The sequence below is a fragment of the Streptomyces sp. NPDC053755 genome (genome assembly GCF_040677675.1).
In the GTDB taxonomy this organism is placed as follows: domain Bacteria; phylum Actinomycetota; class Actinomycetes; order Streptomycetales; family Streptomycetaceae; genus Streptomyces.
Map to the genome: position 1 here is coordinate 1 of NZ_JBFASK010000015.1, position 57671 is coordinate 57671.

Here is a 57671-nt window from a genome sequence, read left to right on the forward strand (position 1 = left end):
TGGGCGCCCTCGATCGCGGCGATCGCGTTGTCGGCGGCCCCGGTGAACCGACCCCCAGGCGGAACCGAGCGGGCCCCGGGACCCGTGCCCGTCGCATCCCGTGCCTCGGGACATCACCCGCCACGATCGGCCCGCGCCGTGATGGGCGTGACAGGACTGACCGGACGCATCTGCGCCGCGTGTCGTTATCGCCTCCGCCGAGCGGGAAGACGTGATCCGTCAGTTCCCAAGGCCCTGGGCCGAGGGAATCCCGAGCAGAGAGGGAGTGTCATGACGACGGCACGACAGATCATGACCGCGGGCACCGAATGCATCGGCGCGGAGGAATCGGTGCTGGAAGCCGCGAAGAAGATGAAGCAGCTCGGCGTGGGGGCGCTGCCCATCTGCGGTACGGACAACAGGCTCAAAGGCATGCTCACCGACCGGGACATCGTCGTGAAGGTCCTGGGCGCTGGTAAGGACCCCGCCACGTGCAAGGCCGGAGAGCTGGCGCAGGGCGAGGCCGTGACCATCGGAGCGGACGACGACGCGGACGAGATCCTGCGCACGATGTCCGAGCACAAGGTTCGGCGCCTGCCGGTCATCGACGGCCACGACCTGGTCGGCATGGTCGCGCAGGCCGATGTCGCGCGTGCCCTGCCCGACCCCAAGGTCGGTGACCTGCTCCAGGCGTTGTCGACGGACTGAGACCGCCCGGCACCGCGGGAACGTCCGCCTGCGAAGGGCGGGTGTTCCGTCACCGGCGCCCCGTGAGCCGCGCCGCGAGCACGCGGTGTTCGATGCGGCGGTTCTGCCGAAGCGGTACGGGTACGCGCCCTGCGCACGGCAGGCCGTGACGTACCCGCCATTCCCTCAGAAGGAGGAACGTGTCATGCCCGCAGGGTCCAGCCCCAAGCGTGAGCGCCAGTACGAACACATCAAGGAAGGGGCCGAGAAGCGCGGCACTTCCGAGAAGCGGGCCAAGGAGATCGCCGCCCGCACGGTCAACAAGGAACGAGCTCGTGCGGGGGAGTCGAAGACGGCGAGCAAGACGTCCACACGTGACCCCAAATCCGCTTCCCAACGCGGTGGGGAGCGTTCGCACAGCGGTTCCGGAGGACCGACCAAGGACCAGCTGTACGAGGAGGCCAGGAAGAAGAACATCGAGGGCCGCTCGTCGATGACCAAGCAGCAGCTGAGCAAGGCGCTGGGCCGCTGAGGCGCGAGCCCCGGACGCGTACCGGCGGAGCAGGCATGCCGCCGGCCCGGGGGATCCGGGGAGCGGAGACGGAGACGATGTGGGCCGGCCTGCGCAGGCCGGCCCACACGACGTCGGGGACGGAGACGGCCCCCGGGCGCACGCGGCAGGGGCCGGGCGCCCGTCGTGCGCCTGGGAGACGCCGCCTATTCGGCGGGCCGCCGGGCCGCCTGACGCCGCAGGCGCAGCGGCAGCACGTACCAGCAGAGACCGAACCACAGCATGACGCCTCCGACGAGCACCTCGGCAAGGACGCCGGGAACCGCGATCCGGAGGATCAAGAGGAGCGTGCACCCGATGGTCAGCGCGAGGAGGACCATCCCGCAGACCATCAGCCGGCAGGCCGCCTCCACCACCGTGTGCTTCATCCGCTGCCCTGACAGGAAGCGGTGGAGGGAGACGGGCGCTATCAGCGCGCCGGTCGCGGAGGCGCCCAGTACCACCGTGACGACGTAGACGACACGGTCGAAGGTGCGCAGGTTCCCGAACAGCGGAGTGAAGGCGACGCTGAGCAGGAATCCGAAGAGGATCTGTACGCCCGTCTGGGCGACGCGTGTCTCCTGAAGGATCTCGTTCCACCGGCGGTTCACGCGGTCCCGCGCCGTCTCCGGCGCCTCGGGACGAACGTCGAGGCCGCTGCCCACGAGGCCACCGGCACCGTCACAGGCACAGCCCGCGACGTCGTCTTCTGCCGGTTCGACCGGCTGCTCCGTCATGGTCATGGCACCCTCCACATCCCAGGGTGGCCGAGCCCTCGCGACCCGGCAACAACATGCCGCCGGGGCCGCCCGCGGCTCACCGGGTGCGGAGCAGGAGAAGGGCGATGTCGTCGGTGTAGGCCTCGTGGGGGAAGGCGTGATGGACGAGGCTGTCGGCCAGTTCGTCGAGCGGCCGGTCACCGCTGCCGGTGAGGTGACGGGCCAGGTCGGCGATGGACTCGGTGATGTCGACGCCGGGGTTCTCCACGAGGCCGTCGGTGTAGAGGGCGAGGAGTGATCCGGCGGGCAGGGGCGCGCTGGTGACCGGATAGGCGTTGTCGACGCCGAGGCCGATGCCCAGCAGCGGGCCCGGCTCCACCTCGAGTACGCGCGTCCGCGCCATGGGCGCGGGGCTGCGGAGCAGCGGTGGAGGGTGCCCCGCGCTGGCGAGGTGGAGGCGTCGGGCGGCGAGGTCGATGTGGATGTACAGACAGGAGACGAACAGGTCGGTCTCCAGGTCCAGCAGGACGCGGTTGGTGCGGGCCAGGACCTCCCCGGGCGTCGCGCCGGCGGTGGCGTGGACCGCTGTACGGACCTGGCCCATGAGCGCGGCGGCGGAGATGTTGTGGCCCTGGACGTCTCCGATGACGGCGGCGACGTCGGTGTCGCCGAGGCGGATCAGGTCGTAGAAGTCGCCGCCGACGTCCATGCCGTGGGCGGCGGGGAGGTACCGTGCGGCGACGGCGAGGTCGGGGATGTGGGGCAGGGTCGTCGGCAGCAGGGCCTGTTGCAGGCCCTGGGCGAGGTCGTGCTTGGCGTCGTACAGCAGCGCGCGGTCCATGGCCTGGGCGATGAGCCCGCTCAGCGACACGAGGACCGCTCGGTCGCTCGCGCTGAAGGAGTGCGGCCGGTCGTAGGACAGGACGCAGCAGCCGACGCGGCGTTCGGCGACCAGCAGGGGCAGGAAGGCCCAGGCCTGCTTCCCGCTGAGCACGGGCGCTCGCGGGTAGGCGCGGGCGATGTCCTCGGGCTCGGTGTAGAAGGCGGGCATGCCGCTCTGCAGGACGTGACCGGCGGGGGTGAGGTCGGTGTCCAGGGGGAGGCCGTCCAGGCGGGTGACGGTGCGCGGGTCGTAGCCCCGGTGCCCGATGATCTTCAGGCGCCCGGCGTCGGCGGCGGACATGACCATGCCGTTCGCGCCGAAGGCGGGCGTGATCTGGTCGGCCACCACGCTGACGACGTCGGCCACGGTGACCGTCTGGCTCAGGGCGGCGGCCAGGTGGATCAGCTGGTGGACCCGGCCTGTGCCGGCCCCCTGGGGTGGGCCGAGCGACGGGGAGATCGGGGGCGCCGCGCCCTGCTGCGGGTTGCGGTGACGGGCCCGGGAGATGAGCGCGCTGATGCCGCTGTCGTTCGGGTACAGCCGGATGTCGAGCCACTGGTCCGGCGGGCGGAGCGCGGTGTAGGCGACGGGCTCCCGGCTGAAGACGGCGGTGCGGTAGTGGTCCTCGTGTACCGGGTCGTCGAGCCACGAGACCGACTGCCAGGGCAGGGTGCCGAGCAGGCGCTCGGTGGTGCCGCCGATCAGACGCGCGGCGGCGTCGTTGAGGTAGGTGATGCGCCCCTCCAGGTCGAGGCTGAGGGCGCCGACGGGCAGCCGCTGCACCAGATCGGTGGCGGCGAGTTCGTTCTGTGCCGGATCCCGGCCCGGGTGGCGCAGGGGTACGGCCCGAGGTGTCTCCGGAATGCTCCGGCGTGCGGGTGACTCGTCCAGCGCCTGGGTGAGCCGCCGTGCGCTGGACAGGATGTGCCCGCGTTCGCGGCGGGTCAGGGATGGCGGGTGGTTCGCGGACCACACGAGCGCCAGGACGCCCCACCTGCGGGCGCCGTGCAGCGGGGCGAAGGCCAGCGCGCACTGGTACGGGATGCCGGCTGCCGCGTTCGGATAGAGGCGGGCCATGTCCTCCTGCCGTCCCACCCACACCAGACGGTCCTCTCGCACCGCCTCCGACAAGGGGCCGGCGGCCGACACCGCCACGCGCCACCAGGGCGCGGCCACGACCGCCGGCACTCCGCAGACCGCCGTCAGACAGAGCACGGGCTCGGACGGCGACAACACGTACACACCCCCGGCGAAGGCCCCCGTATGGCGCACGGTGGAGCCGAGCACCTCGTCCAGGGACGCCTCGCCACCGGGAAGGCCATGCCTGTCATCCGTCACATGTCCGACATTATGCCGAGCCGTCCCCTGGCGACACGCGTACGGCCGGGTCGGCGGGGGCGCCGGTCGCCGCCTGCCGCCCGGCGTCCCCCGCCGACCCGGACCGTCAGGGGCTCCGGGCCTCCGGCGCCCCGGCGGCCCCGGTATGGCGACGCGTGCGCGGGCACCGCACGAGGACGCGGCCGGGACGACGAGGACTGTCAGCCGGCCGACGCGGGGGCGGGCGGGGTCCAGCGCCGGGTGCGGGGCACGCCGCCGGAGACGCCGAAGTCCTTCTTCAGCTGCTCGGGGATGGCGTAGTGCATGACGCGGCCGCGGGTGAGGGAGGACAGCTCCAGCAGGGTGGTGAGGTGGCCGAGGCGGTCCAGCGCCCAGGCCCCGACCGGCGAGGCGTCCTCGATGCTCTCCAGCACGCCCAGCATGCTGGGGACGACCTTCACCACGCTGTCCCAGCGGGTGCTGGGAACCTGGAGCCAGTCGGCGCAGGTTTCGCCGATCAGGTAGCGGATCAGCGCGGAGACGACCGGGTCGAAGAAGGTGCCGGGCACGACGTCCTCGTACAGGTCGATCAGCTGCCGGGTCAGGTGGGCGCCCTCCTGGGAGGGGCCCATGTGACGGAGCATGTACCGGTCGAGGAACTGCCGGGCCTCGTCCAGGTCCCTGGGCACGGCCGCCTGGTCGACGCCGAGGATGGCGCCGACCACGCGCCAGGCGTAGAAGTAGGCCTCGGCGCCCTCGGTGGACATGTGGATGCCGAGGCGGTGCAGGCTGTCCAGGACGAGCAGGGAGAAGAACATCTGTCCGCCGATCATGTCCTCCTGACAGATCGGCGTTCCCAGCGCCTGGTCGTCCCAGCGGTTCTCCCGCTTGAGATGGTGGCGGATGGAGGCGTGCAGCAGGCGTACCTTCTGCGCGGCGGGAAGGAAGCGGCCGCCGGCCTCGAAGGCGTCGGGCCGCATGAGGTAGACGGTGAACTGCCCGGTCTCCGCCATCCGCTTGGAGGGGTAGTCGAGGCCGTGGGTGGCGGACAGCAGCCGCGCCACATGGGGAACGACGTAGCAGGCCGGCATGGCGGCGAACGACAGCGCGGTGGAGATATGGACGTTGTTGTCGATGAAGAACAGCCTGGCCTTCTCCATCTCGTCCCAGTCCACCCAGGCCGGCGGTGTGGAGGTGGCCTCCAGGTAGGCGCGGGCGACGTCGGGCAGCCCGTCGGGCAGCGGAGCGCCGGAGGTGGAGACGTACCGCATCAGGGTGTTGAACGTGCCGACCTCCCCCCGCTCGAACAGGGTGGCCACGACGCTGTCGGCGAGTTCGTCACCGGAGTGGCGCAGGGCGTCCATCGACGCCTGGGTGTAGGTCATGACTGCGTCCTTGTCTGCGGGTCCCGGGCGCGGCGGAGACCGCCGCGGCGTCGGAGGGGTTCAGTGCCGGCGGTCGGTGGCCGACCGCGCGAGGACACCCAGGGCGTGCCGGGCGTCGGGAGGCATGTCGAGCGCGGTGAGGACCCGGGCGGCCTCCCCCACGCGCGAGCGGATCATCTCCTCGACCCGGGCCGGTGCGTCGAGGGAGGTCAGCAGGTCCCGGAAACGGGTCAGATGCCGGTCGTCCGCGTCCCGGCGCCCCAGCATCTCGGCCAGCTGGACACGCTGGGCGGGCAGCGCGGCCTGCCAGGCCGCGGCCAGCAGGGCGGTCGGGCGCTGACCGCGGATGTCGTCCAGGCCGGCTTTCCCCGTGCGTTCCGGCTCGCCGAACAGGCCGAGCAGGTCGTCGCGGAGCTGGAACGCCTCTCCCAGCGGCAGCCCGTAGGCGGAGAAGCCGGCGCGCAGGTCCGGCGCGGCTCCGGCGAGCAGCCCTCCGATGAGCAGGGGCTGCTCGACGGTGTACTTGGCGGTCTTGTAGCGGATGATCTTCAGCGAGGCGTCCGTGTCCGGCAGGGAGCCGGTGCGCAGGATCTCCAGGCACTCGCCCGCGACCAGTTCGCGGGCCAGTTCCGCCCACAGCGGCCGGGCTCGTGCGAGATAGGCGGCGGGCAGGCCGCTGGTGGCGAACAGCTGCCCCGCGAGCGCCATCAGGTGGTCCCCGACCAGCATGGCAAGGGAGCGGGCAGCGCTCCGGGCGCGCGGACGGCCGGCCAGGGGTGCCCGCAGGGCGACGTGGGCGGTGGGCCGGTTGTGCCGCAGCGGACTGTCGTCGATGAGATCGTCGTGGACCATCGCCGCCGCGTGCACCAGCTCCATCGAGGCGGCGGCCCGCACGAGGGCGTCGCTGTCGGGCTGCCCCGCCGCGCGCCAGCCCCAGTAGCAGAACGCCGCCCGTAGCCGCTTGCCGTGCTCCGCCGCACACCGCAGTTGCTCCGCCACCGGATCCAGGAGGGCGTCGATCGCGCGAAGGTGGTCGGCTTCCTCCGCCAGGAACTCCGACAGGACACCGTCGACGCGCGCCTTGAACGCGGCCGGCGGCCAGGGCTCAGACATCGCCGTCGGCGGCCGCGCGCCGGGCGAGCACCTGCTGGGCGAGCACCTCCAGGTGGGCGGGGGCGGCCGCGTACCGGTCGAGGGCGAGCCTGCCCCGGGACATCAGGTCCCGCTCCGCGTCCCGCACGAGGTCGACGCCGTCCGAGCGGCGCAGCAGATGCCGCAGCGTGCCCGTGGCCGAGCTGACGGTGCTCACCGCCAGATCGGCCAGACCTGCCACGAGCAGCACGGCCTGCTCGTCGAGACGATCGTTCTGTGGCTGTGTCGGCGTCATGCCCCGGACCCCCAAGAAAGCACGTGGTGCGCCGTACGCGGCGCTGCTGTTCCGATCATGGGGCCGTCCCCGGGGCGCACACGCTCCGGATACCGCAACGAGTGACGGAGGGGAACACCTGTCCCCTAGGGCGCGCCACGGCGTCGCGAGCGGTCACCGGGCCCCCGTCTCCGGGCCACCGGCCGCCGAGAAGGGGCCGCCCCGGACCGCACGGATGGCGGCATCGCGGCGCGGCGGGAATCATGTGACGGTGACCGGTCGCGCCGGTGGTCATGCCGACGCACGGGTGCGCGGGTGGCTCGCACGCGGACGAGCGCCGCGACCTCGCCGAGGAGGGATGCCGATGCCGACGAGGGTGAACCGGTGCCCGCGTGGGGCCCACACCCCACCGCGCGCCCACGTGTGCGTACCCGCCCCGTCGCCGGTGACCGGAGCCATCCGGTGATGAGTCCGGCCCACGGCGAGGACGAGGGCGGCCGGGACGGGGTCGAGGGGCCCGTGGACGAGGACGCGGAGTTCTCCGCGCTGCTGGAGGACAGCGCCGAGGATCTGTACGAGCACGCGCCCTGCGGCTATCTGTCGACCCAGCTGGACGGCCGGATCGCGAAGATCAACACCACCCTGCTCGACTGGCTCGGCCACCGGCGCGGCGACCTGGTCGGCCGCAAGCGCTTCTCCGACCTGCTGACGGTCGGCGGCCGGCTCTACCACGAGACCCACTTCGCACCGCTGCTGCGGATGCAGGGCGAGATCAGCGGCATCGCCCTGGAGATGCGGGCCGCTGACGGGTCCCGCCTGCCGGTCCTGGTCACGTCCACCCTGAAGAGGGACAGCGACGGCCGGCCCCTGCTGATCCGTACCACCGTCTTCGACGCCCGCGACCGCCGTGCCTACGAGAACGAGCTGCTGCTCGCCCGCCAGGAGGCGGACCGGGAACGCGACCGCCTGCAGGCTCTGGCCGCCACCCTGCAGAAGACGCTGCTGCCGCCCGTACTGGCTGACGTGCCGGGCCTGGACGTCTCGGCGTACTACCACCTCGCCTCCGTGGACGAGGTCGGCGGCGACTTCTACGACCTCTTCCCCCTGGCGGCGGGCACCTGGGGGCTGTTCCTGGGCGACGTGTGCGGCAAGGGGGCCGCCGCGGCGGTCGTCACCTCCCTGGTCCGCTACACCCTCCGTGCCGCCGCCGTCTACGACCCCGATCCGGTCGCCGTGCTCGGCAACCTGAACACGGTCCTGAACCACGAGGACGACGGCGCCGACCCCCGTTTCTGCACCGTCGTCTTCGGCCTGCTCACCCCTGCCCCCGACCTGGGTGGCTTCCACGTCACCCTGGCCAGTGGCGGGCACCCTCCCGCGGTCCTGATGCGCGCCGACGGCACTGCCGACCCGCTGCCCACCCCCGGCGGACAGCTCATCGGCGTCCTGCCCGACGCCCACATCGCCACCACCACCGTCCACCTCGGCCCCGGCGACGGCCTCCTCCTCTACACCGACGGCCTCACCGAAGCCCACACCGCCGGCGGCGGCGACGACCGGTACGGCGATGAGGCCCTCCTCGCGTTCTGCCGCGCCCTCGCCCCCGCGACCGCTTCGGACACGGTCGACGCGGTCCGCGCCCTGCTGGACACCTTCGGCGGTGGCGTCGACGACGACACGGCGGTCCTGGCCATCCACGTGCCCCGAGCCCCTGGTGAGGAACGGGGGTGACCCGCCGCCTGTCACTCCGTGCGTCCGTCGGTGCCGCACGTCGTGGGGTCCGCCACGCGCCGGGGCGCGCACGGTCCGCGCGCCGGAGATCAGGGCCGGGCCGGTTGGGCGGCGAGGTCCCAGCGCGAGGTGTCCGCACCGCTTCGTGGCGTTCAGCCGTCGCCGGGGAAGCGAGGGCGGGTCCAGAGGGTGAGGTCGCTGCTGGTCGCGACCGCCAGGGTGAGACCGGACGGGGAGAAGCCCGCGGTGCGCAGTTCCGCGTGTGCGGAGTGGAAGACGTGCCACCAGGTGCCGCCCGCCGCTCCCTTGTTCGCTCCGCCGTCGGCGGAGAGGAGGACGCGGTCGTGGGGCCAGTCGGGGCTGACGACATCCACCGTCCAGCCGTCCGCCGTGGTGCTGTGCAGACCGCCCCCGAACAGGCCGGCGACCCGGATCTCGGTGCCGTCGACGGGGCCTATGCCGGGGCAGGCGAGGTCCGGGTGCGCGTCGGGGGTGCTGGTGGCGAGGTCGGGATCCCGGTCCCGTGCGATCTTCCGGCCGGTGACGGCGTCGAAGAGTCCGTGCCCGTCGTGGGACACGACCATGACGAGGTCGTGTCCCGTGTCGGGATGGACCGCGAAGCCGATACCGAGCAGGCCGCCGATGGGAGTCGTGCGGTCCAGGACCGGCCGCCACGGTGCAGGGGCCGGCATGACGGGGGCGGCGAGGTAGCGATCGCGCAGGCGCTGCTGGTGCTCCGTGATCAACCTGTCTCCTCGGTTCGGTCGACCTGAAGGGTCTCTCGCACGGCGCGCCGAGTCGACTCGATTTCAGGCGGGTCGCCCGCCGCCACCGAGAGCGGATGGGGATCGCTGCCCAGCGCCCCCGCCGGCTTCACCGCCAGGATCACGGCCACGGCGCCGCCGTCTCCCCGGGCGGTCGAGAGCGGATCGGCGCCCCGTGGACAAGGGTCCCCTCTTCGGCCGGGTACCACTGTGCACCGCGTCGAGGCCGGCGGCCACCAGCCCCCGGCCCCCGCGTCCGTGTCGGCGGCCGGCGGCCGCCGGTCAGCGCGGAACGCGCGAGCGGGTGCGGGCCAGTCCGCCGAGGACGAGGGACGTCAGGCCCACCGCCAAGGCCACGAAGGCACCGCCGCGCCCGTTGCCGGTGCCGATGCCGGTGTCGGAGGTGGCGACCACCAGCGCACCGAGGGCCATGGCGATCGCGCCCGCGACCAGGGCCACCACTGCCCGGCTTCGCGCGAAGCCGGCGGTCGTGCGGCCGGCGGAACGCAGAGCCCAGGTGCCGGCGGCAACACCGGCCAGTCCCACGAGCCCGGCCAGGAGGGACCCGAGTCGTCCGCCGCTCATGGCGAGGACGTCGGCGGCGAGGGGCGGGAAGGCGACGTGCGCGGAGTCGGATACGGCGGGACCGAAGCGGACGGGCATGGGGCGCTCCTTCTACGGCGACGGGATACGGCTTGAGGATGCCCGCCGGACCCGCCACCCGTCGTCCGGCGCTCGTGGACATCGCGCGCTACCGCGGACGCGGCAGGCGCGGCGGACGTACCGCGCCCGCGGTAGCCGACCGCTCCTGCCCTGGCGGGACGTCGGCGGAGCGGGATGAGGCTAGGGTGCGCGCATGCGTACAGGTCGATTCGGTGTTCGAGCCGACGTCAGGGACGGGTCGGTCGCCGTCGGGGTGGCGGCGGCGCTGCTGATCACCGGCCTGTCCGGGAGGCACTCCACCGCCGGAATTGACCTGGTGGGCTATGCGCTGCTGACGGCCGGTGGCCTCGCTCTGGCGGTCGGCCGCCGGGCTCCGGTCCCCGTCCTGCTCGTCACCGGCCTCTGCGCCGTGGGCTATCAGGCGGCCGGTTTCGACGTGCCCGCCGTCGCATACCTGTTCGCGGTGTACGCGGCGATGCGGTCGGGACACCGGCTCCTCACGGTGGTGACGAGCGTGGCCGTGCTGGCGGCGCTCCCGCTCGCGGCCCTCGCCTCGGGTCTGCACGACACGGGCGAGGCGTTCGCGCGGGCCCGGGGCGCCCTGGAGATCGCCTGGCTGATCGCCGCCGGCGCGGCCGGGGAGGCCCTGCGGCAGGCCGAGCGTCGGGCGGACGAAGCCGAGCGCACCCGCGAGGAGACCGCTCGACGCCGTGCCGACGAGGAGCGGCTGCACATCGCGCGAGAGCTGCACGACTCGCTCACCCATCAGATCTCCGTCGTCAAAGTGCAGTCCGAGGCCGCCGTGCACGTCGCCCGCAGGCGAGGCGAACAGGTGCCCGAGGCCCTGCTGGCGATCCGGGAGGCGGGGCGGGCGGCGGCCCGCGAGCTGCGGGCGACGCTGGAGGCGCTGCGCGACGACGACACCGCGCCGCCGCTCGGACTCGAGCACATCCCGGAGCTGGTGGAACGGGCGGGCGCGGCCGGCACCCTGGAGACGACGCTGACGGTGGAGGGACAGCGGCACGACGTGCCGTCCGCCGTGGGCCGGACCGCCTACCGCATCGTCCAGGAGGCCCTGACCAACGTCGCCCGGCACGCCGCCGCCACGACGGCGTCGGTCCGTATCGAGTACCGGCCGGACGCGGTCGCCCTGCGTGTCGACGACGACGGCAGGGCCAGGCCGGACCACGCCCCGGAGCCGGGGATCGGGATGCTCGGCATGTGCGAGCGTGTCACCGCCCTCGGGGGACACCTGCGTGCGGCGCCGCGCGGCGAGGGCGGCTTCTCCGTCCAGGCCGAGCTGCCCGTGGAACGAGCGTCGTGATCCGTGTCCTGCTGGTCGACGACCAGCCGCTCATCCGCAGCGGATTCCGCGCCCTCCTCGACCTCGAGGACGACATCGAGGTGGTGGCCGAGGCCGGCGACGGTCTGGAGGCGCTGGAGCTCATCCGAAGGCATCTGCCGGACATCGCGCTCGTCGACATCCGGATGCCGGTCCTCGACGGCATCGAGGCGACCCGGCGTATCGCGGCCGACCCGGCGCTCGCCCAGGTCCACGTCGTCATCCTGACCAACTACGGCCTGGACGAACACGTCTTCGACGCGCTGCGCGCCGGCGCCGCCGGCTTCCTGGTCAAGGACATCGTGCCCGAGGACTTCCTGCACGCCGTGCGCGTCGCCGCGCGCGGAGACGCCCTGCTCGCACCCTCCATCACCCGCAAGCTCATCGACCGGTACGTCACCCTGCCGCCCGACACCGGCACGCGCACGGCGCTGGAGGAGCTGACCCACCGCGAACGCGAGGCGGTCACCCTGGTCGCGCGGGGCCTGTCCAACGACCGCATCGCCGAGACCATGGTGATCAGCCCCGCGACCGCGAAGACCCACGTCAACCGGGCCATGACCAAGCTCCACGCCCGCGACCGCGCCCAGCTCGTCGTACTCGCCTACGAGTCGGGCCTGGTGACCCCCGGGCAGTGACCGCGCGGACGGCCGCGGGGGTGAGGGCTCGGACGCGTCGAGCCTCCCGCCGGCGAGCGGCTCAGTCGGGCAACTCCTGTTCGACCCAGATCGTCTTGCCGGTCGCGGTGTAGCGGCTGCCCCAGCGCAGGCTCAGCTGGGCGACGAGGAAGAGTCCCCGGCCGCCTTCGTCCGTGGTGCGGGCGCGCCTGAGGCGGGGCTGGGTGCTGCTGGGGTCGCTGACTTCGCAGATGAGCACGGTGTCACGGATGAGACGGAGCCCGACGGGTCCGCCGGCGTAGCGCATGGCGTTCGTCACGAGCTCGCTGACGATCAGCTCGGTGGTGAACGCCAGGTCGTCCAGGCTCCACACGGCGAGCCTTTCCAGCACCGACGCCCGGGCGTCGGCTACCGCCGAGAGGTCGGCGGGGAAGGACCACTGGGCGATGTCGCCGGGGTCCAGCGGACGGTTGCGGGCCAGCAGCAGGGCCGTGTCGTCCCCGGCGGCGGGCCGTGCGGAGACGAGGGACCGAGCGGCCTCCTCCAGTGGCTGCCGCGCGGTCTGGCAGACCGAGAGCCTCCCGGCCAGGTTCCGCAGCGCGGCGTCCACGTCCGCTTCACCGTCGTCCAGCAGGCCGTCCGTGAAGAGGGCGAGCATGCTCCCCGGTTCGAGGCGGACCGTGGTCGTCTCGAAGGGGAGGCCGCCCGTGCCGAGGGGAGGCCCGGGACGCAGGTGCACGGTCCGCGCCTTCCCTTCCGGGGTCACCACGATCGGCGGGGGGTGTCCGGCGCTGGCGAAGGAGCACTGCTCCGTGACCGGGTCGTACAGCGCGAACAGGCAGGTCCCGCCGACGACGTCGCGGTGCTCCGGCTCGGCTTCCCCCGCCAGTCGTGTCACGAGGTCGTCGAGGCGGGTCAGCGTCTCGTCCGGTGGCAACTCCAGATCCGCCAGCGTCTGCACCGCCGTCCGCAGGCGTCCCATGGTCGCCGAGGCGTGCAGGCCGTGACCGATCACGTCGCCGACGACCATCGCGACCCGCAAGGAGGGCAGCGGGATGGCGTCGAACCAGTCGCCGCCGATGTCCGCGCCGCCGCCCGCCGGCTGATACGTACCCGCCGTCTCCACCGCCGTGGTGCGCAGCGGAGCCCAGGGCAGCAGCCGCCGTTGCAGAGCCACGGCGGCGCGGTGTTCGCGCGTGTAGCGGCGGGCGTTGTCCACGCTCAGCGCGGCGTGCGCGGCGATCTCCGACAGCAGTTCCGCGTCCTGCGCGGTGAACGGAGCGGCCGGTTCGGTGCGCCATACGGCGATGACACCGAGGACCATGCCGCGCGCCGCCATGGGGGCGACGGCGACCGAATGGCCCTTGTCCGGAACGACCAGCGCGATCAGCGAAGGGTCGTCGGACAGCGCGCGTTCGAGTGCGGCCCGTTCGACGACGACGGTGCGTCCCTCCTGCAGCTGCCGGATTCCCGGTGTGTCGGGCAAGGGGGGCACCGCGGCTTCGGGCGCGAGGAGCGCGGCGGGCCATGTGCCGGTCGAGGACCGCGCGGCCGTCCGGCGCAGGTGCAGATCCCCGCCGCCGAACGACCGGGGCGGCTCGTCACCGTCGAGAACCGCCTCCGCGAGGTCGACCGAGACGAGAGCGCCGAAGTCGGGGACCAGGAGATCGGCGATCTCCGCCGCGGTCTGCCGTATGTCCAGGGAGTGTCCGATGGTGACGGCGGCCGTGTGGCGCAGCCGGAGCCGCTGTCCTGCGAGCCACTGCTCCGTCCCGTCGGTCAGCAGCACCGCGACGCCCGCCGGATCGCCCTTCCGGTCCTCGAGCCGGACCACCGACACGGAGAGCGACCACTCACAGAGGGGAGGGGACAGGGAGTGCACGTGGTGCTCGCGCGCGACGACGGGCTCGCCGGTGCGCAGAACCTCCCGCAGCGTCGCCTCCGCCGTGGCGGCGTCCTCCCGGGACATGACCGACCTCAGACTGCTCGCGACCGGCAGCAGAGGCATGGAGGCGACGGTGTTCGCCGCCCGCACCCGCAGGTCGGTGTCGCGCACGACGAATCCGATCCGGTCCTGTGTGAGCAGGGCGCGCAGGAGAGCGGAGCCCAGTCCGGCCTCCTTCGCGGCGTCGGGGGCCGTGAGCAGCATGAGGCGGTACGGCGATCCGGCCATCGGCGCCAGCCGGTACAGCATGGGCGTGGGCGCACCCGAGCCCCGCCGCGGCACGACGGTCCCCGAGGCGGGCGGATCGGCGGGCAGGCCGGGGAACAGCTCCGTGAGAGGGAGGCCGCGGACCTCGCCCGCTCCGCGGTCGAGGATCGCCTCGGCGGCCCGGCTCACCGCTGCCACGTTCCCCTCCGCGTCGACCAGTACGGTCGCGGGCTCCGGCGGCGCCTCCGTGCCGTCCTCACGTTCCAGGGAAGTCATCCCAGGTCCTCTCTGGAGGGAGCGGGACCCCCAGTGCCTCCCATTCGATGCTAGTTCGTGGGCCGGATCCTGCCAGGCCGGGGGAGCGGGGGAAGAGGTGCGCGCGGTCACCGACCCGTGCCCGACCCCTACCGGAGCGGCTGACCGCCGCAGCCGCGGAGCGCAGGGCCCGCGCGCCGCGTCCAGCGGTCCCGTGGCGTGGCGTGGAGGGCGCGCCCTCCCGCTGACCGGCGGGTCTGCGTGCACCGGAGCATCACCGGTCTCGCCGTCCTCGCCGTCGGCGACCTCGGCCTCGTCCTGGCGGAGACGTCCCCCGGCGTCACACTCCGGCAGACCGCCGCCGCCGCCACCGCGGCGCCGCCGCCTGCCGGAGGCGGCTGAGTCGTCGTCCGCCCGAGGAACGGAGCAGCGGTCCCGTCCCGGGGCTCGGCGGTCAGGCGGTGTCCGGCTCCACGCGGGTCGTGAGGCGCCCGGCCGCCTCGAGCCGGGACAGCCGGCGGTGCTCCCGGGCGGCCCATCGCCGCACCCTCCCGGTCTCCAGGGGGGTGCCGTGCCCGACGTGGAGCCGCGTGGGATCGAGATCCAGCATCCTGCGCAGACTCGCGAGGTTGCGGAGTGGATCGTCGTGGAAGGGAGGGTTGGCGGGCTTGCCCGGGATGAGGCCCATGAACGAGTTGGCGATCAGGTCACCGGCGACGAGGTCCCCGTCGTCGGTGAGCACGGAGACGGAGCCGGCGGTGTGTCCGGGGGTGGGCATGATGCGCGCCGCGATCCCGAAGTCCTCCAGCGCCGTCTCCCCGTGGACGAGGACGTCCGGTTCGAGCGGTTCGGCCCGGACATGGAGGTTCCTGTTCCTGGCCAGAAGCCGCCCCATCGGACCCGTGGGCAGGTAGGGCTTGCGTACCCGGCCGGTTCTGTACGGTCCGAGGTCGGCCACGTGACCCGCCACCGGCGCTCCGGTCAGGCGCCGCAGTTCGGCGGCGGCGCCGAAGTGGTCGAGGTGGCCGTGGGTGAGGACGATCAACGAGACGTCGGTGGGGTCCACACCGTGGGCGGCCACCTGGTCGTGGATCCTCCGGCCGCTTCCCGGTGCCCCGGCGTCGACGATGACGGGCCTTCGGCCGAGCAGCAGGTAGGCGTTGATGGCGTGCCGGCCCATGACGGGCAGGGGGATGACTCGGGTACGGGACACTGACTTCTCCCAGTGGTGTGGTGTGGTGCCGAGGGGGCGGGCATGGCGGTGTTCCGCCGGGCGGCGGCGCGCGAGGCGATGATGAGTGAGGGGATGACGCGTCGGGTCAGCGGAAGCGGCGACGGTATTCCGCCGGGGTGGTTCCCAGTCGGCGCTTGAAGGCGCGGTGCAGGCTCTCCACGGAGCCGAGGCCGCTGGCGGCGGCGACCTCCGGCAGGGTGCGGTCGCTCTCCTGCAGCAGCCGGCGAGCGGCCTCGAGCCGTGCGGACTCGACGTAGGCGGCCGGCGTGGTGGCCGTGCGCCCGCGGAAGAGTCGTGAGAAGTGGCGCACGCTCAGGTGCAGTCGCGCGGCGAGCGCCTCGGCGGAGAGGTCTTCGGTGAGGTGCTCGCCGATCCAGACGCGCAGGTCGTCGATCCGGTCGCCGGTGGCGGTCGACACGGCGAGAGGCACGCTGAACTGGCTCTGGCCGCCCGAGCGTTTGACGTACATGACCATCATCCGGGCGGTGGACAGGGCGAGATCCTGGCCGTGGTCCTCGGCGACCATCGCCAGCGCCATGTCCATCCCGGACGTGATACCGGCGCAGGTCCAGACCCGGCCCGCGCGGATGAAGATCGGGTCCGGATCGACGGCGACCCGCGGGTGCGCGGAGGCCAGCCGCGCGGCCGTGAGCCAGTGCGTCGTGGCGGGCAGGCCGTCCAACAGCCCCGCCTCGGCCAGCAGGTGCGCGCCGGCGCAGATCGAACCGATCCGGCGGGTCCGCGGCGCCGAGTCCCGCAGCCAGTCGACGATCCCGCGATGGAGCACCGGCGCGACACCCGAGGCGTCGACGGTGACCGCACCCGAGATCAGCAGCGTGTCCACGTCGTCGTCCACCTCCGCGAGCGTCAGGTCGGCCATGAGCCGAACCCCGCTGGACGTGGTCACGGGTTCGCCGTCCGGCGTCGCGATGCGGACGGTGTAGCCGGGGCGGCCGGCGTCGGCGACCCGCGTGGCGACGGAGAACACCTCGGCCGGGCCGGTGACGTCGAGCAGTTCGGCGCCCGGGAAGGCGGCGATGACGACGCTGTGCGTGTGGAGCATGGGCTGATCATTTCGCGCCGGTGCGATGGCCGCAATGACCATGTTCTGTCATATTCGGCCATGGAGTTCCCGCGTGCCCGTCATGCGGGTGCACCCCGGCTCCTCGTCCGCGTCCATGCTCGCGTGCATGGACGCGGACGTGCCCGCCGCCCGGCCATGCTTCGCACCGCCCGCCCGGGCGGCGCGTCCGTACCGGCCCGGTGGTCAGCGGCCGGCCGAGGCCTGCTGGGTGTCGGCGCCGGAACTGACGTGTCGATGGGTCTCCTGGGGGCCGTGCCAGTCCAGGCACATCACGGTGGCGTCGTCCTCGAGCTGGCCGCCGGCGGCGTCCCGCACCGCCGAGGTCAGCAGCAGGGCCGTCTCCCGAGGGTGGAGGTCCCGCGTGCGCTCCAGCAGCGCGGGCAGGTCGACCGTCTCTCCGTGACGTTCGAGCATGCCGTCGGTGAACATGAGCAGCCGGTCCCCGGGGCGCAGGTCGACGTCCTGCACGCGGTAGGGGTGAGGCATGGGCACGGACAGCCCGAAGGGATGGTCCACCTCGAAGGCGAGCGCCTGCGCGACTCCGCCGCGCAGGCGCAGGGGCCAGGGGGGGGCCGGCGTTCACGAGCCGGGCCTGTCCGGTGTGGATGTCGATGCGGAGCAGCTGGCCGGTGGCGTGGCCGCGTCCGTGGTCGGCCAGGGCCTGGTCGGCCAGGCGGGCCTGCTCGGGCAGGCCCGCCCCCGCGCGGCGGGCCCCGCGCAGGGCGGCGAGCAGGACGGTGGCGGCCAGGGCGGCGTCGAGATCGTGACCCATGGGGTCGGTCACCGACACGTGCAGGGTGTCTCGGTCCAGGATGTAGTCGAACGTGTCGCCGCTGAGGTCCTCGGACGGTTCGAGATGTCCGCACAGGGTGAACTGGGCGGCCTCGCACGACAGGGACGGCGGCAGCAGCTGGTACTGGATCTCCGCCGCGAGGGTGGGAGGCCTGGAGCGTTTGCCCCAGGTGTAGAGATCGGTGAAGCGCCCGTTGGCGATCACGACGTACGCGAGGACGTGCGCCGCCTCCGCGACCTCGTCGAGCACGTCCGCGCCCGGACCGGCCGGCAGGAGCAGTTCCAGGAGCCCGATCGCGTCTCCCCGGTTGGTGACCGGCACGATCACCCGATGCCCCTGGTCGGTCGCCTCCTGGTACGGCCGCTGGGTACGGACCACCTGCTCGTACACGCTGCCGAACAGGGGGATCCGCTGAAGCTCCCGCCCGCCCTCCACGGCCCCGGCGGTGGACAGCCGTGCCACCGCCTTGCCCGTCAGGTCCAGGATGAGGAAGGAGACCCGCACCGCGTCGAACCGCCGGCGCAGGTCCTGCGCGACCACGTCGACGGCGTCCACCGGCGCCGCCGTCTCCGCCGCCGTCAGCAGCCGGGGAAGCCCACTCTGCCCACCGCTCACAGCCACGGTGCTTTCGATGAGGCCCTCCATCTGCGGCTCGGGGGAACCGCTGGGCTCTCCCCTCCCATGATGGACCGGCGCGTACCGGTCCGCCGTGCGGCGCGGACAGCGGGGCAGACGGGGGGGAGCCGCGTGACGTCGGCGGGCGGCAGGCCGCCGCTCGCAGCGGGCACGCCGCCGTGCTGCGGGCGTGCCGGGAGCTGCCGTCGACCGAGGGGCCCCACAGGCCGCGACGATCCGCGCGGTGGCCGCGCGCGGGTGTGTCCCCGGAGACGGGACACCACTCCCGGACCCTCGGTTCAGGAACCGCTTCGCGGCCGCCGCGGCGAGCCGGTAGCCGGGTGCGCCTGCGGGGGAGCGGCGTCATCGCCCCCGCGCTGCCGGGGCGGCCGCCCTCAGGGGGGTGAGGCCCCTGGAGCGTGAGCCGCCGGTCGTGCGGAGCGGTATCGAAGGCGCGAGGGAGGGGCAGGCCCTCGACGAGCGCGTCGAGCCGGCGGGCCGTGCCGGGGTCGAAGCGCCGCTCCGGCAGCCGCCGACTGCGGAGCATCCGACTCCGCCCGCGACCCCGGCTGACGGCGGGCGACGGTGCGCGGTCCGGCAGCCCGTGATCTCGGGAAGCGCTACTTCCCGTCACTTTTTCTGCTCTCTGGACAAAGTATGGACGCCGTCAGGAGAAGTCCCTACGGTGTCCGTTGCGACGGTGGGGGCCCAGGCCGCCCACCCGCAGCGACTCCGTGTCCGGGACGACGGCGCGCCCCGGCGGCGGTGGATCCCCCTTGCCCGATCGAGCCCTCCACCCGGGGGCCGTCAGGAGGTCACGTGCATCCACGGCTGTCCACCCGCCGACTGGCCAGACGCCTGGCCGGACCGTTTCTCGCCTCGTTACTGGGCCTCGGCCTGGCGGCCGGCCCGGCCCCGGCCGCCGGCTCCGCCCCCGCCGCTCTCCCGCCGCAGGAGCCCGGAGTCACCCTCCGCGTCTTCGACGTGCAGGCCCCGCTGAGCGACCTCTGCACGCTGAAAGGGGGACAGACCCCCAACATCGACAAGCTGATGCCGGTCATCGACTGGTCCGCGTCCGGGGACTTCGGCCTGGAGAGCAACTTCGTCACCCACGTCATCGGCAATCTCGCCGTCCCGCAGTCGGGCAGCTACACCCTCCGCCTCACCAGCGACGACGGATCCCGCCTCTGGCTCGACGGCCACCTGCTGATCGACCACGGCGGCCTCCACGGTGCCGAGCCGAAGGAAGCGACCGTCGACCTGACGGCCGGTCACCACGCTTTGCGCATCGAGCACTTCGAGCGCGACGGAGGCCAGCAGCTGACACTTGCCTGGAAACCGCCCGGCGCCTCCGGCTTCACCCTCGTGCCGAACACGGCCCTGAGCACGGACGCCGGCGTCGTGCGTGTGACCGCGCCCGGCCGCAAGGAGTGCGAGGCCGGCACGGACTCGCCCGGCGACGGCCTGCCCCTGACCGGAGTGCACCCCGACTTCACCCTCACGCAGCTCCGTCCCAGCGGCTTCGAGCCACAGGTCTCCGCGATGGACTGGCTGCCGGACGGCCGTCTCGCCGTCACCACCTGGGGCGGCAGCAACAACACCCTCGGCGAGGTCTACCTGCTGTCCAACGTCACGGGAAGCACCGGCCCGGACAAGGTGACCGTGAAGAAGGTGGCCTCGGGCCTGAAGGAGCCCATGGGCATCACGTACGTCGACGGCAAGCTCTACGTCTCCCAGAAACACGAGCTGACCGAGCTCGGCGACACCAACGGCGACGAGATCACCGACCAGTACCGGAGGGTGGCGACCTGGCCCTTCGGCGGCAACTTCCACGAGTTCGCCTTCGGCCTGCTCTACAAGGAGGGGTTCTTCTACCTGAACCTCTCGGTGTCCATCAACTACGGTGGCGCGACCACGGATCCGCAGCCCGCCCCGAATCGCGGGACCACCGTCAAGGTGAACCGGCAGACAGGCGCCGTCACGTACGTCGCCGGCGGGCTGCGCACCCCGAACGGCATCGGATGGGGCCCTGAGGGCGACATCTTCGTCACCGACAACCAGGGCGGCTGGCTTCCCTCCTCCAAGCTGGTGCACATCAAGCAGGGCCGATTCTTCCACCACCACACCAACCCGGTCGGGCCCTTCGACACCCAGCCGGTGACCAAGCCGGTGCTGTGGCTGCCGCAGAACGAGATCGCCAACTCGCCCAGCACACCGCTCCAGCTGACCGAAGGCCCCTTCGCCGGGCAGATGCTCTTCGGCGACGTGACGTACGGGGGCATCCAGCGCGGCTTCCTGGAGAAGGTCGGCGGCGAGTACCAAGGCGCGGTGTTCCGCCTCACCCAGGGGCTGGAGGCCGGTGTGACCCGCATCAGCGTCGGACCCGACGGAGCGCTGTACGCGGGTGGGCTGGGTGCGGGCGGCAACTGGGGTCAGGAGGGCAAGCTCGGTCACGGCCTGCAGAAGCTCACACCCAATGGCTCCCACACCTTCGACATCCGCGCCATGCGCGCCGTTCCCGGCGGGTTCGCCCTCGACTACACCCAGCCCCTCTCGACGGAGACCGCCGCCGAACTGGGCAAACGCTACAAGGTCAAGCAGTGGCGGTACGTGCCGACCGCGGCCTACGGCGGCCCGAAGGTCGACGAGGAGACGCTCACGGTGCAGTCCGCCGCGCTCTCCGCCGACCGCAAGACGGTCACCCTGGCCCTCCCGGGGCTCAAGACCGACCGGGTGGTCCACGTCCGCTCCCCCCGGCCCTTCAGTTCGTCCACCGGGGTGCCCCTGTGGAGCACCGAGGCGTGGTACACGCTCAATCAGCTGCCCGGCGGGACGTCCGGGACCGGAGAGGTGAAGGGAGTCGGCGGGAAGTGCCTCGACGTCGACAACTCCCAGACCGCCGACGGTACGAAGATCCAGCTGTGGACCTGCAACGGCACGGCCGCCCAGCGGTGGACCGTCTCCGGTGACGGCACGCTGAAGGTCCTGGGCAAGTGCCTGGACGTCTCCGACGGAGGAAGCGCGGACGGTACGAAGGTCCAGCTGTGGACCTGCAACGGGACCGGCGCCCAGAAGTGGGCGCCCCAGTCCGACGGGACGGTCCGCAACCCGCAGTCCGGCAAGTGCCTGGACGCCTCGGGAGGCGTCTGGAACGACGGCACCGCCGTCCATCTCTGGGCCTGCCACACCGGCCCCAACCAGAAATGGACTCTGCCGTGACGTGACGGTCGGAGCGGTCCTCACCTGACGGGTCCCGTGACGGTGAGGACCGCACCCAGGGCGGCCGTCGGGGAGCCGGGCCCACGGCCGGGTCCCTGCCCGTCAGACCCCGCGGCGGCGCAGCTCCGGCTCGGCGAGGGACGCCGGGACGTAACCCGCGTCCCGGGCGGAGAGGTTGGTCCCCGGCGGGACGATCTTGTCGATCCGGTCGAGGACGTCCCGGTCCAGGCGGATGGCATCCGCGCCGAGCTGGCTCTCCAGCTGCTCGAAGGTGCGCGGACCGATGATGGCCGAGGTGATCGCCGGGTGCTCCAGGACGAAGGCGAGCGCGAGCTGGACCAGTGTCAGGCCCGCCTCCTCGGCGAGCCGGGCGAGCGCCTCCGCCGCTTCGAGCTTGGCGGCGTTCTCCGGGGCCGCGATGTCGAAGCGCTCGGCCTGCCGGTCCGAACGGCTGGAGTGGGGCTGCTCCGCGCCCTTGCGGTAGCGCCCGGTCAGCCAGCCCCCCGCCAGTGGACTCCAGGCGAGGACCCCGAGGCCGTAGCGCTGGGCCACCGGCAGGACCTCTCGCTCGATGCCGCGGGCGAGCAGCGAGTACGGCGGCTGCTCGGTCACCACGCGCTCGCGCCCCCGGCGCTCGGCGATCCACTGGCCCTCGACGATCGCGGACGCCTCGAAGGTGGAGGTACCGATGTACCGTATCTTGCCCTGGCGCACCAGGTCGGTCAGGGCGCCGAGGGTCTCGTCGAAGTCGGTCTCCGGTTCCGGCCGGTGCACCTGGTAGAGGTCGATCCAGTCGGTGCCCAGGCGACGCAGACTGTTCTCGACCTCCTGGATGATCCAACGGCGGGAGTTGCCGCGCTCGTTGGGCCCGTCACCGAGGCTTCCGTGGAACTTGGTGGCGAGCACCACGCCGTCCCTGCGGCCACCGGCCAGGGCCTTGCCGACGATGGTCTCGCTCTCACCCGCGGAATAGACGTCGGCCGTGTCGACGACGTTGATGCCGGCGTCGAGGGCGCGGCGGATGATCCGTACGCCGTCCTCGTGATCGGTGTTGCCCCGGGCGCCGAACATCATCGTGCCCAGGCACAGCGGGCTGACCTTCACGCCCGTGCGGCCCAGATTGCGGTACTGCGTCATCGTGCACTCTCCTGCATGAGGTGATCGGTGGACCGGAGGCGGGTGGCTCCCGCGTCCGAGGAGGGGGAGCCGTCGCGGAAGGCGTCCCAGAGCCTGCGGTAGGCGCCGTCGGCGGCGAGGAGTTCCTCGTGGGTGCCGCTCTCGGCGATCCGGCCGTCGTCGAGCACCACGACGCGGTCGGCGCGTGCGGCGGTGGTGAGCCGGTGCGCCACCACGACCGTGGTGCGCCGTCTGGTCAGGGCGGCCGTCGCGGCGGTCACCCGCCGTTCGGTGGCCAGGTCGAGCGAGGCCGTCGCCTCGTCCAGCAACAGCACGTCGGGGTCGACGAGTTCCGCCCGTGCCAGGGCGATGAGCTGCCGCTGGCCGGCGGACAGGTTGCGCCCCCGCTCCCCGACCTGCTGCAGATAACCCCGGGGGAGCGCCGCGACCATCTCATGGGCGCCGACGGCCCGCGCCGCGGCCTCCACGTCGGCGTCCGGAGCGTCCGGACGGCCGTAGGCGATGGCGTCCCGCACGGTCCCGCTGAACAGGTGGGGCTCCTGCGGGACGAGGCCGAGCCGGCGCCGGTAACCCGTCAGGTCGAGCCCGCGCAGGTCCTCGCCGTCGACCCGGACCCGGCCCGAGGAGGGATCGTAGAAGCGGGCCAGGAGTTTGACGACCGTGGACTTCCCGGCCCCCGTCGTCCCCACGAGTGCGACGGTCTCGCCCGGCGCGATCCTCAGGCACAGGTCGCTCAGCACCTCGCGCCCTCCGGGGTAGGCGAAGGACACCCCGTCGAACTCCACCTCCCCGCGGAGCCGGCCGACCGGGCGCGGGTCCTCGGCGGGCGGTGTGCCCGTACGCGTCCGCATGAGCGCCCGCAGCCGCGACAGGCCGATGACCGCCTGCTGGTAGCCGTCGAACACCTGCGACAACTGCTGGATGGGAGCGAAGAACAGCTCCACGTACAGCAGGAACGCGATGAGCGTGCCCGCGGTCAGTCTGCCGTCCGTCACCCTTCCCGCCCCCACGACCAGCACGGCGGCGGCGGACAGCGTCCCCAGGAACTCCACGAACGGGAAGAAGAGCCCCATGTATCGCTGCGCGCGCAGTCTGGAGTCCCGGAACTCACCCGCCAGCCGGGCGAAGACCCGCGCGTTGTGCTCCTCCCGGCCGAAGACCTGGGTGACCCGGATCATGGCGACGTTCTCCTGCAGCGAGGCGTTCACGACGCTGACCCGCTCGCGGGCCTCCCGGTAGGCGGGGACGGAGTGACGGCGGAAGACCGCCGTCGCGACGGCGAGCACCGGGACCACGGCCACCAGTACGAGGGCGAGCGAGGCGTCGATCACCAGGAGCGCGGCGAGCACGCCGACGATCGTCAGCCCGCTCACCACGGCCGTGATGAGACCGGTCTGCACGAAGGTGGACAGGGCGTCCACGTCCGTCGTCATCCGGGTCATGATCCGCCCGCCCAACTCGCGCTCGTAGTAGTCGAGTCCGAGCCGCTGCAGCTGGGCGAAGGTCTTGACGCGCAGGGTGTACAGCAGGCGCTCGCCGGTGCGGCCGGTGGTGCGGACCTGCAGGACGCCGACGGCCCAGTTCGCCGCCACGACGGCGGCGGCCGCCGCCGCTGCCGCCAGCAGGGAGCCGCGGGCGCCCCGCACCACTCCGCCGTCCACCCCGTGGCGTACGAGCACCGGCACGGCGATCTGCGCCAGCGCGTCGAGAGCGACCAGGAGCAGCCCCAGCAGCAGCGCGGCCCTGACGGGGCGCAGCAGCCGGCCCAGCGTCAGCTCCGGCTCGGCGGCCGACGCGGTCTCGACGGAAAGCCCCGGATCGGCCCGGGGGAGCGGCAGCCGGGCCAGCCCCGCGAGGACCTCCGGGTCCGGCGGCGCGGAACCGAGCAGTCCGCCGCCGCCCGGCGCACCCCGGCCGGGCCCTGCGGTCGCCGCGGCCTCGGCGAACGCCTGGGCGGCCCGGACCGCCGCGTCGCCTCCCTCGTCGTCCGAGGCGCCGTCCTCGTCGCGCCGCCAGAGCGCCGCCGTGACGGCGGCGGCCGTGCCGCCGGCGGCGGCGGTGGCCGCGGAGTCGTCCGCGGTCGCCGCCTGCCGGTCCTCGGCCCCCGCGGCCGTGTGCTCCGGAGCCGACAGCAGCGACCGCAAGAGCGGCGAGCGGGAGCGCAGTTCGTCGAGCGTGCCGGTGTCGACGACCCGCCCGCGGTCCAGGACGGCGATCCGGTCCGCCAGCTCCAGCGTGGAGCGCCGGTGCGCCACGATCAGGGTGGTGGGACGGCGTGCCGCCGTCCGCAGCGCCTCGTGGATCTCCGCCTCCACCCGTGTGTCGACGGCCGACGTGGCGTCGTCGAGGACGAGCACCGCCGGATCGGCGAGCAAAGCCCTGGCGAGTGCGATCCGCTGCCGCTGACCTCCGGAGAGGGTCAGCCCCTGTTCGCCGACGACCGTGTCGTACCCGTCGGGCAGCCGCTCGACGAACTCGTCGGCGCGGGCGAGCCGCGCCGCCGCCCGGATCCGCGCGTCGTCGGCGCCGGGAGAGCCGTAGGCGATGTTGGCCCGGACCGTGTCGGAGACCAGCAGCGACTCCTCGAAGACGAACCCGATCCGCGCACGCAGCGCGTCGAGCGACAGGTCCCGCACGTCGTGGCCGCCGACCCGGACCCGGCCCCCGGTCACGTCGTACAGGCGGGGGAGCAGCGCGGCCGCCGTCGACTTCCCGGAGCCGGCGAGCCCGATGAGGGCGACCGTCTCACCCGCCCGGATGTCGAGCGAGAAGCCGCGCAGCAGCGGCTCCGCCGTCCCGTACCCGAAGGTGACGTCCTCCCAGGCGACCTCCGGCGCTCCGTCCGGCAGCCGCGCCGGGGCGGCGGCCTCGGCCAGACCGGACGCCTCGTCGATGACCTCCAGGACGCGCACGGCACCCGCCCGGGCCGGCTGCCACACGGTGAGCAGGGTGGCCAACTGCCGTACCGGCGTGACGAACGAGCCGAGATACGTCGTGAAGGCGAGGAAGGTGCCCAAGGAGATGCGGCCGTCCAGCGCCATCCACCCGCCGAGAGCCAGCACGGCCACCTGCCCCAGAGCCGGGACCGCCTGCAGCGCCGGGTTGTAACGGCTGGTGTAGCGCACCACCCGCAGGCGGGAGGCGAACAGACGGCGGGCGCGGCGGTCGAGGCCGGCCAGCTCGCGCTGCTCCTGGCCGAACCCCTTCACCACCCGCACGCCGGTGACCGTGGCCTCCACGGCGGAGGCGACCTCGGCCGCCTCCTGCTGGGCGTGCCAGTTCGCGGGGAAGAGGTCACGGCGGCTGCGGAACGCGATCAGCCAGAGCAGCGGCCCCACGACCAGGGCCACCGCCGTCAGCAGCGGCGACAGGACCGCCATGAGGACCACGGAGGCCCCGAACATCAGGATGTTGCCCGTGAGGTTCGGCAGGAACTGCAGCAGGGTCTGGATCAGGGTGATGTCCGAGATGGACCGGCTCACGGCCTGCCCGGTGCGCAGCTCGTCCTGCTTGGACCCGCCGAGCCGCACGAGCGAGGCGAACGCGTCGTTGCGCAGGTCGTACTGGACCCCGAGCGACACCTTTCCCGAGCGGTAGCGACGGGTGAAGCTCGCGACGAGGCGGACGGCGCCGACGGAGACGAGGAGGGCGCACCAGGCGGCGGGCGAGCCCGCCGCGCCGGCCGCCACGGAGTCCACGACATGGCGCAGCACCAGCGGCAGCGTCGCCGTGGCCACGGCCGCGACGACCGCCGCGCCGTAGGCGAGGGCGAGATCACGCCGGTGGCGCAGGCAGTAGCCCAGGAGCCGCCGCGCCCACCCGGCCGGGCGGGGCCGGCCGGGACCGGCCACCGTCGCGGCGGCCGGCCCGGACGGCCCCCGAGGGGGACAACCGGTCACCGGGCGTCCACCAGCACGCCGGCCGGCCGGCCGGCACCGGTAGCGGACGGGTCGAAGAGCCGGTTGTCCGGCCGCGCGAGCCCGTAGTGGTCGCGCAGCGTCGTCCCGCTGTACTCGGTACGGAACAGGCCGCGCTCCTGGAGCAGCGGCACCACCCGGTCGACGAACCGCTCCAGTCCCGACGGAAGCACCGCCGGCATGATGTTGAACCCGTCCGCCGCGCCGCTCTCGTACCAGTGCTCGATGGTGTCGGCGACCTGCTCGGCCGTGCCCGCGAAGGTCCGGTGGCCACGCCCGCCACCCAGCCGTCCGATCAGTTGGCGGACCGTCAGGCGCTCGCGCCGGGCGAGGTCCACGATCAGGGTGTAGCGGCTCTTGGCCCCCTCGATCTCGTCCTCGGTCGGGATGTCCTCGGGCAGTTCCCGGTCGAGGTGCAGGTCCTCCGGGGCGATCCTGAGCTTCTGCGCGAGCTGCCGCTTGGCGTATTCGGGCGAGATGAGCCGGTCGAGCTCGGCGTCCAGCTCCCGTGCCTCGGCCTCGGTGTCGCCGATGACGGGCACGATCCCCGGGAGGATCTTGACGCCGTCGGGGTCGCGTCCGAGGGACACCGCCCGCTGCTTCACGTCCTGGTAGAAGGCGATGCCGTCCTCCAGCGTCTGCTGCGCCGTGAACACCGCCTCGGCGTACCGGGCCGCGAAGTCCTTGCCGTCCTCGCTCGAACCCGCCTGCACGAGGAGGGGGTAGCCCTGGGGCGACCGCTCCACGTTCAGCGGCCCGTCGACGCGGAAGTACGCGCCCCGGTGCTCGACGCGCCGCACCCGCTCCGCCAGGGCGTGCACGCCCCGCTCCTTGTCCGCGACGACCGCGTCGTCGGCCCAGCTGTCCCACAGCTTGGTGGCCACGTCGACGAACTCGGCCGCGCGCTCGTACCGCTCGTGGTGCAGCGGGGTGTCGTCGAGGCCGAAGTTCCGGGCGGCCTCGGCCCCGGCGGTGGTGACGATGTTCCAGCCGGCCCGCCCGCCGGAGACGTGGTCCAGCGAGGCGAACCGCCGCGCCAGGTTGTACGGCTCGTTGTAGCTGGTCGAGGCGGTGGCGATCAGGCCGATGCGGCTGGTGACCCCCGCCAGCGCCGTCAGCAGCACGGTCGGCTCCAGCTTGCTCGACGGCCGGCGGCCCGGGTCGCCGAAGAGCACGGGGCTGTCGGCGAGGAACACGGAGTCCAGTTTGCCCCGTTCCGCGATCCGGGCGAGGTTCTGGTAGTGCGCGAGGTCGGTCCCGCCCCGCGCCGGGCTCTCGGGCAGGCGCCAGGCGGCCTCGTGGTGTCCCACCGACATCAGGAACGCGTTGAGGTGCAAGTGCTTGCGGTCAGGCGTGCGAGGCATGGGACTTCTCCTTCTGGAGGTCGTACGGGGAAGCGGCCGGCGTCGTCACGCCGAGCGCGGTGAGCAGGGCGTCGCGGTACTCCTGGAACCGGGGGTCCCGACGGGTCCGGGGGTTCGGCAGGTCGACGGCGAGGTCCAGGGAGATCCGGCCGTCCTCCAGGACCAGGACCCGGTCGGCCAGCTCGACGGCCTCGTCGACATCGTGGGTGACCAGCAGCACGGCCGGCCGGTGACGTTCGTACAGCTCGCGCAGCAGACCGTGCATCTTGATCCGGGTCAGCGCGTCGAGCGCCCCGAACGGCTCGTCGGCCAGCAGGAGTTCGGGGTCGTGGACCAGAGCGCGGGCCAGTGCCGCACGCTGCTGCTCCCCTCCCGAGAGTTCGTGCGGCCAGGAACGGTCCCGCCCCGCGAGCCCGACCTCCTCCAGCGCCGTCAGCCCGCGCTCCCGCGCGCCGGGTCCGCGCAGCCCCAGCACCACGTTGTCCAGCACGCGCAGCCAGGGCAGCAGGCGCGAGTCCTGGAACGACAACGACACCCGGTCGGGTACGACGAGTTCGCCGGAGCCGTCGACGCCGTGGTCCAGACCGGCGACCGCGCGCAACAGCGTGGACTTGCCCGAACCGCTGCGCCCGAGGAGCGCGGTGAACTCGCCCGGAGCGAGGTCCAGGTCGACGTCCTCCAGAACCACCCGCTCACCGAACCGGCGGACGAGACGCCGGGTGCGGACGGCCGGTGGTGCCTCGGTCAGCCCGCCAGCGTGCGTCGCCATGACAGGGCCCTCCTCTCGATCGCACGGACGAGGGCGTCGGAGGCGAACCCGAAGACGCCGTACGCCACCAGACCCACGATGATCACGTCGGACTGGGCGTACTGCTGGGCCTGGAACATCATGTAGCCGATGCCGCTCGTCGCGTTGATCTGCTCCACGACGATCAGACCCAGCCAGGACGACGTGACGCCCAGACGCAGCCCCACGAAGAACCCCGGCAGGGAACCAGGGATCACGACCTTCCGCACGAACCGCCCACGGCTCAGCCTCAGGACCTCGGCGAGCTCCACGTGACGGCTGTCGATGCTCGTGAGCGAGGCGTAGGTGTTGATGTACATGTTCACGGCCACACCGAGCGCGATGACCGTGACCTTCATGTCCTCGCCGATGCCGAGCCAGAGGATCAGCAGCGGAAGCATGGCCAGGGACGGGATCGCCCGCTTGATCTGCAGGGGGCCGTCGACGAGGTACTCACCCGTGCGGCTGAGCCCCGCCGCCACGGCCAGGGCGACGCCGGCGACCACACCGAAGAGGAGTCCCAGGCCCGCGCGTTGCAGGGAGACCAGCACATTGCCCTGCAGGCGTCCGTCGGCGACCAGGTCGGCGGCGGTGGTGACCACGCTCGCGGGGCCGGAGAGGATGCGGGGATCGAGCACCCCGGCGGCGGAGGCGGCCCACCACGCGGCGAGGATCAGCGCCGGCCCGAGCAGCCTTCCCAGCGGCACCGGACGCCCGGGACCGAGCCGCCGCCGCCGGACGGCTCGGCGGGGCCGCGTCGTGGCGCCGTGGTCCGCCGGGGAGGTTCCGGTGCCGCGTCCGGTGGGGGCGGGCGCCTCACCGGACCCGCCGGACGCCGCCCCGGGGGCGGCGACGCCGCGCGTCCGGCCGCCGTCCACGACGGCCGTGGCGCGGTCCCCGGCGACCGCCACGCCTCGCGACGTCCCCGTGGGGGACAGCGCCTCACTCATGTCGCCTCCCGGTACCGAGCGGGAACGGCCTGGGCCGCGAGGCCCTCGAACCGGCGGTCGAAGAGCCTGGACACGTCGAAGCGGGGGACGAAGCCGCCCTCGGCCAGCAGATCGGCGGTCTCCTGCTCCCAGGCGATCGCCTCGTCCCAGCGTGCCGGGAAGTGCGGCTCGTTGAGGGAGGCGACGATCCGCTTGCCGTCCGCGCGGGAGACGCCCTGATCCTTGACGTAATAGGCGTCGATCCAGCGGTCGGAGTGCTCCCAGGCCCACACCGTGCCCCGCGCCCACAGCGGCACGAAGCTGCGGACGGCCGCGGCCTTCGCCGGGTCGTCCAGCACCTCGGCCGGGGCCCACAGGACCGTCAGCAGGTCGACGACGTCGGTCCGCACGTCGCGGGCGCCGTCCTTGCGGTACTGGTCCAGGTACTTGGTCAGCGTCGGCTCGCCGAGCGGAGCGACGTCCACCTGCTTCGACTGGAGGGCGGTGAGGAACTGGGTGCTGGGCAGGGCCACCAGCGTGACGTCCTCAAGCGGGATCCCGGCCTTCTTCAGCGCGCGCAGCACCACGACGCCCTGCGCCTGCCCCTGGGAGAACGCGATCTTCCGCCCCCTGAAGTCCTCCGTCCGCGCGATCGACGACCCGGGGGCGGTGGCGAACACGTAGGTCGGCTTCCTGCGCAGCTGTACCGCCACGATCCGGGCGCGCACCCCGATCGCGTCGGCTTGGATCGGGGGAATTCCCGCGTTGCCGGCCAGGTCGATGGAGCGCGCCCGGAATCCCTGGATGATGTCCGGTCCCGCCGACAGATTGGGCCACTCGGACACCTTGAACGGCAATTCCTTCAGAAGGCCGGCTTCGGCGAGCTGAATGCGCGACGTGCGTACGGCGACGGAAAGTGCGGTACCGGGCGGCGGGGGCGCGGTGGAAAGGGCCTTGGCCGTGGCGGCGCTGGGCGCGGCGGAAGGAGGCGGCGCGCATCCGGCGGCGGCGAGGGCCGCACCGCCCGAGAGGGCGAGAAATCCTCTGCGACCGAGGAGGGGAGGAGCGGGAACGGGTGACATGGAGGTCCTGTTCTGGGAAGAGCCGGGGGCGGGGAGGCGGAGGTGCGTCAGACGGCGAGGTAGCCGCCGTCGTGGAAGAGCAGAGGCCGGCGCCCCGGTTCCTGCCACGACTCCACGACCCGGGCGATGACGATGCGGTGGTCCCCCGCGGGGACGAGGTCCTCGAGGGCGACCAGCAGTCGCCCGGCGACGCCGGCGAGCGCGGGCTCGCCCTCCGGCAGCCGGTGCCACGCCGTCGGTGCGGCGAACCGGTCGACGCCGCTCGTCGCGAACCGCCTGGCCAGCGGCTCCTGGTCGGACCCGAGGAAGTTGACCACGGCGGTACGGGCCCGCTCGACGTGCGGCCAGGACGACGACCCGGCGGCGATGGCGAAGGAGACGAGCGGCGGTGTGAGGGAGAGGGAGGTGAGCGAGGTCGCGGTGAAACCGACGGGCCCCTGGCCGGCGTCGGCGGTGACCACGACGACGCCCGCCGGGTACGCGCGGAAGGCCTGTTTGAAGCGGTCGGGCGAGATCTCGGCCGCGGGGGGCGAGGACACGGAGACGGACACATTTCCTCCTGGTCGATGAAGGCGCGGGACGGCCGAAGGCGGCCGGAACGAAGAAGGCGGCGAGGTAGGGCGCAGCCATGACACGGACATCGGGGCACGCCGGATCGCCCGTGCGGACGGCGCGACGAAAACGACGGAGACGCGCGGCGATGCCGGCCGGCGGGAAAGTCCGGGGAATTCCGCCGGAGCCGGCGGATCAGACCTCGGTCAACGAGAGGCGCGGGATGGGATCAACAACAGCGTGCCGTCGTGGGCACGGGCCGGAAAGTCCATCGCGGGCTGCTCATGAATCCATTTTCCGATCCCCGCTCGGACCCGGTCAACAATGCAACTCCCTGAATTAAGTCGGTGCGGGTCCGCAGGGGTGGTGAACCGGCTCAGGAGACGGCGGGCAGCGCCGGCCAGGGGCCGAGCGGATCGTCGTAGAGCGCCCCCAGCGCCACGGCCGGACCGGCTGTCGCCAGGACCGACCCCGTGAACGAACTGGGGAGGACACGCCGTTCGGGGTCGTCGCACACCCACGACCGTTCGGCCACCTCGGCCCGCAGCGCCGCGAGGCACTCCGGCAGCCTGCCCGCGCCCGGCTCGACCACGACCAGCACCTCGGGGTCGAACATGTCCACGAGCACGGCGGCCGCGCGACCGACGAGCCGGGCGCGGCGCAGGAACACCTCCCGCGCCCTCGGCTCGCCCTCCAGCGCCCGCTCCAGCAGGGCGGGAAAGGACGGCGCCCGAAGACCGGCCGCCGCGGCCAGCCGCACCATCTCCGGCTCCGCCACCGCCGACTGGAGGCACCCCGGGACACCGCACACGCAGGGCGAGGCGCCGTCACCGTCGGCCGGCCCGCCGACCGGCAGGTGCGCGACGTTCCCCGCCCCGGAGCGGGGCCCCTGGTGGACAACCCCCGCCGTCACGAACGCCGCGTCCACCACGGCGCCCACGAAGAGCAGCACCGCGCTCGCCCGTGTCGCCGCCTGCCCCACGAGCTGCTCCGCGCGCGCCAACGCCCGCGCGTGGCTGTCGACATGGACCGGCAGCCCGGTCGCGTCGGCAAGGATGTCGCGCACCGCCACACCCCGCCAGCCGAGCTGGGGGTGGCGCACGACCACACCCGCCCCCGGGTCGACCCAGTGGCCGGTCGCCGCCCCCAGCGCGAGCACGGTCCTGCCCGTCCCGTGCGCCGCCACGAGCCCGGGCAGCCGCGCCGCCAGACCTTCCAGTACGGCACCGGCCTGTGTCGACACGTGAGGGCGCCGCTCCTCGGCGACGACCCGGCCGCGCAGGTCCATGAGCGACAACGTCGTGTGGGCGACGGCGACATGGGCGCCGGCCACGAGGTAGCGGTCGGCGTCGACCTCGACGGGAACGTGCGGGCGCCCGAGCCCCCGAGGGCCGGCGGTCTCCTGCCCCTCACGGATCAGCCCCCGGCTCAGCAGGACCGCGCAGTGTCCGCTCACCGCGGCGGGGGAGAGACCGGTCAGCCGGGCCACGGTGCTGCGGGCCACCGGTCCGTGGTCGAGGATGGCGCCCAGCACGGCCCCGGCTCCCGACGCCCGGCGCGTGGCAGACAGCGGCGGCGGGATGTCCGCGCGCCGCAGCGGCGCGGAACGTCGAGGGGCGGTGAGGGGTGAGGAACTCTCCACGGGGGGCCTTCCCGGTCCTGTGCGACGGCGCGGACGGTCGTCACCGGGGGGAGGGGGGAGCTCGGGGCCGGTGACGTAGGGGCGCCCCGGCACGGATCGGCCTGGGTGGAGCGCCCCTTCAGCGGTACGCGGCGGCGCTGCGCGGAAGGGGACCGGCCCCGGACCAGGATCCGGTCGGAAGGGGGAAGCCCGATCCGCTCACACGCCGCTGTTCAGGACCACTGACACGCGGCGGAGCACACACGCTTCAGGTCGACATGACCTCGAGTCGTCAGAAGCGCGGATCGGTGCATGGCGCGCAACATAACCGTGAGCACACAATCAGGTCAAACGCCTGCCCGCATCATGGACGTCGGTGTGACGGCCGCGCATCCCTCGTACCGGCGCTCTTCTCACCGCTCCTGCCGCATACGGTGTCCGTCATGCTTGCACCTGCCGAGGACGTCATCCGCAGAGCCGCCCGCCTGATCGACCAGGGCGTACGGCTGGACATGAACGAGCTGGCCGCCGAGTTCGGCGTGTCGAGGGCGACGCTCTTCCGGCGGGTGGGGAACCGCGAGGAACTGACGGGTGAAGCGCTCTGGTGGCTGGCCGAGCGGACCCTCGCGGCGGCCTCCGCCCGCTGGGAGAGGAGCGACGGGCCGGCCGTACGCAGCGCCGACGGCAAGCTGCGGACTCTGCGGATCATGGACGAGTACGCGGCGGCGATCGTGTCCCACGCCGGGTTTCAGCGCCTGCTCGACGAGGAGCCGGTCACCACCCTGCGGATCCTCACCGACCCCTTCGGCAAGGTGCAGCCGCGCATGATCACCGCGTACCTGCGGATGCTCGAACGCGACGTGGCCGACGGAGGGTTCACCCCCCTCGTGGACCTGGACACACTGTCCTACGGCGCCGTGCGCCTCGGCGAGGCGGTCATCTACGCCGACATCGTGGCGGCGCGGGAGCCGGACCTCGCGGCCGCGAGCGCGCTCGTGGACGCCTTGGTGGAGGGTGTCCTGCGTCCCAGGTCGTGACAGCCGGGCCGCGCGGGGTCGCGCGGCAGGGGATTGCGAAACAAATACGCGATGTGTTTCATTGGCTGTCGCTGAAACGATCTGCTCACGTGTTGCAGCCGCCCTCCGGTATCCCTCCACCCCGCAGGGAGCGCCCCATCCGGAAGTTCCGCTCCATCGGGCGGCCTGGTCGCGGCGGGCACCGCCGCGGAACGCCCGGGCCAGCGGCACGCGCCGGTCCCGCTGCCCGGCCGTGGCCGGCGGGCCCGCGCACGGACACCACGACAACTCCCCTGACAGGAGCGACACATGCCCCGGACCAGCGCCAACGGTATCGAGCTCGAGTACGACACCATCGGCTCGCCTCGTGACCCGGCCCTCTTGCTGGTCATGGGGCTGTACGGGCAACTCACCCACTGGGACACCGGGTTCTGCCGGATGATCGCCGACCACGGCTATCACGTCATCCGCTACGACAACCGGGACTCGGGCCTGTCCACCAGCCTGGACGACCTGGCGGCACCGGGCCCGGCCTTCTCCCGCGACGGCGCCCCCTACGTGATCTCGGACATGGCCGACGACGCGGTCGGCCTCCTGGACGCGCTGGGCATCGACCGTGCGCACGTGGTCGGTGTCTCCATGGGAGGCATGATCGCCCAGGAGCTTGCCATCGATCACGCGGACCGGTTGCTCAGCCTCTGCTCGATCATGTCGACCACCGGTGAACGCTCCGTAGGACGTCCTCGGCCGGGGATCTTCGCCCTGCTCGCCCCGACGCCCGCAGGAACCCGGGACGCGGTGATAGAGGCCGCGGTCGCGACCCGCCGTGCGATCGGCTCACCCGGCTTCCCCCTCGACGATGCCGAACTGCGCCTCAGGGCCGCCGCTTCGTACGACCGGGCCCACCGTCCCGCGGGTGGCCTCCGGCAGATCGCCGCCATCGGCGCCTCGCCTGCCCGAGCGGACCGGTTGCGCCACACGTCGGTCCCCGCTCTGGTGATCCACGGGGAGGACGACCCCCTGATCGACGTGAGCGGTGGCCGCGCGACGGCCGCCGCGATTCCCGGAGCGACGCTGCTGACGATTCCCGGCATGGGGCACGACCTGCCGTCCGCACTCTGGCCGACGATCGTCGGCGCCATCGTGGAGAACACCCGACGCGCGGTGCCGGGGGCGTGACACCGGCCTGACCTTCCGCGCGTCGGTCGCCGCCCCGTGACCCCCCCGGGCGGCCGCGATCCACCGGCCGCATGGCGCGGACGGGCCCGCCGCTTCCCCCCAGCCGGCCGGCACCGGACGCGGTGGGGCGACCCGCCCGGGCCCGCCAGGCCGAGGCGAAGGCCACGGGGTGGGACGCCGTCGGCGAACCCGGGCGGCGGCGTATCCGCTCCTGCTGGTGCCCCTCCGCACGGTCTCCCCCGCCCCGGCGCCGTCCGCCCGGCCTCCGGGCGTCGGCGCATCGGCGGTCACGCCGACCCCCACTCCGGTCGCCCCCTCCGTCACCGGTCCGGGAGCGGCACCCGAGCAGGGGCCGGCTCGGCCGTCCGGCGGAGGTCCGCAGCCGGGGGCGATGCCGGAACCGCCGCGGCCCGGCGGGGACCCGCGGCCCGCCGACAGGCCGTAAGAGGCGAGGAACGTACGGGACGTGCCCGGTGGCGGGTCCGTCGGAGAGGCGGCGCCCGCCCCCCGCACGAGGGAACGGGCGCCGCATCCCGGGTCCTACGGGTTGACGCAGGTGATCGAGCCGACCGGCAGGTTGATGCCGGTCGATGTCGCCGTGAACCCGAAGGTGACGCTGCCGTCCGGTGGGATGGTCCGGTTGTAGTCGACGTTCCCGACCGTGACCGTGCCGTCGGTCCCGGTGCTCAGCGCACCGTTCCACAGGCTGCTGATCCGGGTCCCCGCGCCGGGTGTCCACTTCACGGCCCAACCGTCACGTGCGGTGGTGCCGTGGTTCATGACTTCGACGGAGCCCTGGAAACCGCCGTTCCAGGCGTTCGTCACGCTGTAGACGGCCATGCATCCGGTGTGGGGGTCGGTGGGTGTGGGGGTCGGAGTGGGCGTGGGATCCGGCGTCGGCGTCGGCGTCGGGGTCGGGGTCGGCGTCGGTGTGCCGCCCGAGCCGCGGATGCCCGTCACCTCGCCGTTGCCGCCGTCGAAGACGACGTCGGAGCACGAGAAGAAGTTCTCCTGGCTGTCCGAGCGCACCCACTGGATGAACAGCACCGCGTCACCCGAGCGGCCCGCGGGCAGGTTCAGGTCCCAGTGGTAGTTGCCGCCGTCCGTGCCCGGCGAGCCGCTCTGCGGCGGGTCGGTGACGGTCTGGATCAGCTCCAGGTCGTTCCAGCCCAGTGCAGAGGCGGGGGAGTAGCCGGGTTTGGACAGGTACACCCGGAAGGAGCCCGGATGCGCGGCCCAGTTGCTGTGCCTGACGTGGATCGTCTTCCCGGACGTCAGGTGCGTGCGGGGCCAGTCGGTGCGGGCGGCGTTGTATCCGGTGAAGTTGTACGGCGACCGGTCACCGGCGCTGCACAGCTTTCCGTCCGGGACGTAACCGGGCCCGCGTCCGCCCGCGTTGGAGTCGAGGACGGCGAACCAGTTGTACAGCGCGGTCGCGCCGCTCTCGTCGAGCGCCGCCCTGCACGCCGGGTTGGTCGGGTCCAGGGCGCCGGTGCCGGTCTTGGCGTCCAGCCAGCAGAGGTAGGTGCGCGATCCGGGCATCATCGTGACGCCGTGGGCCTGTGCGCTGCCCTGGCCCAGCAAGGTCAAACCGATCCCGGCGAGCAGTGTCGCGAGCACCGCCGCCAGGGAGGCGAGTCGTTTCCTGTGTCCAGCCATGGTGTCTCCTGTGTGTGGGAGTGGTCGTCCGGTCGGTGTTCTCCTCTTGCGGTGACGGTCCGGTGCGGAAGGCCCGCCCCGGTCTCGCGGGGAAGTGGCGGGGCGGGCCCTGGACCAGCGGTTCGGTGGGGTCGGTTCAGGTGTGAGCGGGGTCGGTGGTGGACCGGTTCAGGTCTGAGCCGCTCCGGTCGCGGATCGGTTCAGGCGTGAGTCGTTCCGGTCGCGGAACGGCTCACGCGCAGGCGGCGCCGTTGAGGCTGAATCCGGACGGCTGGGCGAACGCGCCGCTGTAGGAGCCCTGGAACCCGAACGTCTGGCTGGCCCCGGGCGCGATCCGCGCGTTGTGCGCGAGGCCGGTCGCCGTCACGGCCCCGGAGGTCCCCGTCACGGAGGCGTTCCAGGCGTTGGTGAGGCGCTGCCCGGAGGGCAGGGTGAAGGACAGGCTCCAGGAGTCCACGGGGGTGGAACCGGTGTTGGCGATGGTGACGTCGGCGGTGAAACCACCGGTCCAGACGTGGGGCGCGTACGTCACCTTGCATGCCTTCGACGGAACGGGTTCGCCGGGGCCGGGTCCGGGCCCGGGGGTCCCGAGGTTCACGGCCGAGGAGAAGGAGTTCACGGTGAGGCCGGCGCCGTTCTGCCACGGCTCGAAGCCGGCCTGGACGCTGGTCAGGTACCAGTCGTTCCCGGCCATGCCGCGGGAGACGGTCTCCCGGACGAAGTCCATGACGTCGAAGCTCCAGCCGGGGATGGCCGAGGGAGCGACGAACGAGATGACGTCGTTGGAGCCGTTGCTGCCCGTCCACACCTGCCAGCCGCGCCCGCCCACGGTGGCGGTGCCGACCTGCGAGCCGATCGGCTGGATCGGACCCACCTTGTTGAACCAGATCATGATCTCGGTCCGGCTCACCCCGTCGGTCCTGGGCGTGGGGTCCAGCCAGATGTCGTACGAGGCGTTGTAGACGGCGTCGCCGACGTAACCGTACGAGATGCTGCTCGGGGCGTCGGCGATGCCGCTGAGCCGGGCGGGGAGGTTGGTCCCGGGCGAACAGTTGGTGTAGTGACAGCCGTTGAAGACCGAGGGGTACGACTTGGGGGCGCCGTTGGTGGGCACGCCGCCGTCGGCCTGGGTCACCCGGAAGCCGGTGTCGGTGACCGTGACGCACTGGGCCGCACTCGTGCCCCAGCGGTTGTTCTGGACCACGTAGCGGCCCTGGATCGTGGTCGAGCCGTACTGCTCGCAGATCAGGGTGTCGGCCTGGGCCGCCGGCGCGGAGGTCAGGAGAGCCACGACGGTGGCGAGGGCGAGGAGCAGCGCGCCGAGGATGCCGCGTGCGGTCGCGGGGCGTTGCGGTGACGCTCGCATGGGGGGCCTCTCTGGGGACGGGGGACGGGGGATCGACCGGGGATCGGGGTGGTCAGGCGTCCGCTGACCTTGGGAGCGCTCCCACACCCGGTTTGGGGGGCACTGTAGGAGGTCGAGGTGGCCATGACAACCCTTCCGGCTCGAGGGTTCTCGCGGCCGACGCCCCGGCGTGCCGCGGCGCCCGCGTTCCGCTCGGCCGTTCTCGCCCTCACGTCGATCCAGTCGTGTCCGGGCCGTTGACGTTCCGGTGCCTCGACCACGACGATGTTCCCCGCCCAGATATGGGAGCGCTCCCATGACGCTCTCTCATGAAACAGGTCGTCCCCCCACGAGGAGCCCAGACGTGAAAAGACGCAGAACCGCCCTGCTCTCCCTGACGGCCCTCCTGGCCACGGGCCTCACCGCGGTGCCCGCGGGCACCGCGGGGGCGGACGAGGTCGAGCAGGTCAGGAACGGCACCTTCGACACGTCGACCGACGCCTGGTGGACGAGCAACGTCACCGCCGGACTGTCCGACGGGAGGCTCTGCGCCGACGTGCCGGGCGGCACGGCGAACCGCTGGGACGCCGCCGTCGGCCAGAACGACATGACGCTCGTGAAGGGAGAGTCCTACCGGTTCAGCTTCAGCGCGACGGGCGCCCCCGAAGGCAACTCCGTCCGCGCGGTCGTCGGCCTCCAGGCGGCGCCGTACGACACGTACCACGAGGTCACCCCGCAGCTGAGCGTCTCCGGCAACACCTACACGTACACCTTCGCCTCACCCGTCGACACCGCCCAGGGCCAGGTCGCCTTCCAGCTCGGCGGCGGGGCCGACCCCTGGCGGTTCTGCCTCGACGACGTGTCCCTGCTGGGCGGGGTGCCGCCGGAGCGGTACGAACCCGACACCGGTCCTCGTGTCCGTGTCAACCAGGTCGCCTATCTGCCCCGCGGGCCGAAGAACGCCACCCTGGTCACCGACGCGACCGAGCGGCTGCCCTGGAGACTCGCGAACGCCTCCGGCGCCGTCGTCGCGCGCGGCTGGACCGTGCCGCGCGGCGTGGACCCCTCGTCGGGGCAGAACGTCCACTCGGTCGACTTCGGTGAGCACCGCGGCGCCGGGGCCGGCTTCACCCTGATCGCCGACGGCGAGACCAGCCGGCCCTTCGACATCGGCACCGCCGCCTACGAGAGACTCCGCCTGGACGCCGCGAAGTTCTACTACACCCAGCGCAGCGGTGCCGCCATCCGGGGCGACCTGCGCCCTGGCTACGCCCGCGAGGCCGGGCACGTCGACATCGCCCCGAACCAAGGGGACGGGAACGTGCCGTGCCGGCCCGGCGAGTGCGACTACGCGCTCGACGTGACCGGCGGCTGGTACGACGCCGGCGACCACGGCAAGTACGTCGTCAACGGCGGCATCTCCGTCTGGCAGCTGCTCAGCACCTACGAGCGCGCCCGGCTCGCCCGCACGGGACACGCCGAGCGACTGGGCGACGGCACGCTGAACATTCCCGAGAGCGGCAACAAGGTCCCGGACCTCCTCGACGAGGCCCGCTGGGAACTGGAGTTCCTGCTCAAGATGCAGGTGCCGGAAGGCGAGCCGCTCGCCGGCATGGTCCACCACAAGATCCACGACGAGCAGTGGACCGGACTGCCGCTGATGCCCTCCGACGACCCTCAGAAGCGTGAACTGCACCCCCCGACCACCGCGGCCACCCTCAACCTCGCGGCGACCGCCGCGCAGGCGGCCCGCCTGTACAAGCCGTACGACGCGGAGTTCGCGGCCCGAGCACTCGCGGCGGCCCGCGAGGCCTGGACCGCGGCCCTCGCCCACCCCGACGTCCTGGCCTCCGAGAGCGACGGCATCGGCGGCGGCACCTACGCCGACCGTGACGTCACCGACGAGTTCTACTGGGCGGCCGCCGAGCTGTACCTGACCACGGGCGGCAAGGAGTTTCAGGACCACATCCTGAAGTCACCGGTCCACAGCGCCGACATCTTCGGCCCGATCAGCTTCGACTGGGCGCGTACGGCCGTTCCCGCCCGGCTCGCCCTGGCCACCGTCCCCAGCCGGCTGCCCGGCCGCGACCGGGTCCGGCAGTCCGTACGCCACGGAGCCGACCGCTACCTCGCCACGCTGGAAGCCCATCCCTACGGCATGCCGTACGCCCCGGAGGGCCACCGGTACGACTGGGGCTCCACCCACCAGATCCTCAACAACGCCGTCGTCCTGGCCACCGCCTACGACATCACCGGCGGCGCGAAGTACCGCGACGGGGCCGTCCAGAGCATGGACTACGTCCTCGGCCGCAACGCCCTGAACATCTCGTACGTCACGGGCTTCGGCGAGGTCAGCGCGGAGAACCAGCACAGCCGGTGGTACGCCCGCCAGCTCGATCCGAAGCTGCCCCACCCGCCCGTCGGCTCGCTGTCCGGCGGTCCCAACTCGAGCATCCAGGACCCGCTCGCCCAGAGCAGACTGCAAGGGTGCACCGGGCAGTTCTGCTACATCGACGACATCCAGTCCTGGTCGACCAACGAGCTCACGATCAACTGGAACTCCGCCCTGACCTGGATGGCCTCCTTCGTGGCCGACCAGGGCTGACGCCTCCCGCCCCCCTCCGAGCGGATCATGCCGCTCGGACGGGGGCGGGCACCACACCGCCGGGGTGGTGACCCCGGTCCGGTGCCGGTGTTCAGCGAGGGGACGTCACCTGCCGTACCACGCGTTGCGGATCGTCAGCGACGAGGTGTTCCCCTGCTTGTCCGTGACCTTGGCGAGGAGCGAGATGCCGCTGTCCTTCGCCGGATTCCGCACGGAGACGACGCCGTCGGCGACCTTCACCACCTGCCAGGTCTTCCCGTCGTCGTAGCTCACGGACACGGCGAGCGCCCTGAGGTTGGTGCCGGCCGCCGCGCCCTGCACGGTCACCGGGACCAGGACCGACGCGCCCGCCGCGGCGCGCGAGGCCAGGTCGACGGGGGGCGCGAAGCGGACCGTGGACACCGGGAGCGCCGTGGTGGCCGTGACCTGCTTCGAACGGAAGGTGAAGTCGGCGTCGACACGGGTGGAGGCCGCGGCGACCTTCGCCGAGCGCTCCACGGATGTCGTCAGCCGGTACTCGGCGTCGGTGGCGTCGACCGTGAAGGGCTTCCCGCCGGTCAGCGGGTCGTCGTTGCCGGCGACCTTGACGCCGTCGCGGTACAGCGCCGTCGTGGCCGACGTGTGCGGCGTACTGCCCGCGTGGCCCGCGCCGTCGGCGAACAGCGGAAGGGAGCCGACGATCGTCTGCTCGCCGGTCGCCGGGTCGGGCGCGGTGCGGAAGACGCCCATGCCCTCGCCCAGAAGCGGGCCGAAGACACCCGTGTTGAACGTCTCCCGGTACGTCCGGCCGGCCACGTAGCTCTTCGGCCGGACCATCTCGTAGAAGCCCTCGAAGGCGGGGTGGCCCCAGGCGTCGGGCTCGCCGAACTGGTTGAACCTGGTCAGCCACGAGACACCGTCGGCGGTGGAGACGAGGAAGGTGCGGGTCCCCGGCGCCGCCTGGTAGGAGGAGAAGCCGTTGCCCTCCGGAGCTCCCGGCAGGCGGGGGTAGGGGGAGACGAGCGTGGTCTTCCCGGGCGCGGACGCCCCGAGCCGGACCGTGAGCGTGGCCAGCTCGTTCGCCTTCACGTGCTTGGTGTAGCCCGTCGCGACCGTGCCGGTCCTGCCGCCGAAGGCCACCGCGTACTGGGTGGTGGCGTCCTTGAGGAAATGCGCGTCCCAGGTCTGCAGGAGCGAGCCGTCGGTGACGGCCGGGCCCAGGTGGGCGGTGCGGAAGCCGGTGAAGCCCCTGAGGACCCAGCCGTTGCCGACACGGCCCGCCTCGGTCGCGACCTCGTAGTACGTGCCCGCGTAGTCCGCCGTGTCGAGACCGGGCACGGTCAGGTCCACCGGCTTGGTGAGGCGCGCGTCGGCGATGAGCGTGGTGTCCCGGGAGATCTCCAGCTTGGGCTGGGCGATCCAGTCGGTGCCCTTGGTGTAGTCCGACGGGTCCTCGTAGACGGCCGTGTTGAAGGTGTACGAGCCCTTGGGCACACGGATCGTGTGGGTGCCCGGGTCGTCGTCGACGCGGGTCTGGAACCCCTCGGCGGGGCCGCCGACCCCGGTCAGGGTGCTGGAGAAGTCCGTGGCGTCGGTGCCGTCGCGGCCGAGGGTGCGGAGCGTGACGTCGTAGGACTCCACCTCCCGCACGGCGACCGCGGCCGTGCGCACGGACTGGCCCGCGCCGCTGGCGGTGACATATCCCGAGTAGGTGCCGTCGGCGTCACCGAAGCTGGTGTGCGCGGTCAGGTCGACCTCCGTCCTGCCGCCGGCGGGCACGGTCACCCGGGTGGCGCCCAGCGTGAAGAACCCCGCCGGGGCCGGCTTGCCCGTCGGGTCCAGCGTCGCCACCGACAGGTCGAGGGTGACGTCATCGGCCCCGAGGTTGCGGTAGGCGACCTTCCTGGTGAGGGGCTGGTCGTCGGTGTGAGGCCATCGCGCCATGCCGAAGGCCAGGGACACCGGTTCGGCGATCACCGTCTGGGCCAGCGCACTGTCGACCTGGACACGGCCCGAGCCCTGCTGGAACGCGCTGTGGTTCCCGCCCCTGGTGGACGCGATCAGCGCGCCCTTGAGCTCGGCGGACTTCCACTCCGGGTGCCGCTGCTTCAGGATCGCCGCCGCGCCCGCGACGTGCGGGGTGGCCATCGAGGTGCCGTCGATCTGCAGGTAACCGGGGGCCGGGTGCGGTGTGCCCGGTTGCGTGTCGATCGCGCTGCCGGGGGCGGCGGCCGCGGTGATGGCGACGCCGGGCGCGGTCACGTCCGGCTTGACGGCGCCGTCGCCGACGCGCGGGCCGATGCTGGAGAACGCCGCCGGCTTGTCGTCCTTGTCGACCGCGCCGACGGTCAGCGCGGCGTCCGCGCTCCCCGGCGAGCCCACCGTCGCGTCGCCGTACTCGCCGTCGTTGCCCGCCGCGACGGCGAACAGGACCCCCTTCTCGGCGGTCAGCCGGTCGACCGTCGCCTCCAGCGGGTCGACGCCGGGGCTGTCGGCGCTTCCCAGGCTGAGGTTGACCACGTCCGCGCCTTCGGCGACGGCCCACTCCATGCCCGCGATGACGGCGGAGTCGTCCCCGAAGCCCTCGTCGTCGAGGACCTTCCCGCTGAGCAGCCTGGCGCCGGGCGCCACGCCCTTGTAGAGGCCGCCCGACCTCGCGCCGGTGCCGGCGGCGATCGACGCGACGTGCGTGCCGTGGCCGACGCGGTCCACGGTGTCGGGGGAGGCGGAGAAGTTCTTCTCGCCGACGACCCGGGTCCTCAAGTCGTCGTGGGACTTGTCGACACCGGTGTCGAGGACGGCGATGGTGACGCCCGCGCCGTCGTAGCCCGACTCCCACGCCTGGTCGGCGCCGATCTGCCGGGTGCTGCGGTCCAGGCTCGCCCGGCGCACGCCGTCCAGCCACACCTTGCGGATGCCGGAGGCGGTGGAGCGCGCGCCGGTCCGCGGCGGGTCGGTCAGCGCCTCCCACACCTCGGCCACGCTGTCGGGCGAGGTACGGATGGCGTCGGCGTCGAGGGCGGGGAGCGTGCGCCGCAACCGGGTGCCGCCGGCCGAACGCACCTCGGCCCGTGCCTCCCCGGCGCCCGGCTCGTACTGCACGATCAGCTTGAGCCCGTCGCGGTGGCTCCTGCGCAGGCTCGGCTCGGTGAGCTCGTCGACGTCGAAGAGCCGCTGGTCCAGCCTGCCCGCGGCGATCAGCCGCTGCGCGTCGCCGGGCACCACCAGGGTGCGGTCCTTGGTGCGCTGCACCTGTACGGGTATGCGCTCGCGGCCCTTGGCGGACTCGAAGCCCACCATCCGCCCGTTGGCGTCCACCATCAGGTGGTCGCCCGTGATGAGCGGGATCCGCTCGCCGCCCGCGGCGCGCGTGGTGTCCGGTGCGGCCGCCCCGTGCGCGGCGACCGCCGCCGTGGGGCCGGTCGTGCCTGCTGCCAGGGCCACCGATGTGGCCGCTGCGAGGGTGAAGGCGAGTGCTCTCTTCACATGTGCGCGCAAGTCTCCCCCAGGAGCTTGGGATGAGGTCGAGTGGTCGATTCCGGCCAGGGGCGCAGAGGGCGCCCGCCGCCGGTCAGCGCAGTATGCGAGGCGGGAAGGGTGTGATCAACGCCGGTACGGGAGCGGGGGGTTGAGTCGCATGCATTCAGGCCAACCTGCGGTCGCCCAGTTCGACGGGACGACGATGGCGGTGTGACGGCTCTGTGACACCGCGACGATGCTTGTGCGACACCGGCACGCACCGGTCCCCCCGGATGCCGGTCCGGGACCGGCCCCCGCCCCGTTTTCGGGCACCGTCTCCGCTCAGCACGGAGCGTCCCCCTCCAGTTGGCTGTATCCGCACCCGGAGGGACGTGCTCTCCATCCGGCCGTGGGCCGCCGCGCGGCGCCCCTGCGGAGCCGACGCGCCGGCAGGGCGCGGTGCGCGCACGGCGACCGAGCCGCCGGTGCGATATTCGATGGGAGGCGGTCACGCCGTCAGGCACAATGCCCGCGATGATCTCCACTGCCGACGAACTGCTCGCCGTTCTCGATCCCCTGCCCCACGCCGCCCGGCTGCGGTACACCGCCGTCACCGCTCACCGGCTCGCCGCCCGAGGCGGACTACGGCCCCTCCTGGCGGCTCTGGACGCGCGCGGCCCGTACGAACGACGCCTCGCCGCGCTGGCGGCCCTGGCCGGCGGGGAGCCGGAGCACCTCGCGGCGCGGCTCGGCGACCCCGACCCGGTGGTGCGCCGGTACGCGATGCGGTGCGCCCGGCGGTTCCCCGTCCCGGACGCCGCCGTCGAGGCCGCGTACGACGACGCGCCCGCCGTGGTCCGCGCCGACCTCGCACGGCTGCTGCGCGACGGGCGGCGGTCCGCGCTCGCCGAGCGGCTCGTCCTCCGGGTGCGCGCGGAGTACGGCGACCGGGACGCGGCCCGTCTGCTGCCGGGCTGTTCCCCGGAATTCACCGCGCGGATCCTGCCCGAACTCGCCCGGGCGCCGGAGTACGAGGACTGGAGCACCCTGGCCGTCCGGCATCCCGGCGCCGTACTCGATCACGCGGTGCGCGCGCTCGGCGGCCTTCCCGCGCGGCTCCGCGACCGCTGGTGGAAGCGGCACGCCGCCGGCATCGCGGCCGCCCTGCCCGCCGCGCCGGAGCGCGTGCTGGACCTGCTGGAGCGTTACGGCCCTGCCGAGCTGCCCGGTCCGGTGAGCGACCGGCTCGGCAGCCTCGTCGCGGTGGACGCCGAGCGCGTGGCGCGCTGGCTCGCCGACCCCGGCCGGACGACCGGGCGATGGGAACGGACACCCGGCCGGGCGGTCATACGGCAGCTGGTGGCGGCGGATCCGCCGTCCCTGCCGAGGCTCGGTGCCCGCTGGTTCCACCGGGGAGCCTTCGAGACCATGCTGCGGTCGGTCCCACCGGCGCGCCGGTCCGTCTTCGTGGACGCCGTCGCCGCCGCCGGTGATCCCCGCCGGCACATCCGCGCGCACGCGCAGGTGCTCGCCCTCCTGCCGCCCACCGAGCGCCACACCCGGGCCCGCGCCGAGGTCGAGGCGTGTCGCGCCGAAGGCGCCTCGTGCTGGGAACTCTGGGACTCGCTCACCCTGCTGCCGCCCGCCGAGGCCCGTCCCGAACTCCTGGCCGCCCTCGGTACGGGTGACGCCGAGGAACGCGGGGCGATCTGGGACGGGCTGACGCTCAACGCCGGCCACACCCGTGACCCGGAGCAGGTCGCGGAGGTCCTCGCACTGGCCGCCGGCCGACTGGCCAACGAGCGTGACCCCGTACGCGCCGACGCGCTGTCCGCCATCGCCGCCCTGCCGGCACCGCTGATCACGGCAGCCCTCGAAGTCGGCGACGCATCGGGCCGCACCGGGGCCCACTCCCTGGAACGGCTGTGCCTGGACGCCCTGCGGGCCCGGGACTGCTCGTCCCGGGCCCGCGACACGATCCGAACCCTGGCGGTGACCCTGCTCTCCACCGCCGCGGAAGGGGCCGCGGCCGGCGGCGGGAACACCACGGCCGAACCCGCGGGCGCGCCCCCGGCCGCCGACGGCGATGCCGCCGCCCTGCGGGCCGCCGTCCGCGTCGTGGAGGCGCTGACCGCGCACACCGGCACAGTGGAACTCGGCCCCCTCACGGACATGCCGGGCGGCGGCGTGCGCGTCGTGCTCGACGCGCTCGGCCCGTGGCTGGACCGGGCCGCCGCCCGCGGGGACGTCACGCCCCTGCTCGCGCTGGTCCGATCGTGCGGACACCGGGCGCACCGCGTCCCGGCGCTCCAGGACCGTCTGGCCCAGGCCCTGCGCGTCTGCCCCGACCAGGACTTCGGGGAGATCGCCGCGGCCTGGCTGGCCGACCCCGCGACCCGCGGCGACCGCGTGGCCGAGCTGCTGACGCGGGAGCCCTCCGCGGCCTTCGTGCCCCAGGTCCTCGCCGTACTCGCAGCGGAACGCACCGACCTGCTGGATCTCGCGCTGCACGAGCGTCCGCCCTCGCACGGAAGGTTCCCGGTGGCCGGCACCTCCCGGCCCCTGCCTGCCTTCCGCTTCGCCGACCGGTGGCTGCCCCGGCAGCAGCGAGCCGCGGTCCGGCTCGCCGCCGCCGTCATCGCCGACCCCGGCAGAGGTCTCGACGAACGCGCCGCGCTGCTGCGCGCGGTGGCGCCGGTGCCGGAGCACGGGCGGGCGACGCTCCGGCGGTACACCGCCTCGACCGACCGGGCCGAGCCCGTACTGACGGCGGCGGCGCTGGACGCGGCCGCTCACACGGACGACCCGGCCTCGGCCCTGGGCGCCCTGCTCGACCACGCCGGCGACGACGGGGCCGTGGCGGCCTGGGCCGCGGCCGGCCGCGCCGCCGCCCATGCCCGGCCCACCCGGGTCGCGGCCCTCCTCCGTGACCTCCTGACCCGGGAGAGCGGGGTGAAGGTCACCGTCCGCAAGGCGGCCGCCCGCCTCGCTGCCACTCGGCTGCCCCCGGCCGCCGCCACCGCGCTCCTGGCCGCCGTGGGCCGCACGCCGGGTATCCACCCCGACGTGCACACCACCCTCGTCGGTCTGGCCGTGACGCTTCTGCCGGCCGAGGAGATGTGGGCGCTCCTGGAGTCCGCGGCCGCCGACGGACCGGAGGCGGCCCGGCGGACGCTCCTGGACGTGAACCCTGCGGACCTCTCCCCGTACCACCGGTCGCGGTACGGCGGGATCATCGCCCGGCTGCCCTTCCTCGCCGAGGAACAGACGGCGCTCCAAGCCCTGTTCGACCTCCGGGACTGGGTGCAGTGCACGCCCGCGGCCGGCGCCGCCCTCGCCGACGTCTACACCGATCTCGCCTCGCCCCTGGGTCCCCGGCGGGCGGGCCACGGGCTGGCGGAGGTGGCCCAGTCGGGGCTGCCCCATCCTCTCGGGGGCATGAAGCCCGGCAGCCTTCTGCACGACGTCGTGGACCGGCTTCTGGCACTCATGGCGGCCGGCGAACCGGAGGGCGGCGGAGGCGAGGGGGACCTGCCGGCCCGCCGTCGCCTGGAAGCCCTCCTCGGCACGTCGATCCACGACCGCCGTCTGTGCGCGGACCTGGCCCGACGGCTGGCGGCCGAACCGGCGGTCACCGCCACCCGCACGAGCCTCCTCGTACGGGCGATCGACCTGGAGGCGCCCGAGCCCGAACTGCGGCTGTCGCTCGACCACGTGGTGGCCGCGATCGAGGGCCGCCCCGTCCTCGCGGTCCGGGTGGCGGAGGAGCTGGAGGAAGCGCACCGGTACGGCGGACCGCTCGGCGACGCCGCCCCCGTCCTCGCCGCGATCCGCGCCCTGGGCGGCGACCACGGCCTCGTGCAGGGACTCCTCGCCACCGGACTCGCCACGGCCCTCGGGTCCCGCCAGAACTGGTCGGACCCCTGCCGCTCGGTCGTCGTCGAACTGCGCCGCCACCCCGAGCGGGAGGTCAGGGAGGCGGCGTACGCCACGAGGCTGGGCGAAGACTGAGCCGAGGGCGGTCGAGGGGAGCCGCGTCGCCCGCGGGCCAGGGGCGTGGACCGGCGCGGTCCGATGCGCCGGGCCGTGCCGGTGGGTACCGGCACGGCCCGGGGCCGGAGGATAGCGCAGAGCCGGCGCCGGCACGCTCGGGCCGTTCGGCGCAGAGCCGGCGCCGGCACGCTCAGGCCGTTCGGCGCAGAGCCAGCGCCAGCACGCTCAGGCCGAACATCATGACGCCCAGCGGGAGATGGAGCGACGACATGTGCGCGATGCCGGTCACGACCTGGATCGAGGCGAGGACCAGGAAGCCGGTCGCGTGCCCGACGGGGCGGGGCGAGCCGCCGCCCGGCTTCCAGGCCAGCACCGCCGCGACCACGTAGAGCATCGACGCCGCGTACATCACGCGGGCTCCGATGCTGTGCAGCGTCTCTCCGTACGGCGAGGACAACAGCAGTCCCGCGGAGATCGCTTGGAGGAAGATGGTCAGGGTCTGCACGGCGATCGCGAGGTGCAGAAACGAGAGCCGGTGCTGTGCCGTTGCCTGGGTCGCCATGTCACGGTCCCCTTGTCCGCCCGGGGGCAGTAGATCGATAAGGTCTCACCAGCCCGACGACGCGGGCCCGCGAAAGGTAAGGCGAGGAGGCGTTCGGGAGCATGGGAGGGTCGGGGACGCGTATCGACGCGATAGCCGGAGAGCGGCGCCGGCTGGTCAACGTCGCCTATCGGCTGCTCGGTTCACTGGCCGAGGCCGAGGACGCCGTCCAGGAGGCCTACGCCCGCTGGTACGCGCTGCCACCAGGCCGGCAGGACGAGATCGTGTCCCCCGGGGCCTGGCTGACCACGGTGACCGGCCGCATCTGCCTGGACGTGCTCGGCTCGGCGCGGGCACGGCGTGAGCGGTATGTCGGCGCGTGGCTGCCCGACCCCCTGCCCGACCACGCGGAGTGGGGCCACGGCGCCGATCTCGCCGACCCCGCCGACCGGATGGTCCTGGACGAGTCGGTGGCCATGGCCTTCCTCGTGGTCCTGGACTCGATGACCCCCGCGGAGCGGGTGGCGTTCGTCCTGCACGACGTCTTCCGCTACTCCTTCGCCGAGATCGCCGGCGTCGTCGGCCGGACCCCCGCGGCGTGCAAGCAGCTCGCCGCGTCCGCGCGGCGGAGGGTGCGTGCGGAGCGGGCCCCGACGCCGGCGGCCGGGCAGGCCGACACGGTGCGGCGCGTCAAGGAGGCGTGGGAGTCCAGGGACATCGCTGCCCTCGTCGACCTTCTCGACCCGGCCGCCGTGATGACCGCCGACGGCGGGGGCCTGGTCGGCACCGTCCCGCACCCGATCGAAGGCGGTGCGCGCATCGCCCGGTACCTGGTCGCCGTCGCCGACAGGGCTCCAGGGCTCGAACTCCTGGTGCGGTCGGTGAACGGTGAGCCCGGGCTGGTCGCGCGTCGTGACGGTGTGGTCGTGACCGTCGCGTCGCTCGACGTCGCCGGCGGCCGGGTCACCCGGATCTGGGCGGTCCGCAATCCCGAGAAGCTCGGCCCGTGGGTACGGGACCGCTGATACGAGGGTGAGGCCCTGGAGGGAATCCTCCAGGGCGTCCGTTCTCAGGCGCCTTCGGTCGGCTCCGGACCGACCTCCCGGTCGGCCGGTCGCCCAGCCGAAGCCGCCCCGCGGCCGGGGGCCGTTCCGGCCAGGCTGGTGCACGGTCGCCGCGCCGGTGCGGCCGCCGGTGGCGTTGCCCCGGGGCCCGTGGCAGCTCGCCGGGGCGGACGGCCCGGCTGTCGGCAAGGTGCTGATCAGAACGGGGGCCGGAGCCCCCTCCCGCATCGGAGGTCCGGTTCGGTACGGATAAGGCCGCATCGTCCGGGCAGACGAGACGTCATGCACGGACAACACGCGCGTCCTACGAGCACTTGGTACCGTCCGGCCCCCACCGCCCCGACCCGGCCTCCCGGCCACGCCAGGACCAGGCACACGCGGCGAGGCTGGATCACCGGCCGCCTGCGCCGGCGCATCCTCGCCTATCGGGCCGTCGAGTTCCTGACCACACACATCCCCGGCACCCCCGGCCCGGGCGAGGAGTGCCTGCTCCTCGTCCACGCCCGACAGGTCGTCGGCCAGGTCCAGTACCGCCTGTGCGCGGACTGCGCCCGAGGAGTCATCACCGGCGTGACCCTCGACGAACGCTTCCTCAGCACGGGTCTGGGCACCCGGGCGCTGTCGCACCTGCGGACCCGGCACCCGGGAGTCGCCTGGCACAGCACGCTGCGCAGGCGAACGACGCGCGACCTCCTGCGCCGGATGCAGATCCTTCCCACCTCCTCCGACGCCCCCTGCCCTCACGCGGACCGGCCCCCGCCCGCGCCACCGCAGGCCGCCACCTGACGACGGCGCGGGCATCGCAGGGCATCTCGGTGCCCCCTGCCCGGCCGTGGCGGCAGGCGCGTCGGAGCGCGTGCGGGGCGCCGTCGGCTGCCGCCGGTTCTCAGCCGGACCGCTTGGCCATGACGACCACGCCCGGTCCGCTGTGCTCATCCGCAGGGAGCCGCAGCTCGGCGACCGGGAGCAGCCCGGCCCGCTCGATGAGGTCCGTCAGCTGCTCCGGCCGCCACTGGTGCGTGGTCCAGCTGACGGGTACCCCTCCGTATGCCTCGGTGCGCACCACGTCCTCGTCCCCGACGTGCGTCGCGGTGATGAAGTGCCCGCCCGGCTTCAGTGCCCGCGCGAACAGGGCGAGAACATGGGGAAGAACGTCCCGGGGGAGGTTGAACAGCGACCACCACCCGAGCACTCCGCCGAGGGAGGCTTCCCCGAGATCGAGGTCCGTGGCGGAGGCGACGGCGAAGCGGCAGTGCGGATGACGGCGGCGCGCGTTCTCGATCATCCGGGGGGAGAGATCCACCCCGGACACGTCGAGACCGCGCTCGGCGAGGTAGGCGGTCACCGTTCCCGGTCCGCAGCCGACGTCGAGGACAGGTCCGAGCCCGCTCACCGTGTCCGCGAAGGCGTCGATCGAGGCCTTGAGCCAGGGGTGGCGACGGATGTCGCCCATTCCCGTCGTGGTCACCAGGCGGGCGTAGGCGTCGGCCACCCGGTCATAGGACGCGCGGACCACGTCGAGGTCGGCCGGGCGGTCGATGGGAGGAGTGCGCATCGGCCAAGGATAGGACCGTGCGGCGCCGTGGAGGGCCGGTACGGTGCGACGTCCCGGAGAACGTCCTCGCCTTCGCCCGCCGCCCGCGGCGACCGCTTCACCCGCGGCGTCAACCTCTCCGACGCCCCGGTCGCGCTTCCGGAGCGCATCCGGGTCCTCGTCTCCTCCCGATCGTCGAGCGGACGGCTGCCGCCGCCCCACAGCGGCGTCCGGCTCCGCACCGCCCGATCCCCGCACCGGCCGGCGGCAGGCCCTTCGCGCACGCAGCCGGCCCGTGGCCGGGGCAACCGCAGCCGGGGGCGGCCCTCGTGACCCTCGGGCCGAAGACCGCCCTCGGCGCAGGTCACCCCCGTTCCCGCTCGAACGTCCGCAGCAGGTCCGCCGCGATGCTCACCGCGATGGTGGCGGGCTCCTTGCCGGCGATCCCGGCGATCCCGACCGGGGTCTTGATCCGGTCGATCGCGCCGGGGTCGTGCCCTCCCTCCGTGGCGAGGCGCTGCCGGAACCGCGCCCATTTGGCGGCCGAGCCGATCAAGCCGATCGACCCCAGTGTGGTGGTGCGAAGGGCGGTGTCGCACAGCGCGGCGTCCTCGGCGTGGTCATGGGTCATGATCAGGACGTGGGTGCCGGACGGCAGCTCCGTGAGGACCTCCTCCGGCAGCAGCGGTGTGTGGTGCACGTGGACCTGCGCCACCGGGTCCGCGAGCACGCCGAGCCGTTCCTCGGTCAGTACGTCGGGGCGGGTGTCGATCAGGTGCAGATCGAGGTCGTGGCGCGCGAGAATGCGTGCCAGCTCCAGGCCGACGTGCCCGACCCCGAAGACCGCCACGGACTGCACCACCGGCAGCGGTTCGAGCAGTACGGTGACCACTCCGCCGCAGCACTGCACGCCGTGCCGACTGGTCACCTTGTCGTTGAGCGCGAACTCCATCAGCTCCGGCTCGGGATCGGGCGTGACGCTCAGCTCGCGGGCCCTGTCGATGGCGACGGCCTCGATGTTGCCGCCGCCGATCGAGCCCCACGTCTCGCTCTGCCCCACGACGAGCTTGGCACCGGCCCGGCGGGGGGCGTGGCCGCGCACGGTCGCGACGGTCACGAGCGTGCCGGGCTCCCGGCGGGCCCGCAACGCCGCGACCGCGGCCACCCACGTCATGTCAGACATCGCTCACGGCGCTCGCGTCGGCCGGGATCCGGCTGCCCCCTTGAGCCGGCCCGTCGCGCCGGGCGGCCTGGCCGCGGGCCGCTTCGATCGCCCAGTACACCGCTTCCGGTGTCGCGGGGGAGGCCAGCTCCACACTGACACCGCAGGGCCCGAACGCCGCGGCGGCCTGTCGCAGCGCCTCCCGCACCGAGAACGCCAGCATCAGCGGCGGTTCCCCCACCGCCTTGGAGCCGTAGACCGCCCCCTCCTCGGTGGCGTTCTCCATCAGCCTGACGTGGAACTCCTCGGGCATCTCCGAGAAGCTCGGCAGCTTGTACGTACTCGCGGCCTGGGTCAGCAGCCGGCCCCGGTTCGGCCCGTCACCGGTGTCCCAGCGCAGATCCTCGAGCGTCAGCCAGCCGGCGCCCTGGACGAAGCCGCCCTCGACCTGACCGATGTCGATCAGGGGGGAGAGGCTGTCGCCGACGTCGTGCACGATGTCCACCCGCCGGATCCGGTACGCGCCGGTGAAGCCGTCCACCTCCACCTCGGTGGCGGCGGCGCCGTAGGAGAAGTACTTGAACGGCGAGCCCCGGAAGGCCTTCGCGTCCCAGTGCAGGCCCTCGGTGCGGTAGAAGCCGGCCGCCGACAGCTGGACCCGCTGGAAGTACGCCGTGCGCACCAGGTCGTCCCAGGCCAGCTCCCGGTCGCCGCCGACGACGCGTGCGACGCCCTCGACGATGCGTACGTCCGAGGCGTTCGCCCCCAACTGGGTCCCGGCCACCTGGAGCAGCCGCTCGCGCAGCTGCTCGCAGGCGTTCTTCACCGCCGCGCCGTTGAGATCCGCCCCGGAACTGGCTGCGGTGGCGGAGGTGTTGGGGACCTTGTCGGTACGCGTCGGGGCCAGCCGCACCATGTGCAGCGGGATGCCCAGCGTCGTCGCGGCCACCTGCAGCATCTTGGTGTGCAGGCCCTGCCCCATCTCGGTGCCACCGTGGTTGATCAGGACCGAACCGTCCTTGTAGATCAGCACCAGCGCGCCGCCCTGGTTGAAGGCGGTGAGGTTGAACGAGATCCCGAACTTGATCCCGGTGACCGCGAGCGCTCGCTTGGTGTGCGGGTGCGCGGCGTTGAAGGCCGCGATCTCGCGCTGACGGTCGACGGCGCCGGCGTCCTCCTGGACCTGTCGCCAGACGGACGAGATCCGCTCGGGGTGGGAGACAGGCTGTCCGTACGGCGTCGACTGCCCCTGCCGGTAGAAGTTGCGCTCACGCAGCTCCATGGGGTCGAGGCCCAGCAGGGGCGCGCACCGGCCCATGATGTCCTCGATGACCAGCATGCCCTGCGGGCCGCCGAAACCACGGAAGGCGGTGTTGGAGACCTTGTTGGTCTTGGCGATGCGGCCGGCGATCCTCGCGTTGGGGATCCAGTAGGTGTTGTCGATGTGGCACAGGGCGCGGGCCACCACCGGCTCGGACAGGTCCAGACTCCAGCCGCCGTCCGCGGTCAAGGTGGCGTCCAGGGCGCGGATGCGGCCGTCGGCGTCGAACCCGATCCTCCACGAGGCGTGGAAGCCGTGGCGCTTGCCGGACATGGTCAGGTCCTGCGTGCGGTTGAGCCGCACCCGGACCGGCCGGCCGGTCAGCCTGGCGCCCAGTGCGGCGACCGCCGCGAAGCCGTGGGGCTGCATCTCCTTGCCGCCGAAGCCGCCACCCATGCGCAGACACTGCACGGTCACCTCGTGGCTGTGCAGCCCCAGTACGTGCGCGACGATCTCCTGCGTCTCCGAGGGATGCTGGGTGCTGCTCTGGACGAACATCTGCCCGTTCTCGTCGACGTGGGCCAGGGCCGCGTGCGTCTCGAGGTAGAGGTGCTCCTGATCGGAGAACTGGAACTCGCCGCTGAAGACGTGCGCGGAGTCCTCGAAGCCCGCGTCGACGTCCCCGGTCACCATCACGGGCCGCGCACCGTGGAAACTGCCGGCCGCGATCGCCTCCCGCAGTGTGATCAGCGAAGGCCGTTCGTCGATCTCCACCTCGACGGCGGCCGCACCCAGCCGGGCCGCCTCCAGGGTCTCGGCGAGGACCCAGGCGACCGCGTGGCCGTGGAACATGACCTCGTCGGGGAAGAGCGGCTCGTCGTGCTTCATGCCGGCGTCGTTGACGCCGGGCACGTCGGCCACGGTCAGCACCCGGACCACACCGGGCACGGCGAGCGCGGGCGCGGTGCGCAGCGCGGTGATCCTGCCGCGCGCCTTCATGACCTGGACCGGGTAGGCGTGCAGCACGTCCTTCGTACGCTGCACCAGGTCGTCGGTGTAGAGCGCGGCGCCGGTGACGTGCAGCGTGGCACTCTCGTGCGGCATCGAGACGCCGACGACGGGCTTTTCGGGGAGCTCGGACAGATGGCTCATGACGAGACCGCCTCGGTGGTGTGCGCGTACAGCTTGAGCAGGCTCTGGCCGAGCATCGCGGAGCGGTAGCCGGCGGTGGCGCGGTGGTCGTTCATCGGGGTGCCCTGGGCCCGCAGCACCCGCGCCGCGGCCTCGACGGTCTCCGTCGCCCACGGCCTGCCCTCCAGGGCCGCCTCGGTGGCGAGGGCGCGGACCGGGGTGGCGGCCACTCCGCCCAGGCCGATGCGCGCCGTGCGGACGATCCCGTCCTCGATGTCGAGGGCGAAGGCGACCGCCACGCTGGAGATGTCGTCGAAGCGCCGCTTGGCGATCTTGTGGAAGGCCGTGACCGGCGACAGCGGCAGGGGGACGCGTACCGCGCGGATCAGCTCGCCGGGACGGCGCACGCTCTGCCGGTAGCCGGTGAAGTAGTCCGCGAGCGAGACCTCTCGCTCACCGTCGGCGTCGGCGAGCACCACCGACGCCTCCAGTGCCAGCAGCACCGGGGGGCTGTCGGCGATGGGGGAGCCGGTACCGAGATTGCCCCCGAGCGTCGCGCTGTTGCGGATGAGCCGCGAGGCGAACTGCGGGAACAGCTCCGCCAGCAGGGGCACGTCGCCGTCGAGGCGGCGCTCGATCTCGGTGAGCGTCAGCGCCGCCCCGATCTCGATGTGGTCCGACGCGGTCCGCAGCTGACGCAGTTCGGGCAGCCGGTCGACGGCCACCACGCAATCGGCGCGCCGGGAACGGATGTTCACCTCCACTCCCCAGTCGGTGCTGCCGGCGACGACCACCGCGTCGGGCCGCTCGCGCAGCAGCCGCACCGCCCCGGCCAGGGTGCTCGGCCGAAGGAAGGCGCTGCCGCCCTGGGCGTACTCGGTGGCGACCGCTTCGGGCGGAGCCTGCCGGCGACGCCGCGCCAGGGGGTCGTCGTCCGTCGGCGTGCCGACCGCGAACGCGGCGTCCCTGATCGGTCGGTAGCCGGTGCAGCGGCACAGGTTTCCGCTCAGCGCGTGCAGGTCGAAACCGTTCGGACCGTGCTCCGGGTCGGCGCCGCCGCCCGGGACCGGTCCCGGCTCCGAGTCCGCGTGTGCGCAACGGCCGGGCCGGTAGTACTCGGCGGCCATGCTGCAGATGAACCCCGGTGTGCAGTACCCGCATTGGGAGCCGCCGCGGACCGCCATCTCCCGCTGCACGGGGTGCAGCGTGGGCGGCATGCCGGCCTCGCCGGCGGTGGCGAGACCTTCGGAGGTGACGACCTCCTGCCCGTCGAGCGCCGCGACCGGTACCAGGCAGGCGTTGACCGCCACCCAGTCGGTGGGCGTGTCGACCCCGGGGCGGGCCACCAGGACCGAACACGCGCCGCATTCACCCTCGGCGCAGCCCTCCTTGGTGCCGGTGAGCCCGTGCTCGCGCAGGAAGTCCAGCACGGTGGTGTGGGGTGAGGCGGGGGAGATGGGTAGTTCTTCTCCGTTGACCGTGAGCCGCGCCGCTGCGCAGGACACGTCCTCGTCTCCGGGCGCGGTCGATGTGACTTTCCTCGTCGCCATTTCAGGAGCTTTCTCTCTTCGGAGGCGCGGCTCGAGAACCCGGAGCGCACGCCACACGGCGGCACGCACGAGGTGCCGAAGGCGGTGACAGGGATGGGGAAGGTGCCGGGGCCGCACGAGGGCACGCCGGAAGGGGGCTGGTCAGCAGCCGTGTGCTACGAGACCCGGAACCCAGGCGGTCTGGTGGGAGAGGCGGCAGGGTACGGAGAGGTTCGACATCCGGATCCGCCTCCTTCCAGCAGCTCGCGAATCGGTGCGCCCGAAGCTACGTCGCCGCGGGTTCATCGGTCAAGCCTGCGCGGACGGATTCCGCGGTCCACCGTGCTCGACGTCCAGCGGCGGTGGGCGGGCCGTCGTTCCGTCACCCGACAGGTCTACCGGGACCTATTGTGTGCGCGTGACGGAGTACAGCGCAGAAATCATCGCGGGCCGGTACCGGCTGGTCGAACGCATCGGCCAGGGCGGTATGGGCCGGGTGTGGCGCGGCGTCGACCAGCAGCTCTTCGGACGCGAGGTCGCCATCAAGGAGATCGTCTTTCCCGTGGGACTGGACGACGACCATCGCGCCACCCTGCTCCGCCGCTTCACCGGCGAGGCCCGCGCGGCGGTCACTCTCAGCCATCCGGGAATCATCACCATCCACGATGTCGTGGAGCACCGGGGCGCACCCGTGATCGTCATGGAGCTGATCCGGGGGGAGTCCCTCGCCGCGGCCGTCCGGCGGCAGGGCCGGCTGCCCGCGCAGCGGGTCGCGGAGATCGGCTCCGCCATGCTCGACGCGCTCGCCGAGGCGCACGCCGCGCGGATCGTCCACCGCGACATCAAGCCGGACAACGTCCTCCTGGCCAAGGACCGTGTCGTCCTCACCGACTTCGGCATCGCCCACCTCGCGGACGCCACGACCAAGCTCAGCCACAGCGGGACCGTCATCGGCACCCCGCAGTACATGCCACCGGAGCAGCTGGAAGGCAAGCGCCCGACCCCCGCCAACGACCTGTGGGCGCTCGGCGCCACCCTCTACCACGCCGTCGAGGGCCGGCCTCCCTTCGACGCCGAGGGGCTCCACGCCCTGGCGGTGGCCGTCTTCACCCGGCCACACCGTCCGCCGGCCCACGCCGGCCCGTTGGGCCCGGTGCTCGACGCGCTCCTCACCAAGGACCCGGCCCACCGGCCCGGAGCGGACGAGGCCGCCGGGCTGCTGGCGTCGGCGCTGCGCTCGCTGCGGTCCAGGGCGGAGGCCGTGCCCGGTCCGCAGCCCGGGGACGGACCCGATCCCGACGCCGAGCCCGTGGGCGCTTCCGGACCCGTACCGGCACCGCCGTCCGTACCGGCGTCATCCGTACCGGACACCGCGACGGAGCACGCCCCCACTCCCGCGGAGCGGGAGGTGCCGCCCCCGTCCTCCCCGCCGCGCCTGCCCACTCCCACGGTCCGGGACTCGGCGAACGG

At 73.2% G+C, this 57671-nt stretch carries 41 protein-coding genes and 1 pseudogene (1 of these 42 running past the window's edge); 14 read left to right on the plus strand and 28 right to left on the minus strand.

All coding sequences use genetic code 11. From position 1 onward, the window contains the following. Positions 1 to 270: 270 nt before the first annotated feature. Both AB0K65_RS16440 and AB0K65_RS16445 read left to right on the plus strand, forming a co-directional pair. Positions 271 to 687, plus strand: a complete 417-nt coding sequence (locus AB0K65_RS16440) for a CBS domain-containing protein (protein ID WP_365716926.1) — start codon at positions 271 to 273, stop codon at positions 685 to 687. Positions 688 to 871: 184 nt separating this feature from the next. Next, the gene (locus AB0K65_RS16445; protein ID WP_365716928.1) at positions 872 to 1198 is read left to right on the plus strand and encodes a plasmid stabilization protein; all 327 of its coding nucleotides are present in this window, start codon (positions 872 to 874) and stop codon (positions 1196 to 1198) included. 185 nt (positions 1199 to 1383) lie between these two features. On the opposite strand, the gene AB0K65_RS16450 is transcribed toward AB0K65_RS16445, so the two are convergent. The 5 genes from AB0K65_RS16450 to AB0K65_RS16470 form a co-directional block, all read right to left on the minus strand. Next, on the minus strand, positions 1384 to 1959 hold the full coding sequence (locus tag AB0K65_RS16450) for a DUF6328 family protein (protein ID WP_365716930.1): 576 nt from the start codon (positions 1957 to 1959) through the stop codon (positions 1384 to 1386). Positions 1960 to 2032: 73 nt separating this feature from the next. After that, on the minus strand, positions 2033 to 4156 hold the full coding sequence (locus AB0K65_RS16455) for a SpoIIE family protein phosphatase (protein ID WP_365716932.1): 2124 nt from the start codon (positions 4154 to 4156) through the stop codon (positions 2033 to 2035). A 200-nt stretch (positions 4157 to 4356) separates the two neighbouring features. Beyond that, positions 4357 to 5520 carry an oxygenase MpaB family protein gene (locus AB0K65_RS16460; RefSeq protein WP_365716934.1) on the minus strand — a complete coding sequence of 388 codons (1164 nt, stop codon included), beginning with the start codon at positions 5518 to 5520 and terminating at the stop codon, positions 4357 to 4359. A 60-nt stretch (positions 5521 to 5580) separates the two neighbouring features. Further along, positions 5581 to 6633, minus strand: a complete 1053-nt coding sequence (locus AB0K65_RS16465) for a polyprenyl synthetase family protein (protein ID WP_365716936.1) — start codon at positions 6631 to 6633, stop codon at positions 5581 to 5583. After that, a complete protein-coding gene (locus AB0K65_RS16470; protein ID WP_365716938.1) occupies positions 6626 to 6907 on the minus strand; it encodes a polyprenyl synthetase in 282 nt (93 codons plus the stop codon). Before AB0K65_RS16470 ends, AB0K65_RS16465 begins: the two co-directional genes overlap by 8 nt. A gap of 444 nt (positions 6908 to 7351) precedes the next feature. On the opposite strand from AB0K65_RS16470, the gene AB0K65_RS16475 reads away from it, so the two are divergent. Next, positions 7352 to 8617: a SpoIIE family protein phosphatase gene (locus AB0K65_RS16475; protein WP_365716940.1), complete on the plus strand. Its 1266-nt coding sequence runs from the start codon at positions 7352 to 7354 to the stop codon at positions 8615 to 8617. 152 nt (positions 8618 to 8769) lie between these two features. On the opposite strand, the gene AB0K65_RS16480 is transcribed toward AB0K65_RS16475, so the two are convergent. The 3 genes from AB0K65_RS16480 to AB0K65_RS16490 form a co-directional block, all read right to left on the minus strand. After that, complete coding sequence (locus tag AB0K65_RS16480) at positions 8770 to 9363, minus strand: hypothetical protein (protein WP_365716942.1); 594 nt, start codon at positions 9361 to 9363, stop codon at positions 8770 to 8772. Then, positions 9360 to 9512: a hypothetical protein gene (locus AB0K65_RS16485; protein WP_365716944.1), complete on the minus strand. Its 153-nt coding sequence runs from the start codon at positions 9510 to 9512 to the stop codon at positions 9360 to 9362. Before AB0K65_RS16485 ends, AB0K65_RS16480 begins: the two co-directional genes overlap by 4 nt. A gap of 151 nt (positions 9513 to 9663) precedes the next feature. Beyond that, positions 9664 to 10044, minus strand: coding sequence for a DUF6223 family protein (locus AB0K65_RS16490; protein WP_365716946.1), 381 nt, complete (start codon positions 10042 to 10044; stop codon positions 9664 to 9666). A 193-nt stretch (positions 10045 to 10237) separates the two neighbouring features. Between AB0K65_RS16490 and AB0K65_RS16495 the strand changes: the two genes are divergently transcribed. Next, complete coding sequence (locus tag AB0K65_RS16495) at positions 10238 to 11368, plus strand: histidine kinase (protein ID WP_365716948.1); 1131 nt, start codon at positions 10238 to 10240, stop codon at positions 11366 to 11368. Beyond that, positions 11365 to 12024, plus strand: a complete 660-nt coding sequence (locus tag AB0K65_RS16500) for a response regulator transcription factor (protein ID WP_365716950.1) — start codon at positions 11365 to 11367, stop codon at positions 12022 to 12024. The genes AB0K65_RS16495 and AB0K65_RS16500 overlap by 4 nt, the downstream gene beginning before the upstream one ends. Positions 12025 to 12085: 61 nt before the next feature. On the opposite strand, the gene AB0K65_RS16505 is transcribed toward AB0K65_RS16500, so the two are convergent. Next, positions 12086 to 14431, minus strand: a complete 2346-nt coding sequence (locus AB0K65_RS16505) for a SpoIIE family protein phosphatase (protein ID WP_365716952.1) — start codon at positions 14429 to 14431, stop codon at positions 12086 to 12088. A gap of 240 nt (positions 14432 to 14671) precedes the next feature. On the opposite strand from AB0K65_RS16505, the gene AB0K65_RS16510 reads away from it, so the two are divergent. Further along, positions 14672 to 14812, plus strand: coding sequence for a hypothetical protein (locus AB0K65_RS16510; RefSeq protein WP_365716954.1), 141 nt, complete (start codon positions 14672 to 14674; stop codon positions 14810 to 14812). A 52-nt stretch (positions 14813 to 14864) separates the two neighbouring features. Here the strand turns inward: AB0K65_RS16510 and AB0K65_RS16515 are convergent, their stop codons facing one another. The 3 genes and pseudogenes from AB0K65_RS16515 to AB0K65_RS16525 all read right to left on the minus strand — a co-directional run bounded on the left by AB0K65_RS16515 (position 14865) and on the right by AB0K65_RS16525 (position 18076). Further along, the gene (locus tag AB0K65_RS16515) at positions 14865 to 15623 is read right to left on the minus strand and encodes an MBL fold metallo-hydrolase (RefSeq protein WP_365716956.1); all 759 of its coding nucleotides are present in this window, start codon (positions 15621 to 15623) and stop codon (positions 14865 to 14867) included. 106 nt (positions 15624 to 15729) lie between these two features. After that, on the minus strand, positions 15730 to 16707 hold the full coding sequence (locus AB0K65_RS16520) for a GlxA family transcriptional regulator (protein ID WP_365716958.1): 978 nt from the start codon (positions 16705 to 16707) through the stop codon (positions 15730 to 15732). Between the two features lie 204 nt (positions 16708 to 16911). Then, positions 16912 to 18076: pseudogene (locus AB0K65_RS16525) on the minus strand (PP2C family protein-serine/threonine phosphatase). Between the two features lie 957 nt (positions 18077 to 19033). Between AB0K65_RS16525 and AB0K65_RS16530 the strand changes: the two are divergent. Then, positions 19034 to 21355: a lectin gene (locus AB0K65_RS16530; RefSeq protein ID WP_365717154.1), complete on the plus strand. Its 2322-nt coding sequence runs from the start codon at positions 19034 to 19036 to the stop codon at positions 21353 to 21355. A 102-nt stretch (positions 21356 to 21457) separates the two neighbouring features. Here the strand turns inward: AB0K65_RS16530 and AB0K65_RS16535 are convergent, their stop codons facing one another. From AB0K65_RS16535 to AB0K65_RS16570, 8 genes are all read right to left on the minus strand, one after another. Beyond that, positions 21458 to 22492, minus strand: coding sequence for an aldo/keto reductase (locus tag AB0K65_RS16535; RefSeq protein WP_365716960.1), 1035 nt, complete (start codon positions 22490 to 22492; stop codon positions 21458 to 21460). Beyond that, the gene (locus AB0K65_RS16540; protein ID WP_365717156.1) at positions 22489 to 26343 is read right to left on the minus strand and encodes an ABC transporter ATP-binding protein; all 3855 of its coding nucleotides are present in this window, start codon (positions 26341 to 26343) and stop codon (positions 22489 to 22491) included. Before AB0K65_RS16540 ends, AB0K65_RS16535 begins: the two co-directional genes overlap by 4 nt. A 44-nt stretch (positions 26344 to 26387) precedes the next feature. Beyond that, positions 26388 to 27773, minus strand: coding sequence for an LLM class flavin-dependent oxidoreductase (locus tag AB0K65_RS16545; RefSeq protein WP_365716962.1), 1386 nt, complete (start codon positions 27771 to 27773; stop codon positions 26388 to 26390). Next, positions 27757 to 28542, minus strand: coding sequence for an ABC transporter ATP-binding protein (locus tag AB0K65_RS16550; protein WP_365716964.1), 786 nt, complete (start codon positions 28540 to 28542; stop codon positions 27757 to 27759). The genes AB0K65_RS16545 and AB0K65_RS16550 overlap by 17 nt, the downstream gene beginning before the upstream one ends. After that, a complete protein-coding gene (locus tag AB0K65_RS16555) occupies positions 28518 to 29510 on the minus strand; it encodes an ABC transporter permease (RefSeq protein WP_365716966.1) in 993 nt (330 codons plus the stop codon). Before AB0K65_RS16555 ends, AB0K65_RS16550 begins: the two co-directional genes overlap by 25 nt. Beyond that, positions 29507 to 30571: an ABC transporter substrate-binding protein gene (locus tag AB0K65_RS16560; protein WP_365716968.1), complete on the minus strand. Its 1065-nt coding sequence runs from the start codon at positions 30569 to 30571 to the stop codon at positions 29507 to 29509. Before AB0K65_RS16560 ends, AB0K65_RS16555 begins: the two co-directional genes overlap by 4 nt. A 47-nt stretch (positions 30572 to 30618) precedes the next feature. Then, a complete protein-coding gene (locus tag AB0K65_RS16565; protein ID WP_365716970.1) occupies positions 30619 to 31122 on the minus strand; it encodes a flavin reductase family protein in 504 nt (167 codons plus the stop codon). A gap of 377 nt (positions 31123 to 31499) precedes the next feature. Beyond that, positions 31500 to 32765, minus strand: coding sequence for an ROK family transcriptional regulator (locus AB0K65_RS16570; RefSeq protein WP_365716972.1), 1266 nt, complete (start codon positions 32763 to 32765; stop codon positions 31500 to 31502). Between the two features lie 422 nt (positions 32766 to 33187). Here AB0K65_RS16570 and AB0K65_RS16575 point away from each other — a divergent pair, with 422 nt between their 5' ends. Then, positions 33188 to 33781: a QsdR family transcriptional regulator gene (locus AB0K65_RS16575; RefSeq protein ID WP_365716974.1), complete on the plus strand. Its 594-nt coding sequence runs from the start codon at positions 33188 to 33190 to the stop codon at positions 33779 to 33781. Positions 33782 to 34069: 288 nt separating this feature from the next. Beyond that, entirely contained in the window at positions 34070 to 34939 is an 870-nt protein-coding gene (locus tag AB0K65_RS16580; RefSeq protein ID WP_365716976.1) for an alpha/beta hydrolase, read from the plus strand. A gap of 540 nt (positions 34940 to 35479) precedes the next feature. On the opposite strand, the gene AB0K65_RS16585 is transcribed toward AB0K65_RS16580, so the two are convergent. Then, positions 35480 to 36598 carry a lytic polysaccharide monooxygenase gene (locus AB0K65_RS16585; RefSeq protein ID WP_365716978.1) on the minus strand — a complete coding sequence of 373 codons (1119 nt, stop codon included), beginning with the start codon at positions 36596 to 36598 and terminating at the stop codon, positions 35480 to 35482. 232 nt (positions 36599 to 36830) lie between these two features. Next, complete coding sequence (locus AB0K65_RS16590) at positions 36831 to 37964, minus strand: cellulose binding domain-containing protein (RefSeq protein ID WP_365716981.1); 1134 nt, start codon at positions 37962 to 37964, stop codon at positions 36831 to 36833. Between the two features lie 343 nt (positions 37965 to 38307). On the opposite strand from AB0K65_RS16590, the gene AB0K65_RS16595 reads away from it, so the two are divergent. Continuing rightward, positions 38308 to 40548 carry a glycoside hydrolase family 9 protein gene (locus AB0K65_RS16595; protein WP_365716983.1) on the plus strand — a complete coding sequence of 747 codons (2241 nt, stop codon included), beginning with the start codon at positions 38308 to 38310 and terminating at the stop codon, positions 40546 to 40548. A gap of 105 nt (positions 40549 to 40653) precedes the next feature. Here AB0K65_RS16595 and AB0K65_RS16600 read toward each other — a convergent pair whose 3' ends face one another. Then, positions 40654 to 44025 (minus strand): S8 family serine peptidase, encoded by a 3372-nt coding sequence (locus AB0K65_RS16600; RefSeq protein WP_365716985.1) that lies wholly within the window; start codon positions 44023 to 44025, stop codon positions 40654 to 40656. 495 nt (positions 44026 to 44520) lie between these two features. Between AB0K65_RS16600 and AB0K65_RS16605 the strand changes: the two genes are divergently transcribed. After that, positions 44521 to 47997, plus strand: a complete 3477-nt coding sequence (locus AB0K65_RS16605) for a hypothetical protein (protein WP_365716987.1) — start codon at positions 44521 to 44523, stop codon at positions 47995 to 47997. 172 nt (positions 47998 to 48169) lie between these two features. Here AB0K65_RS16605 and AB0K65_RS16610 read toward each other — a convergent pair whose 3' ends face one another. After that, complete coding sequence (locus AB0K65_RS16610) at positions 48170 to 48541, minus strand: hypothetical protein (protein ID WP_365716989.1); 372 nt, start codon at positions 48539 to 48541, stop codon at positions 48170 to 48172. Positions 48542 to 48642: 101 nt separating this feature from the next. On the opposite strand from AB0K65_RS16610, the gene sigJ reads away from it, so the two are divergent. Further along, a complete protein-coding gene (sigJ, locus tag AB0K65_RS16615) occupies positions 48643 to 49545 on the plus strand; it encodes an RNA polymerase sigma factor SigJ (protein ID WP_365716991.1) in 903 nt (300 codons plus the stop codon). A gap of 321 nt (positions 49546 to 49866) precedes the next feature. Then, positions 49867 to 50370: a hypothetical protein gene (locus tag AB0K65_RS16620; protein WP_365716993.1), complete on the plus strand. Its 504-nt coding sequence runs from the start codon at positions 49867 to 49869 to the stop codon at positions 50368 to 50370. 100 nt (positions 50371 to 50470) lie between these two features. Here the strand turns inward: AB0K65_RS16620 and AB0K65_RS16625 are convergent, their stop codons facing one another. The 4 genes from AB0K65_RS16625 to AB0K65_RS16640 form a co-directional block, all read right to left on the minus strand. After that, entirely contained in the window at positions 50471 to 51139 is a 669-nt protein-coding gene (locus tag AB0K65_RS16625; RefSeq protein WP_365716995.1) for a class I SAM-dependent methyltransferase, read from the minus strand. Positions 51140 to 51482: 343 nt separating this feature from the next. After that, entirely contained in the window at positions 51483 to 52292 is an 810-nt protein-coding gene (xdhC, locus tag AB0K65_RS16630; protein WP_365717158.1) for a xanthine dehydrogenase accessory protein XdhC, read from the minus strand. Between the two features lies 1 nt (position 52293). Next, positions 52294 to 54693: a xanthine dehydrogenase molybdopterin binding subunit gene (gene xdhB / locus AB0K65_RS16635; protein WP_365716997.1), complete on the minus strand. Its 2400-nt coding sequence runs from the start codon at positions 54691 to 54693 to the stop codon at positions 52294 to 52296. After that, the gene (locus tag AB0K65_RS16640; protein ID WP_365716999.1) at positions 54690 to 56222 is read right to left on the minus strand and encodes an FAD binding domain-containing protein; all 1533 of its coding nucleotides are present in this window, start codon (positions 56220 to 56222) and stop codon (positions 54690 to 54692) included. The genes xdhB and AB0K65_RS16640 overlap by 4 nt, the downstream gene beginning before the upstream one ends. 397 nt (positions 56223 to 56619) lie before the next feature. Here AB0K65_RS16640 and AB0K65_RS16645 point away from each other — a divergent pair, with 397 nt between their 5' ends. Next, positions 56620 to 57671, plus strand: partial view of a bifunctional serine/threonine-protein kinase/ABC transporter substrate-binding protein gene (locus AB0K65_RS16645; RefSeq protein WP_365717001.1) — the beginning only. The gene runs 1387 nt beyond the window's last position; the window shows 1052 of its 2439 coding nt (coding positions 1-1052); its start codon is at positions 56620 to 56622; its stop codon lies beyond the right edge, outside the window.

Excerpts from the sequence above, each read along its gene's own strand:
- AB0K65_RS16465 (WP_365716936.1), bottom strand. The coding sequence starts at position 6,633 with ATGTCTGAGCCCTGGCCGCCGGCCGCGTTCAAGGCGCGCGTCGACGGT.
- AB0K65_RS16475 (WP_365716940.1), top strand. The coding sequence starts at position 7,352 with ATGAGTCCGGCCCACGGCGAGGACGAGGGCGGCCGGGACGGGGTCGAG.
- sigJ (WP_365716991.1), top strand. The coding sequence starts at position 48,643 with ATGGGAGGGTCGGGGACGCGTATCGACGCGATAGCCGGAGAGCGGCGC.
- xdhB (WP_365716997.1), bottom strand. The coding sequence starts at position 54,693 with ATGAGCCATCTGTCCGAGCTCCCCGAAAAGCCCGTCGTCGGCGTCTCG.
- AB0K65_RS16470 (WP_365716938.1), bottom strand. The coding sequence starts at position 6,907 with ATGACGCCGACACAGCCACAGAACGATCGTCTCGACGAGCAGGCCGTG.
- AB0K65_RS16545 (WP_365716962.1), bottom strand. The coding sequence starts at position 27,773 with ATGCCTCGCACGCCTGACCGCAAGCACTTGCACCTCAACGCGTTCCTG.
- AB0K65_RS16620 (WP_365716993.1), top strand. The coding sequence starts at position 49,867 with ATGCACGGACAACACGCGCGTCCTACGAGCACTTGGTACCGTCCGGCC.
- AB0K65_RS16610 (WP_365716989.1), bottom strand. The coding sequence starts at position 48,541 with ATGGCGACCCAGGCAACGGCACAGCACCGGCTCTCGTTTCTGCACCTC.
- AB0K65_RS16580 (WP_365716976.1), top strand. The coding sequence starts at position 34,070 with ATGCCCCGGACCAGCGCCAACGGTATCGAGCTCGAGTACGACACCATC.
- AB0K65_RS16450 (WP_365716930.1), bottom strand. The coding sequence starts at position 1,959 with ATGACCATGACGGAGCAGCCGGTCGAACCGGCAGAAGACGACGTCGCG.
- AB0K65_RS16625 (WP_365716995.1), bottom strand. The coding sequence starts at position 51,139 with ATGCGCACTCCTCCCATCGACCGCCCGGCCGACCTCGACGTGGTCCGC.
- AB0K65_RS16495 (WP_365716948.1), top strand. The coding sequence starts at position 10,238 with ATGCGTACAGGTCGATTCGGTGTTCGAGCCGACGTCAGGGACGGGTCG.
- AB0K65_RS16490 (WP_365716946.1), bottom strand. The coding sequence starts at position 10,044 with ATGCCCGTCCGCTTCGGTCCCGCCGTATCCGACTCCGCGCACGTCGCC.
- AB0K65_RS16440 (WP_365716926.1), top strand. The coding sequence starts at position 271 with ATGACGACGGCACGACAGATCATGACCGCGGGCACCGAATGCATCGGC.
- AB0K65_RS16535 (WP_365716960.1), bottom strand. The coding sequence starts at position 22,492 with ATGACGCAGTACCGCAATCTGGGCCGCACGGGCGTGAAGGTCAGCCCG.
- AB0K65_RS16460 (WP_365716934.1), bottom strand. The coding sequence starts at position 5,520 with ATGACCTACACCCAGGCGTCGATGGACGCCCTGCGCCACTCCGGTGAC.
- AB0K65_RS16640 (WP_365716999.1), bottom strand. The coding sequence starts at position 56,222 with ATGGCGACGAGGAAAGTCACATCGACCGCGCCCGGAGACGAGGACGTG.
- AB0K65_RS16505 (WP_365716952.1), bottom strand. The coding sequence starts at position 14,431 with ATGACTTCCCTGGAACGTGAGGACGGCACGGAGGCGCCGCCGGAGCCC.
- AB0K65_RS16560 (WP_365716968.1), bottom strand. The coding sequence starts at position 30,571 with ATGTCACCCGTTCCCGCTCCTCCCCTCCTCGGTCGCAGAGGATTTCTC.
- AB0K65_RS16575 (WP_365716974.1), top strand. The coding sequence starts at position 33,188 with ATGCTTGCACCTGCCGAGGACGTCATCCGCAGAGCCGCCCGCCTGATC.
- xdhC (WP_365717158.1), bottom strand. The coding sequence starts at position 52,292 with ATGACGTGGGTGGCCGCGGTCGCGGCGTTGCGGGCCCGCCGGGAGCCC.
- AB0K65_RS16555 (WP_365716966.1), bottom strand. The coding sequence starts at position 29,510 with ATGAGTGAGGCGCTGTCCCCCACGGGGACGTCGCGAGGCGTGGCGGTC.
- AB0K65_RS16520 (WP_365716958.1), bottom strand. The coding sequence starts at position 16,707 with ATGCTCCACACGCACAGCGTCGTCATCGCCGCCTTCCCGGGCGCCGAA.
- AB0K65_RS16605 (WP_365716987.1), top strand. The coding sequence starts at position 44,521 with ATGATCTCCACTGCCGACGAACTGCTCGCCGTTCTCGATCCCCTGCCC.
- AB0K65_RS16590 (WP_365716981.1), bottom strand. The coding sequence starts at position 37,964 with ATGCGAGCGTCACCGCAACGCCCCGCGACCGCACGCGGCATCCTCGGC.
- AB0K65_RS16550 (WP_365716964.1), bottom strand. The coding sequence starts at position 28,542 with ATGGCGACGCACGCTGGCGGGCTGACCGAGGCACCACCGGCCGTCCGC.
- AB0K65_RS16585 (WP_365716978.1), bottom strand. The coding sequence starts at position 36,598 with ATGGCTGGACACAGGAAACGACTCGCCTCCCTGGCGGCGGTGCTCGCG.
- AB0K65_RS16445 (WP_365716928.1), top strand. The coding sequence starts at position 872 with ATGCCCGCAGGGTCCAGCCCCAAGCGTGAGCGCCAGTACGAACACATC.